A 44,523-nucleotide genomic window follows, 5' to 3' on the forward strand; every position below is an offset into this window, starting at 1 on the left:
CAAAGTAAATTTGCAGCCTAAAAAAAGCGGCTTCTTAAAAGGCCTTATTTGAATTGTGGTATCGTGAAATTTGAAGATTATATTAGAAAAAAGAGGTTTTTTCACTGCCTGACGTTCTTGCGCTTCTGCGTTATCTTTCATATTTGCCAAGGCTGCTTGAGCATCTCCGCTTCTTAATTGATACGTAGCTTCAATTCCTTGCCAGTTTGCTTTAGCATCCTCTGAAGCAACATTTCCTAATGAATCAACATACATTACATACGTATCTACCGTTTTTTCTGCTTGTTCAGCTTTCTCATCTTTACATGAAGTAAATCCTAAAGCGATTACCGCTATTCCTAACACCATTTTTGTACTTTTCATAACTACTTGATTTGATTAATATTATTTATGTAAATTTAAGTAACATTATTCGATTCATAATTATAATCCAAAAATCTTATAAATATTACATATAATTATGAAATAAAGAGAAATAAAGTGTGAATTATATAAACTAACCCTGAAATAGTATAAATAATTACGGCTGATTCTATGTATTAAAAATTGCCTTTTAAAAGAAATTAGCAAAAAACGCAATTGTTTGATTTTAAAAAAGTTAGTTCTTATTTAAAATTAAGGCGCAAAATGTAACAAATTTTAAAAAACAACTACTTATTAATAATTCAAAAGTCTTTTGTACTTTTAAAATCTAATTTAATAGCAGCCTACGCTCCGTCGAAGGTCAAAATCATATATTCTAATGGCAAACCCGCTAATCAAAATAACCAATATCAAACGAGATTTTGTACTTGGAAATGAAATCGTTTATGTTCTTAAAGGCATTGATTTAGAAATAAACAAAGGCGAATATGTAGCATTAATGGGACCTTCAGGATCTGGAAAATCAACTTTAATGAATTTATTAGGTTGTTTAGACACACCAACTTCCGGGAGCTACATCCTCAACGGAAAAGACGTCAGCCAGATGAAAGATGATGAATTAGCCGAAATTCGAAACAAAGAAATAGGATTTGTTTTCCAGACTTTCAACCTTTTACCCAGAACCACCGCATTAGATAACGTGGCTTTACCCATGATTTATGCCGGATTTTCAAAATCAGAAAGAAAAGCAAGAGCTACCGAAGTTTTAGAACAAGTAAATCTTGCAGACAGAATGGACCACCAACCCAATCAGCTTTCAGGTGGACAACGCCAGCGTGTGGCAATCGCCCGTGCTTTGGTCAACAAACCGTCCATCATTCTTGCCGATGAACCTACCGGAAATCTGGACAGTAAAACATCATTAGAAATCATGAAACTTTTTGGAGACATCCACGCCAATGGAAATACCGTAATTTTGGTAACACACGAGGAAGAAATCGCCGCTTACGCCAATCGCGTAATTCGCTTACGTGACGGACTTATAGAAAGCGATACTTCTAAATAGTTTTTTTTCAGGAGCTGCTTCCGGCTATCCGCTTGTATCTCTTTCTTGTCATTCTTCCTTCGTTTGAATGACAAGAAAGAGGATATCGCTTTTATCCGGGCTAGGAAATCCAAATTACGATTGCGTTTAAAATTCCAAATAACACCTACCAAAAAATGAAAATCGCCATACTAACCTGCGAAAAACTTCCAAACCTAAATCCCGAAGATCAAAAAATAATTCCGGCATTAGCTAAACATAATATAGAAGCCAGCGCCGCAATCTGGAGCGACAAAAACATCAATTGGACTGATTTTGATTATCTGATTTTTCGCAATACTTGGGATTATTTCGAGAAAGAAACCGAGTTTAAAATTTGGCTCGACCAAATAGAAAAACTGGGAATCAAAACACTAAATCCTATTGAAGTAATCAAGCAAAACATACATAAGTTTTACTTGCGTGAAATGGAACAGCAGGGAATCACCATTTTGCCAACCGTTTTCATTGATAAAACAGATCATCTTAATCTTGCTGAATTGATACCTACACACTGGAAAAAAGCGGTTATAAAACCCGCATTTTCTGCTGGTTCCTATCTCACCGAAGTTTTTGACGTATCCGAAATTCAGGAAATAAGCACAAAATATAAAAGTATTGCTGCTGAGAAAGAGTTACTTTTACAGGAATTTATGCCCGAGATTCAAACATTGGGCGAAACTTCTTTTATCTTTTTCAATAAAAAATTCTCACATGCGGTCAATAAAAAACCCGTGGATGGCGATTTTAGAGTACAATCCCTTTTTGGAGGAAAATACAATTTGGTTCAACCCAGTCAGGAACTAATTGAAAAAGCGCAAAAAATTGTCAATACATTCCCAGAAAATTTACTGTATGCGCGAGTAGACGGAATCCTTATTGAGAACGAACTGTATTTAATGGAAATTGAATGCATTGAACCTGATTTATATTTCAATCTCAGTGAAAATTCACTGGAACGATTTGTTGCAGCAATAGTGGAATTAATACGCTAAATTTGTTTTTTAAATCAAATAAACGGTAGATGAAAGTATATACAAAGACTGGAGATAAAGGAACAACAGCACTTTTTGGCGGAACCAGAGTACCAAAAGACCATGCCCGAATTGAAAGCTACGGAACTGTTGACGAATTGAATTCTCATATTGGTCTGATTCGCGATCAGGAAATGAATGCACATTACAAAGAAATCCTTATCGAAATCCAAGATCGTCTATTTACTGTTGGCGCAATATTAGCAACGCCACCGGAAAAAGAAGTGATGAAAAACGGCGAACTTCGTTTAAAAAATTTGGGGATTATAGAATCTGACATTGAATTATTGGAAAATGAAATTGACGCTATGGAAGAAGCATTGCCGCCAATGACTCATTTTGTACTTCCAGGCGGACATACTACTGTGTCATATTGTCATATTGCACGTTGTGTTTGTCGCAGAGCAGAGCGTTTATCCGTTCATTTAAGCCACAATGAACCCGTTCCTGAAATAGCAATCAAGTACTTAAACCGACTTTCTGACTACCTTTTTGTGTTGGCACGAAAGTTGTCTCATGATTTGAACACTGCCGAAGTTCAATGGATTCCAAGGAAATAGGATTTCAGATTGAAGATTAACGATTTTTGATTTCAGATGTATTTAAAAAATCAAAAATCGTTAATCTGAAATCAAAAATCAGCAATCAACAAAACGTTCTTAACTTTAACTAAAAATAAATGATTTTTTACTTGTCTTTTTCAGTAAAAAATTTATTTTTGCACAAAACTAAATCGACAACACATGTATTGGACATTAGAATTAGCATCTTATTTAAGCGATGCACCGTGGCCTGCTAACAAAGACGAACTTATTGACTACGCTATTAGAGCAGGAGCTCCATTAGAAGTAGTAGAAAACCTTCAATCTATAGAGGATGAAGGCGAGATATATGAATCAATGGAAGAAATTTGGCCAGATTATCCAACTGACGAAGATTATCTTTGGAATGAGGATGAATATTAAAAAGTAAACCAAGAAAAAGTCTCAAAAGAGGCTTTTTTTTGTTTAAATTTACAGAATTACACAAACAGAAATAAAAACATATTATGAGTTTTATAAATAGTATTATTAAAGTCTTTGTTGGGGATAAATCCCAAAAAGATGTCAAAGCTTTACAACCGTATCTTACCAAAATTAAAGCTTTTGAAACTCCTCTGATGGCATTATCTAATGATGATCTTAGAGGACGCACTGCTTTTTTCAAAGATAGAATCAAACAGGCACGTGCTGAAAAAGATGCAAAAATTGCGGCGCTGAAACTAGAAGTGGAAAGCATTGAAGATATTGACAAGAGAGAAGATATTTATGTTGCTATTGACGCATTAGAAAAAGAAGCTTACGATATCTCCGAAAAAACGTTGATGGAAATTCTTCCGGAAGCATTTGCCGTTGTAAAAGAAACAGCAAGACGTTTCAAAGACAACACTCAAATAGTGGTAACCGCTACACCTAAAGATCGTGAACTTTCTGCTACTAAAACCTACATTACCTTAGATGGTGACAATGCAGTTTGGGCAAATTCATGGAGTGCTGCAGGAAAAGAAATTACTTGGGACATGATTCACTATGACGTACAATTAATTGGCGGAATGGTTTTACATGAAGGAAAAGTAGCTGAAATGCAAACAGGTGAAGGAAAAACATTAGTGGCAACTTTACCGCTTTACTTAAATGCTTTAACTGGAAACGGTGTGCATTTAGTAACTGTGAATGATTATTTGGCAAAAAGAGATAGTACTTGGAAAGCGCCATTATTCGAATTTCACGGTATGACTGTAGAATGTATTGACAATTACCAACCAAGTTCTGAAGGAAGAAAAAAAGCCTACGATGCTGATATCACTTACGGAACCAATAATGAGTTTGGTTTTGACTACTTAAGAGATAACATGGCGCATTCGCCAGAAGATTTAGTGCAACGAAAACACAATTACGCGATTGTCGATGAGGTCGATTCAGTTTTAATTGATGATGCCAGAACACCATTGATTATTTCAGGACCGGTTCCGCAAGGAGATCGTCATGAGTTTAATGAATTGAAACCAAAAATTGAAAACTTAGTTAGCATACAAAGACAATTGGCTAACGGTTTCTTATCTGAAGCAAAAAAATTAATTAAAGAGGGAAATACTAAAGAAGGTGGATTCCAATTGTTAAGAGCTTACAGAGCGTTACCAAAAAACAAAGCATTAATTAAATTTTTGAGTGAAGAAGGAATTAAACAATTACTTCAAAAAACCGAAAATCAATACATGCAGGATAACAAAAGAGAAATGCACAAGATTGATGAGGCATTGTATTTTGTTATTGAAGAAAAAAACAATCAGGTTGAATTGACCGATAACGGAATTAAATACCTTTCTGGAGATACTGATGCTGACTTTTTTGTACTTCCGGACATTGGAACTGAAATTGCCGCAATCGAAAAGAAAAAATTAGATAAAGACACTGAAGCCGAAGAAAAAGAACAATTGTTTCAAGATTTTGGAGTAAAAAGTGAGCGTATTCATACTTTGACACAACTTTTGAAAGCCTATGCTTTATTCGAAAAAGATGTTGAATATGTAATCATGGATAACAAAATCATGATTGTTGATGAGCAAACAGGTCGTATCATGGACGGTCGCCGTTATTCTGACGGATTGCACCAAGCGATTGAAGCCAAAGAAAATGTAAAAATCGAAGCTGCAACTCAAACATTTGCAACCGTTACGTTACAGAATTATTTCAGAATGTACAACAAACTGGGAGGAATGACTGGAACTGCAGTAACTGAAGCGGGTGAGTTATGGCAAATATATAAACTAGACGTTGTAGAAATTCCTACGAACAGAGGAATGGCCAGAAAAGACAAAGAGGATTTTATTTATAAAACTACTCGTGAAAAATTCAATGCCGTTATCGAAGACGTAACTGAATTATCTAATGCAGGAAGACCGGTTCTTATTGGTACAACTTCTGTAGAGATTTCAGAATTATTAAGCCGAATGTTGAAAATGAGAGGCGTTGCACACAATGTCTTGAATGCAAAAATGCACAAACAAGAAGCACAAATTGTTGAAGAAGCAGGAAAACCTGGTGTGGTAACGATTGCAACCAATATGGCTGGTCGTGGTACCGATATTAAATTATCTGCCGAAGTAAAAGCCGCTGGTGGATTAGCAATTGTAGGAACAGAGCGTCATGATTCCCGTCGTGTAGACCGTCAGTTACGTGGTCGTGCAGGACGTCAAGGTGACCCAGGAAGTTCCCAGTTTTATGTTTCTCTTGAAGACAACCTAATGCGTTTGTTTGGTTCTGAAAGAGTGGCTAAAGTGATGGACAGAATGGGATTGCAGGAAGGTGAAGTGATTCAGCATTCTATGATGACTAAATCTATCGAACGTGCTCAGAAAAAAGTAGAAGAAAACAACTTTGGTGTTCGTAAACGTTTATTGGAATATGATGATGTAATGAACGCACAACGTGAAGTAGTGTACAAACGTCGTCGTCATGCATTGTTTGGAGAACGTTTGAAATTAGATATTGCAAACATGCTTTACGATACTTGTGAATTGATCGTTGACCAAAACAAAGCATCAAATAATTTCAAGAACTTTGAATTCGAATTGATTCGCTATTTCTCAATCACATCGCCAGTTACTGAAAGTGAATTCAGTAAATTGAGTGAAATGGAATTAACCGGTAAAATATACAAAGCTACGCTTGAATATTATACAGAGAAAACCGAGAGAAGTGCCAGAGAAGCATTCCCAATCATAAAAAGTGTTTACGAAGATAAAAACAATCAATTTGAACGCATCGTAGTTCCTTTTACAGATGGAATCAAATCGTTGAATGTGGTTACTGATTTGAAAAAAGCCTACGAAACTGAGGGAGCTCAACTGGTGGCTGATTTCGAAAAAAATATCACTTTATCCATTGTAGATGAAGCTTGGAAGAAACACTTACGTAAAATGGATGAGTTGAAACAATCGGTTCAACTTGCGGTTCACGAACAAAAAGATCCATTACTTATTTACAAATTGGAAGCATTCAATTTGTTTAGAGCAATGATTGACAATGTAAACAAGGAAGTGATTTCATTCTTGTTCAAAGGTGATTTACCGGCTCAAGAGAATCAACAAATTCAAGAAGCAAAAGAAGTTCGCCAACAAGAAGACTATAAATTGAGCAAAGACGAAATTCCAAATAGCGAAAATATAAATCGTGAAGCTGGTGAAACGCAACAACGACAAGTAACGGAAACTATCGTGAGAGATATGCCAAAAATCAATCGCAATGACAACGTTACGATTCAAAACGTGGCAAACGGACAAATTCAAGAAATGAAATACAAAAAAGCCGAAAGCTTAATCGCTTCAGGACAATGGGTTATCGTTAACTAATAACCGTTTCGATTCTTTAAAATTAAATTCCCCAATTACGAAAGTAGTTGGGGAATTTTTTTATCCTGAATTTTATCCTGAATTCATTTCAGGATCTTTTTTTAAATCTTTTTTCAATCTTTTTCAATCTTTTTCAATCTTTTTCAATCTTTTTCAATCTTTTTCAATCTTTTTCAATCTTTTTCAATCTTTTTCAATCTTTTTCAATCTTTTTCAATCTTTTTCAGGATTTATCCTGAATTTATTTCAGGAGCAATTCCCGCCCTACGCTGCAAGCTATTTGGTTTCAAACCCTTTTTCTAGCTGCTGTCAGGAGCTTCCTTTGGTCGCTCTGCCACCACCAGAAAAAAGTGGTTTTCAACCGGCATAGGCTTTCCACTGCTATCGGGGCTAGGGATTTTGTGATAAATAACTCCGTTTACGGTTTTACGTAATGATCCTGCAGTGGAAGAATATATCTTTAACGATTAATTACTTATTACTATTTATAAGTATTTTCAACGATTTATTTATATATTAGCTAAATAAATTTGATGACTATTAGGACTATCTTCCTAATTTTGGGGTGATAAGTATGATAGCGTCAGAGCTATATACTAGTTACCTGCAAGTCTGCGAAGCGTGAATGGACAAGAGTAATTATATTGAGAGATAATGTAACCTAAAAATAAATAATATGGAAAATTTTAAAAGTTTGAACAAGTATTATGACGACCTGAAATCAGGTTATCCAAAACTAACGGATTTCGAATTGCTTTCGATTGCTGTCCAAATTCAACGAAACGACATTTTAATTGCAGGTCTGACTGTTTCACAATTAGATAAGCATCCCTCGGCTTTGGAAAAAATCGCGATTTTGTTAGATGAAAAACAAGAAAACTAAACTACCTCTAATATTCAGTTTCTAAATTGGTAATGTCAAAAAAAATAAATAGTGAGGAAATAATATTACGTTTCAAGCAAACTCATGGTAACAAATATGAGTATCAGAATGTTTCATTTTCAAAGATGAAAGGAAAAGTTGAAATAATTTGCCCAATTCATGGATCATTTTGGCAAACTCCCGACCATCATATCCGCGGAACAGATTGCCCAGATTGTGGTCGGTTACAACAAGGGAAATTAAGAAAGGAAAATTCTGCTAAAAGTTTTATTTCGAAAGCAATTTCCGTTCATGGAGAAATTTATGATTACACGGATTTTGAATATAATGGCAACAAAACAAAAATAGAAATCATTTGTACAACACATGGAACTTTTAAACAAACGCCAAGCAATCATCTTTCTGGATTTGGATGTCCTAAATGTGGCCGAGAACGAACCGAAAAGTCCCGAAAATTAAGCATAGAGGATTTTTTCAATAGATGTATCGAAGCACATAATAATTTCTTTTCGTACCCAATCAAGGATTATATCAATCCAGAATCAATGATTTCAGTAGTCTGCCCAAAACATGGAAAATTTTTGATTAAAGCCAGAAATCATTTGTGGATTAAGCAAGGTTGCAGTAAGTGTTTTGAAGAAAACCGTGGAATAAATAAGCGAATTTCATGGTCTGAGTTTTTTCAAGGAGCGATAAAATGTCACGGAAATATTTATCAATATGACCAATCATCTTTTCTAATGTTATCGGAACCTGTTCGGATATATTGCAAAAAGCATGGATGGTTCGAACAACGCGGTCATAGACATTTATCTGGTCAAGGATGTCCAACATGTGCTCGGCAACTACATCGTGGAAAATGGAGATCAGAGTTGTTACCACAAGAATTAAGAGATATTAATTGTAATCTCTATTATTTCCGTCTAACTGGTAATTCTGAGGACTTTTACAAAATTGGAATCTCGAACGATGTTCACAGAAGAAGAACGACAATTGAACGAGAATCAGGTTATTCCATAGAAGTCGTTTCTATTTTATCAGGTACATTGTATTCAATCATGCAATTGGAAGAATCCCTTCATGAAGAATACGTTGAGTATTCTTATTTGCCAAAAAATCAATTTCCTGGATATACGGAATGCTTTTCAATAGATGTATTTACCAAATAATGACCGCTCCGCAAAGTATCCCTGAAATCAAATAAATTTTTAGTAAATGCTGCGCAAATGTCTCTGACTTTGCGCAATTTTTATAATTTGAGAGTATATTAAAACGTCATAAAGTAGTTGACTTTCATGAATCTCATAGAAAATCTAACGAAAAGAAAATGAGTATGGTAATAAGTCCAGAAAATAAAAAGATTATACTTTTATTAATTCTTCTATTTGGAGGAGTAATTCTTAAATGGTTGTGGTTCGAAATGAAACGTCGGCATAGACGTGATTATTACAGAAATACATATCTAAAATCAGATGTATGGCAACGAAAACGAGCAGTTGTTTTTAAAAGAGATAATTGGCGTTGTGTGTATTGTGGTGGAAAAGCTACTCAAGTTCATCACAAAAGATACGCAAAAAGGAATATCGGAAAAGAGCCAATAGAATGGTTAGTTTCAATTTGTAACTCTTGTCATGAAAAGCAACACAGATGAAAGAAAATACTAGATGTGATTGCTTTCGCCACGGCGAACAGGTCGTTCCTTGCAATGACTCAGCAAACCGTTACAATCTAATTTAAGCGTTCGTTTACACTAACTTGGATTCTCCTCAAAATACCGTTCTTCAATCCGCTTAATATCTTTTATGGAATTTTTGGCCCAAGCCAAACGCTTTTCTAAAATTTCATTTTCGGATAAATGCCAGTCAATGTTTGAATTGCGCAATCGATTCGTCAGATTTTGAATGATGATCGCCGCCGAAACCGAGATATTTAAACTTTCAGTAAAACCCACCATCGGAATTTTTAGAAAACCATCGGCGCGTTGTAAAATTTCCTCTGATAATCCGTCTCTTTCGGTTCCAAAAAATAAGGCACTCGGTTTAGAAATATCAAAATCTTCCATCAAACAATCATTTTCATGCGGCGTAGTGGCAATGATTTGGTAGCCCTTACTTTTTAATGTATCCACACAATTAGAAATACTGTCGAATGTATTGATGTCAACCCATTTTTGGGCACCCATTGCAATTTCTTTGTCGATACTTTTTCCGTAACGCTGCTCGATAACATTCAATTCCTGAATCCCAAAAATCTCACAACTGCGCATCACTGCGCTTGTATTGTGCATTTGAAAAATATCCTCAACAGCAATCGTAAAATGCTTGGTTCTGTTTTCCAATACTTTCAGAAATTTTTCTTTGCGGTTATCCGTTAAGATATTTTCAAGAAAATTAAGGTAATCGACATCAATCATTATAGGTTATTTTTTTGGCAAAAATACTAAAAAAGAGTAGTTTTATTTTTTAATAAAAGCTAAAATAAAAATAGAATACAGATGACACAGATTTAACGGATTTTCACAAATAACTTTAAATAAATTTTAAAAAATCCGTTTTAATTTGTTTAATCCGTGTCATCTGTGTTCCTTAATATTTAAAAATAATGAAAAAGAAATTAGTGGTTTTGACTGGTGCCGGAATCAGTGCCGAAAGTGGTATAAAAACTTTCCGTGACAGTGACGGACTTTGGGAGGGCCATAACGTTATGGATGTCGCAACTCCCGAAGGCTGGCGTAAAAACCCGGCTTTGGTGCTGGATTTTTACAATCAAAGACGAAAACAACTCAAGGAAGTAGCACCCAATTTGGGTCATCAAATTCTGGCTGAATTAGAAAAGGAATTTGATGTTTACATTATTACCCAAAATGTAGATGATTTACACGAACGCGCCGGAAGTACTAATGTGTTGCATTTGCACGGTGAGTTATTGAAAGTAAGAAGTACACGAAACCCAAATTATATTCTGGACTGGCAGGAGGATTTGAATTTTGGCGATTTAGATGAAAACAAAAATCAATTGCGCCCGCACATTGTTTGGTTTGGCGAGGAAGTTCCAGCTCTTGATGAAGCGATTGCAATAACCCAAAATGCGGATTATTTTGCTGTTATAGGGACTTCATTACAAGTATATCCAGCGGCAGGATTAATCGATTTTACGCATCCCGAAACTCCAGTTTTTTATATTGATCCAAAACCTATAAAAATCCCAAATCTTAGAAATCCATTGGAAGTAATTCCAGAAGTGGCTTCTGAAGGAATGAAAACACTAAAAAAGAAGCTTATCGAGTTTATTTAAAAACCATTAGTTTTCTAATTTGTCTCGAAAGGTTTATATTTGTGCCTTTCGAACAAACAACAAAACAATGACTACTTTAAACGAATTGAATGCTATATCGCCAATCGACGGAAGATATAGAAACAAGACTATTTCTCTGGCTCCATTTTTCTCTGAAGAAGCCTTAATCAAATACCGCGTATTGGTTGAAATTGAATATTTCATTGCTTTGTGCGAAGTGCCTTTGCCACAATTAAAAAATGTAAACCCAGATTTATTCAAGAGTTTACGTAACATCTATAAAAACTTCTCTACTGAAGATGCACTTTGGATAAAAGAAACAGAAAAAGTAACCAACCACGATGTAAAAGCGGTGGAATACTTTATCAAAGATGCTTTTGAAAAACTAGGATTATCAGAATACAAAGAGTTTATTCATTTTGGATTGACTTCTCAAGATATTAATAATACGGCGATTCCGCTATCTACAAAAGAAGCTTTCGAGAAAGTATACATGCCTTCTTTGATTACTTTAACTTCAAAATTGAAAGATTTAAGTATCGAATGGAAGGACGTTCCAATGCTTGCCCGTACACATGGACAACCGGCTTCTCCAACTCGTTTGGGTAAAGAAATTGGTGTTTTTGTAGAACGTTTAGAAGAGCAAATGCGTTTGTTGTTTAATGTTCCTTTTGCGGCTAAATTTGGTGGTGCAACAGGAAATTATAACGCACATCACGTAGCGTATCCTCAAATTGACTGGAGAAAATTTGGAGGGAAATTTGTAGAAGAAAACCTTGGTTTACACCACTCCTTCCCTACTACGCAAATTGAACATTACGATCATTTCGCAGCCTTTTTTGATGCATTGAAAAGAATAAATACGATCATCATTGATTTAGACCGAGATATCTGGACGTATGTTTCGATGGAATATTTCAAACAAAAAATCAAAGCGGGAGAAATTGGCTCATCAGCGATGCCACATAAAGTAAACCCAATTGATTTTGAAAATTCAGAAGGAAACTTAGGTATTGCCAATGCTATTTTCGAACATTTATCTGCTAAATTACCATTGTCAAGATTACAACGTGATTTGACTGACAGTACCGTTTTGAGAAATACTGGTGTACCAATGGGACATACATTAATCGCTTTTGAAGCCACTTTGAAAGGATTAAACAAATTGTTATTGAATGAGCCAAAATTCCACGAAGATTTAGAGAAAAACTGGGCTGTAGTTGCAGAAGCAATTCAAACAATTTTACGTCGTGAAGGATATCCAAATCCGTATGAAGCGTTAAAAGGATTGACCAGAACCAATGAAGCGATTGATAAAAATGCAATTCACGGTTTTATTGCAACCTTAGAAGTTTCGGATGAAATTAAGGCTGAATTGATGCAAATCACTCCTAGTAATTTCCTAGGAATATAAATTTTAAAAGATTATTCCATTTTATAAAATCCCGTTGAAAAGAAATAAGAATTTTTTTCAACGGGATTTTTATTGCTAAAAAAATCATAAAAAGCCGTATTCAGCTGTAATTATACTTCAAAAATTAAAGTTTTTTTATATCTTACCAATATACACAAAAACCTTAAAAATCAGTAAACGCCAATGAATACCGCAGAAACAGTAGCAAATGTATCACACCACTTACAACCTCTAATTAGTGATTTAGGATTAATCCTGATGACAGCTGCAGTGGCAGTTTTGTTATTTAAAAAAATAAAACAACCACTGGTTCTGGGGTATTTAATTGCAGGATTTTTGGCAGGAAATCATTTTGATTTTTTCCCTTCCGTAAAAGATATTAAAAGTGTAGAAGTTTGGGCAGAGATTGGTGTAATCTTTTTATTATTTAGTTTGGGACTGGAATTCAGTTTTAAGAAACTGATGAAAGTGGGTGGAACCGCATCGATTACAGCAGTAACACAAATTATTGCGATGGTTTCCATCGGATATTTAGTGGGACAATGGATTGGCTGGAAACCGATGGACAGTATCTTTTTAGGAGTTATACTTTCGATTTCATCCACTACCATTATCTTAAAAACATTTGATGAATTGGGCGTAAAAACCCAAAAATTTGCGGGAATCGTTATTGGTTCGCTTATCGTTCAAGATATAGTTGCCATTTTGATGATGGTATTACTTTCTACAATTGCAGTGAGTCAACAGTTTTCAGGAAGTGAATTGTTATTATCCGTACTTAAACTAATCTTTTTCTTGACCATTTGGTTTGTTGGTGGTATCTTTTTTATCCCAACTTTACTTAAAAAAGCTAAAAACATATTAACGGACGAAATGCTGTTAATTATCTCACTTGCATTGTGTTTAATGATGGTTATTCTAGCTGCCAATGTTGGTTTCTCTCCTGCATTAGGCGCTTTTATTATGGGTTCCATCATTGCCGAAACAACTCAGGCCGAACACATAGAACATTTGGTAAAACCTGTAAAAGACCTTTTTGGTGCCGTTTTCTTTGTATCCGTTGGAATGTTGATCAATCCGGGAACTTTATATGAATATGCCTTGCCTGTCGCAATTTTGACATTCGTAGTGATTATAGGACAATCTGTAAGTTCAACAATTGGAGCTTTACTTTCGGGACAACCATTGAAACAATCCGTGCAAACCGGAATGAGTTTATCGCAAATTGGGGAATTCTCCTTTATTATTGCAACATTAGGAATGACGCTTAATGTAACCAGTAATTTTCTATATCCAATTGTGGTGGCAGTGTCAGCAGTGACCACTTTTACGACTCCTTTTATGGTGAAATTTGCCACTCCTTTTTCTGAATATCTGGAGAAAAAACTACCTAGAAAATGGATTAAAAAAATCGAACGCTACAGTGCCAATGCACAATCCATAAAATTAGTAAGCAACTGGCAAATCGTTGTACGCGCATTTCTGACACAGGTGATTATCCATTCCGTGATTATAGTGGCCGTCATTTTACTTTCATCAAAATTCATTTTACCTTTAGTTCAAGGATCACAATTTGGAAACATATTCGCTGCATTAATTACATTAGTGATACTATCCCCTTTCTTATGGGCACTTTCTTTGCGCCGCATTGCAGTTAAACAAGTGGCTATTTTAAGGGAAGAGCGCAAATATCGAGGGCCAATACTAATGATGATTTTACTGCGAATGATATTGACCCTGATTTATATTGGATTTTTATTGAATATCTTTTTCTCTCCTGTAATCGCTTTTTTAGTCCTGATTGCAGCTGTAGTAGTCTATTTTGTTTTTCCAAAAAAATTAAATGCACAGTACCACAAAATTGAAAATCACTTTTTGCAAAATTTAAACGCCCGAGAAATTAAAAAAGCGGTAAGAAGTCGTAGTGATTTGACACCTTGGGACGGACACATGACGACTTTTGAAATTGCTCCAACCTCGAATATTGCTGGAAAAACATTAGAAGAATTAAGTATTCGCGAGCAATTAGGAATTAATATCGCATTTGTTAAGCGAGGAGAAATCACGATTAATATTCCTAGTAGAAACGAAAGACTTTTTCCCGGAGATGAAATTTGTGTCATTGGAACTGATACCCAAGTGGCAGCATTTAAAAAATATTTAGACCAAAATGAGATTGATGTTTCTCCATTGGAAACTGAATCTGATATTGTATTACAACAGTTAGAACTCATCAACGAAGCATTTATTGGAAAAAGCATCCGTGATTCTGAATTACGTGAAAAAACTCGCGGCTTGATTGTTGGCTTGGAAAGAGGAGGAAAAAGAATACTCAACCCAGAATCAAAATTGATTTTAGAAAAAAATGATATTCTTTGGATTGTGGGCAGCAAAAAATTATTAGCCAATCTTTCCAAAAATTAAATAAGAGCATTTTTTTCACAATCCATTTTGGTTGAATTAATGCAATCCTGAATTATAGATTCTAAATACATCCCGTCTGAACGAAACTTTAGATTTTGTTTAGACGGGATTTTTTGTTTATCGTTAAAAAATAATATTTGAACCATAGTAAATTATTAAGATTAAGCAATATTTTATACCTTAGAGCAGTTTTATTTTCATAAAAACAGTGTAAATCAACAGAATAATTCTTTTAAATAGTTAAAATAAATTTATGCCAAAAAATAAAATCTTAATCCTATTTTCACATCCGCTATTCGAGAAATCTCATGCGAATAAAGCTTTGGTGGAAAACATTCCCGATTCAGAAAACATTACTTTTCATGATTTATATGAACACTATCCTGATTTTGATATTGATGTAAAATTCGAGCAAGATTTATTAAGTCAGCATGACATTATCATTTGGCACCATCCCATGTATTGGTATAGTTGTCCGCCATTAATGAAACAATGGATTGATATGGTACTGGAACATAACTGGGCTTATGGAAAAAAGGGAAAAGCATTACAGGATAAAATTATTTTTCAGGTGATTACTACTGGTGGCGACAAGGAAAATTATTGCGAAACGGGTAGTGATCGTTATAGTATTCTTGAATTATTGGAACCTTTTAACCAAACTGCAAAAGTGTGTAATATGATTTACTTACCTCCTTTTGTAGTGCACGGAACACATAATATGACCGATGAAGATTATGAAAAAAATGGTTTGATTTATGGCTATTTTCTGGACTATTTAGAAAATCATGATATAGATACGGATGAAATTTTGCAACATCATTACTTGAATGAATGGTTTGCAACAATACTGACATAATATGGATACTAATTTTTTGCTTCAGGCAATCATTTATTTAACTGCTGCCGTAATTTGCGTACCAATTGCTAAAAAATTAGGCTTGAGTTCTATTTTAGGCTATTTATTGGCGGGCATAATCATTGGTCCTTTTGTTCTTGGTTTTATTGGTCAGGAAGGTCAGGATATAATGCATTTTGCAGAATTTGGTGTGGTAATGATGCTTTTTTTAATTGGTCTTGAATTAGAACCAAGTAAGTTTTGGAAAATGCGGAAATTCATTCTTGGAATGGGCTCCATGCAATTAATTGGAACGACAATAATCCTATTTCTCGGATGTCTTTTTTTTATGGACTGGAGATGGGAAACTACATTAGCGATTTCACTGGCGCTGGCATTATCTTCCACTGCTATTGTATTGCAAACCTTAAAAGAAAAAGGATTATCAAATACTTCAGTAGGGCGCTCCTCATTTGCAGTTTTACTTTTTCAAGATATTGCCGTAATCCCAATTTTAGCCTTTTTACCTCTTTTGTCAACCGTAAATCTTGAGGCTACAAATGATGCGCCACAATCATTAATTACAGGTTATGCGAGCTGGTTGCAAACGGTAATCGTAATCGGAATTATTTCGACAATTTATTTTGCAGGCCGCTTTTTGTTTGTTCCGTTATTGCATATAATCGCAAAAACCAGGTTACAGGAATTGTTTACTGCTTCTGCATTACTGCTCGTAGTTGGGGTTTCGTATATGATGCAATTAATTGGATTAAGCCCTGCATTAGGTGCTTTTATGGCTGGTGTCGTATTAGCCAACTCTGAATTTCGCCATGAATTAGAGGGCGATATTGCACCATTTAAAGGATTGCTTTTGGGATTGTTTTTTCTGGGCGTAGGTGCCTCAATAAACTTCCAATTAATTATTGACAATCCATTATTTATTTTTGCTTTTGGAGCGATTCTAACATTAGTAAAATTCATCGTTCTATTTTTTACCAGTCGGTATTATAAAAAGAAATTAGATCAAAATCTACTGTTTGCATTTGGTTTGAGTCAGGCTGGAGAATTTGGTTTTGTAATCATGAGTTTCTGCATGCAATTGAATATTATACCCAATATTTTAGCCAATCAAATTATGGCAGTCATAGCCATGAGTATGGTTGCAACTCCTTTTCTGTTACTAATAAATGAGCGAATAATATATCCAAACACCCGAATTCAGGAAAAAGAAATAAAAAAAGACAATGATTATATTGACGAGGATAACCCAGTTATTATAGCTGGTTTTGGGCATTTTGGAAGCACAGTCGGTCGATTATTGAGAGCTAATCAAATAAAATCAACTATTCTTGATTATGATTCAGACCGAATCGATTTATTACGAAAAATGGGTTTTAAAGTCTATTATGGAGATGCAACCCGATTGGAATTACTGAAAGCTGCAGGTTGTGAAAATGCTAAAGTTTTCATTGCCGCCATTGATAATCCAACCGTAAATCTTCAAGTCATTGAAACCTTAAAAAAGCACTTTCCAAATTTAAAAATTTTAACGCGTGCCCGAAACCGAAATGACGCCTATGAATTAATCGATCATAAAGTGGAACATATTTACAGAGAAACTTTATACAGCGCTGTAAATATGGGTGTTGATGCATTAGTAGAATTAGGACTTCGAAAATATACGGCAACCAGACAAGGGCAACAGTTTATAAAATACGATGAAATTACCACACGTAAACTTGCCGAAAAACGCCATGATAAAATGGCGTACCTGATTACAATTAAAGAAGAAATTGAATTACAGGAACAGTTACTAAAGAGTGATATTTATTCCCAAGTTGCAGCAACTAATCACAGTTGGGACAGCCAACATTTAAAAAACAATCTGGCTGACTTGTCTGACTCCTCTGAATTGCAAGACTAAAGTTTAAAGCAATAAAAAAGCATAATTAAAACCCTAAAACGGAATTAATTATGCTTTTTTTTATGATTTTAAAACTATAAATTATCTAGAATAATTAGGAGCTTCTTTTGTAATAGTTACATTATGAGGATGACTTTCGTTGATTCCACTTGCGGTAATACGAACAAAACGACCTGTATCTTGTAAAGTAGGAATATCTTTTGAGCCACAATATCCCATTCCGGCACGAAGACCACCAATGAATTGTTGCATGCTTTCGTTCAATTCACCTTTATAAGGCACACGTCCTACAATTCCTTCCGGTACTAATTTCTTAACATCATCTTCCACATCTTGGAAATAACGGTCTTTTGAACCTTCTTGCATCGCTTCCACAGAACCCATTCCACGGTATGACTTGAATTTTCTTCCTTCGAAAATAATAGTTTCACCAGGAGATTCCATAGTACCAGCTAATAACGACCCTAACATCACACAATCTGCACCTGCAGCAATCGCTTTAGGAATATCACCTGTGTAACGAATTCCACCATCAGCAATTACTGGAACGCCAGTGCCTTTAATCGCTGCAGCAACTTCAAGTACTGCAGAAAATTGAGGAAAACCAACACCCGCAACAATACGAGTAGTACAGATAGAACCTGGTCCAATGCCTACTTTTACTCCATCTGCGCCATTTTCAACTAGATATTTAGCTGCTTCTGCAGTGGCAATATTACCAACAATAACGTCTAAGTCAGGAAATTTAGCTTTCACTAATTTCAGTACATCAACCACTCCTTTTGTATGACCGTGAGCGGTATCGATTATAACTGCGTCTACTCCGGCATTAACCAAAGCTGTAGCTCTTTCAACAGCATCTGCAGTAACACCTAATGCAGCAGCAACACGTAAACGTCCGTATTTGTCTTTGTTTGCATTTGGTTTTTGAGTCAATTTAGTGATGTCTCTGAACGTAATCAAACCCACTAATTTATAATCAGCATTTACTACTGGAAGTTTTTCAATTTTATGACCTTGCAAAACTACTTCTGCTTGTTCCAGAGAAGTACCTTCGGCAACAGTTACTAAGTTTTCACTTGTCATTACCTCAACAATAGGTCTTGAACTATTTTTTTCGAAACGCAAATCTCTATTGGTAACGATTCCTTTCAATATTTGGTTTTCATCTACAATTGGAATACCTCCAATACCAAATTCTTTCATTGCACTTTTAGCATCTGCAACAGTAGAAGTCAATGGCAAAGTAACCGGATCGATAATCATACCAGACTCCGCACGTTTTACTTTTCTAACTTTCGCAGCTTGTTGCTCGATAGTCATATTTTTATGCAAAACACCAATTCCGCCTTCTTGCGCCATAGCAATTGCCATTGCACTTTCGGTAACTGTATCCATAGCAGCAGATACAATAGGAACATTAAGTGTAATATTTCTTGAAAATTTTGATTGAATACTCACTTCGCGAGGAAGCACATTTGAGTAGTTGGGAACTAATAGAACATCATCGTAAGTTAATCCTTCACCGATAATCTTAGAGTTGTGTGCGATCATTGCAATTGTAGTTGGAGTTTAATTGCGTGCAAATATAGACAATCTTATGCAAAAAAACGAGTAAATTTTATAATAAATGATTAAATTGCATTATAGAGTTTTCTCTAATCCAACTTCTTCCGTTTTTATAATCTGTGAAATTTGATTCATTTATTTTTTGCTATGAAAGAACCGCAACAACAAATAAAAGGACTTTCTAATGATGAAGTCTTGCAATCAAGAGCAAAACATGGAGTAAATTCCATAGCGCATCAGGACAAAAACAACTTCTTCACTTCTTTAATCGAAATGGTTAAAGAGCCTATGTTTTTATTGCTTTTGACCGCTACCAGTATTTATTTTATCACAGGCGATTTTGGCAACGGAATTTTTATGGCTGTAGCTATTGTAATGGTTTCTACGATATCACTTTATCAGGAATCAAAAAGCAGAAACGCAATCGAAGCTTTAAAAAAATTATCTCAACCCAAAAGTAAAGTCATTCGCAATAGCGAAATTATAGAAATTCCAAGCGAGGAAATTGTCTTGGGTGATTTCATTCAAACCGAAGAAGGAACCTTTATCCCAGCAGATGGTATCATTATCAAGTCTAATGATTTTTCCATAAATGAGTCCATTCTTACCGGTGAATCGCTGGCTGTCTTTAAAAATGAAACGTCCGAAAATAATCAAGTATATCTTGGAACAATTGTAACCAGCGGTTTAGCTATTTGTGAAGTAACAGCCATTGGGAACCAAACCCAATTAGGCAAAATAGGCAAAAGTCTGGAAACGATTATCGAAGAAAAAACGCCTTTGCAAATACAAATTGGGAACTTTGTAAAAAAGATGTCTTTTGTGGGACTGGCAATTTTTGGTGTCGTCTGGATTATTAATTATTATAATTCCAAAGATGTTCTGGACAGTTTATTAAAAGCCTTAACCTTGGCAATGAGCATCATCCCTGAAGAAATTCCAGTTGCTTTTACCACTTTTATGGCACTTGGTGCTTGGCGCTTAATGAATATGGGAATTATTGTCAAGCAAACGAAAACGGTAGAAACCCTGGGCAGTGCTACTGTAATTTGCACCGATAAAACAGGAACTATCACCGAAAACAAAATGAGTTTGGCGCAATGGTACACTTTTTCATCGAATGAAATATCTAACCCAAAGAAACAGCTTAGTAATGACGAACTCGAATTATTAACGCTTTCCATGTGGGCCAGTGAACCTATTCCGTTTGACGCCATGGAAATTGCACTGCATGAAGCGTATTCAAAATTAGAAATTCCAGATGAACGAGCCCAATTCAAATTGACACATGAATATCCATTATGCGGAAAACCTCCCATGATGACCCATATTTTTGAAAACCAAAATGGAACGAGAATTATTGCTGCCAAAGGTGCGCCCGAAGCCTTAATTGCATGCTCTAATCTATCCGGAAAAGAAACACAACAAGTACTTGCCGCAATGACAACTATGGCTCTGAAAGGGTTTCGCGTTTTGGGTGTTGGCGTTGCTGAATTTTCAGGAACAAATTATCCCGAAACGCAACAGGAATTTTCTTTTGATTTCAAAGGACTGGTCGCTTTTTATGACTCACCAAAAGAGAATATAAAAGCCGTTTTTGAAACATTTTATAAGGCAGGCATTCAAGTAAAAATAGTTACTGGTGACAATGCAGCGACAACAGCCACTATAGCCAAACAAATTGGTTTTCGAAACGTAGAAGAAACACTCAATGGAGATGAATTAATGGCGATGGACGATGCCACTTTGAAAGAAAAAGTAATGGAAACTGCCATTTTCACAAGAATGTTTCCTGAAGCCAAACTCAAAATCATAAAAGCGCTGAAAGATAACAATCAAATTGTAGCCATGACTGGCGATGGCGTAAACGACGGACCCGCATTAAAATCAGCACACATAGGAATTGCTATGGGCAAAAAGGGAACCGAAATCGCCAAACAAGCCGCCAATCTTATCCTTATTGAGGATGATTTTTCAAAAATGATTGACGCTATTGCCATGGGCCGAAAAATATATAACAATCTAAAAAAAGCGATTCAATACATCATTTCGATTCACATTCCAATTATCATGATTGTCTTTATTCCTTTGGCTTTAGGATGGATTTATCCCAATATTTTCTCTCCGGTTCATGTCATTTTTCTGGAAATAATTATGGGCCCTACCTGTTCTATAATTTATGAAAATGAACCTATGGAACGCAATTTGATGCTCCTCGAACCAAGACCATTTACCACTACTTTCTTTAAACTGAAAGAAATAACGATAAGTATTATTCAAGGGTTTGTCATCACTTTAGGACTTTTATTTGTCTACCAATATTGTGTTGCTGACAATTGCTCCGAAAGCGCCACAAGAACTGTTGTATTCCTCACTTTGATTGCTTCCAATATTTTCTTGACACTCACCAACCGCTCTTTTTACTATTCAATATTTACAACTTTGCGTTATAAAAATAATTTAGTTCTAATGATTATTGGCGCAACCATTCTAATCACGGTTTTATTGCTGTTCGTTCCTTTATTTGCTCATTTTTTCGAGTTCGAAAGGGTTTCTGGGTTACAAATTTGCCTGAGTATTTTAGTGGGATTTGTCTCGGTACTTTGGATAGAAATTTACAAAGGATTTAAACGACAAAGACTCAAATAAAAACCAATATTATTTTTTACTATCCTTAAAAATAACATTAAGACCTAGCTGAAAAGACAGACTATTAGCTTTCGTGACATCCCTATATTCCAAAAGATTATCGGCAAGAATATAGAAATTAACCGGTCCAAACATACTGGACAAGCCCAATCCTATATTTTTATAGGAATAAGAATCTATGGTATAAGTTGCCTTCATTTGCAACGAATTGAAAATTTTTCTTCTGTAATAGGTCGTAAAAGCAACTAAAGGCGTTCTCGGGGTAGACATTACAAATAATTGAGCACCTACAGCACTTTTATAAATAGTTTCAGGATCATAATTAAGACAATTACAATCTTCGGAGACTTCTTCTTCGAATGAAAACTGAATGGAAGTATTGAGTTTTGTAGGTCGCCAACTTGTATAATCAGCATACAAGGTATCTAAAGGAACGGCATCCTTAAATTCCTGATACCCATCTTCTGCTGAATTTCCAGAACTGAATTTGGGAATAACTCCTTCGTATTTATAAGTTCCTTTGAAAGTCAAACTTTCTACTTCATTAGTATGTTTTATAAAACCAAGATCTATCACACTTGCAGTAAATTGAATATTTTTCTTTGGATAATAAGTTAAACCGGCATCAAATCCCAAACCTAAATTACCGCCTAGAAGGGCTCTTTTAGTAATATCTTTTACCACATTTGGATCGTAATCCTCATCATCATATTTAGCAACCCCTGATGTATTGAATTGCAAATCCGAATAAATCATTTGCTCATAAACACCTTGTGTGGAAGGAATGGTATAAATATATCCTGAATTATTCGTGGAGTTAACATTATAAATACTGGAATAAATCTTTCCTCGCGCTCCTAGAATTAATTTTTCATTTATCTTTTTATGAAATCCCAGATGAAAAACCGAAAGCATTTCTGCTTTTAGATTCAAATCGCCTAAATTGAATACTTTTCCCAAATAATCTCTATTCCCGTCCAAAACCAAAATTGCAATATCTTTAGGAACATAGCTCATAAAATCAAATTCTTGGTACATCCCAAAAGAAACATAGGAATCTCCTTGCTCTCCAGCTATTTTAAAACCGCCATTAAATAATTCTATTTGTTCGTTTATGGCCATTCTGTCTTTTCTTGTAGTGGAGAATACTACATTTCTCAGTTTCACATTAAAATCGACTCCATTATCTGCAAATAAATCATACGCCGAAAATCCACTGGAACCTACATTTGTGGAAATACCAGACAATAAAGGAATCCCAAAATACCAATTGAACTTGACATCAGACCCCGGATTAGTCAGCAAAGACTGAGGCACTGAAGTGAAATTATATAGAATTTGTTTGTTTTGTGAAAAGCAACCTATTGTTAGAAATAGAGCAAAAATTAAAATTATTTTTCTCATTCTAATACAAAATAAGCGGTTACTCCTGAACGTAATTTTAGATTTCCTACACTGCTTTCGCTTAATGGAGGACCTGCTAACATGGTGAGCCTAAAAGTAATTTTAATTGTTCTTTTTAATAAATCCAGTGAAGCATTTTGAAATGTTTCAGTTTTAGTAACTATATTTTCTGCACCGGAGTAAGCAGGTACGATAAAATTTGAGGAATGAACTGGCTGATTATTTCTATCCAGAAACACTAAGTCTATTCTGTAACTTCTATTTATGGTATTGTTAATTTCAAAAAAAAGATCGATTCTATTTAACTTTTCCGTGAAAAATTTTTCGCTGAACACAACGACAGTTGGCGCATCAAAAATTACGTTTTGTTCTACTCCTCCAGTTACAAACTGATTTGCCTGAACATCAAAATAAGCTAAATTTGATATAATTACAGGTTCTAACTTTATATCATTTACTTGATTGTAATCTAAATCACTTGCGCATGAAGACGAAAATAAGATTAGAATTAGTACACTTAGGATTCTATGGATGGTCCGTAGTTGCATCATATTAGTCTATTAAAAGTAAATTGGGGAACTGTATAACTAACGTATCATTCATAAACTTATTATTTTCAAGATTAGAGTTCAAGTACAATTATCATTTTTTAATTTTAATGAAACTCACCAAATAACTTAGAAGCCTCATTGTAAGCACTTTCAAAACTCATAGGACTCATGTCTGTTTTTTCTTTTTGCGAAGTAAAATAAGATAATAACTTCTCAGTAGGCATATTACCCGTTAAATCATCTGTTGCCATCGGACATCCGCCAAAACCTTGAATAGCACCATCAAAACGACGGCAACCCGCTTTATAAGCCGCATCAATTTTCTCAAACCATTTATCAGGCGTAGTATGAAGATGCGCACCAAATTCTATTTTGGGATATTTTGGAATTAGATTCGAAAACAAATACGAAATCACACCTGGTGTTGAACTTCCTACCGTATCCGAAAGTGACAAGATTTTAACTCCCATTAATGCTAATTTTTCAGTCCATTCGCCTACAATTTCAACGCTCCAAGGATCACCGTAAGGATTACCAAATCCCATAGAAAGATAGGCTACTACTTCCTTATTAGTCCTATCGGCAATTTCAAGGATTTCATGTAAAGTAATTAACGATTCGGCAATCGTTTTATGGGTATTCCGCATTTGGAAATTCTCAGAAATCGAAAATGGGAATCCTAAATACTGTATTTCGGGATGATTTGAAGCCAGAGTTGCTCCTTGCGTATTGGCAATAATTGCCAATAACTTGCTTTTGGTTTGAGATAAATCTAGTTGTGCCAATACCTCTGCTGTATCCTGCATTTGCGGAATCGCTTTAGGCGAAACAAAGCTTCCAAAATCTATGGTATCAAAACCTACACGTAACAAAGACTGGATATAAGTCACTTTTCTTGCCGTAGGAATAAATGGTTTGATGCCTTGCATGGCATCACGTGGACATTCTATAATTTTTATTGGCTCCATAGAAAGCCAAAGATAGAAAAACAATTAAGAATTTTAAATTATGCGTTTCAAATTTTCTAAAATTGACATTATTACATATTTCGGTAATAAATTAAAATATTACGTAATTTGGTAATAATTTGATACTAAACTTTTAGAATTGAACTTGATTTTTAAACTATAATTGAATTATCATACGTTTAATCAAAGGAGACATTATTAACTCGTGAAAAGTACCTTCAAAAATAAAATATTACAATCTTTCTAAAATCTTTTTGTTTATGGCTTTCACCAAAGCCGGACCTTCATAAATAAAACCAGTGTACAACTGAACTAAACTTGCTCCTGCATCTAATTTTTCTATTGCATCTTCTGCAGAATGAATTCCTCCTACTCCAATAATTGGGAAGGCTTTATTGCTTTTTTGAGATAAAAAACGGATGACTTCAGTAGAACGATGCGTTAATGGTTTTCCAGACAAACCGCCCATTTCTGTTTTATTCTCGGATTGTAATCCTTCACGAGAAATGGTAGTATTTGTGGCAATAACGCCCGCAATTTTAGTTTCCTTGATAATATCAATAATATCAAGCAACTGTTCATCTGTCAAATCTGGAGCAATTTTTAAGAGGATTGGTTTCTGTTTTGGCTTAGCCAAATTCTTATTTTGAAGTGTTTGCAGTAATTGTGTCAATGGCTCTTTGTCTTGTAACGCTCGAAGATTTGGCGTGTTTGGGGAACTTACATTCACCACAAAATAGTCCACATAATCATATAATGCATCAAAACAGATTTCATAATCCAAAGTGGCTTCTTCGTTTGGTGTCAACTTATTTTTACCAATATTCCCACCTATTAAAACGCCTTTATTTTGTTTCAAACGTTCCACCGCTTCTTGAACACCGCCGTTATTGAACCCCATTCTATTAATGATTGCGCTATCTTCTTTCAGACGAAACAATCTTTTTTTAGGATTTCCTTCCTGTCCTTTTGGAGTTAACGTTCCTATTTCAATAAAACCAAAACCAAAATTGGACAATTCTTTATATAGCTTGGCATCTTTATCAAACCCAGCAGCAAGTCCAACTGGATTTCTAAATTTTAAACCAAAAACTTCAGTTTCTAATCTTGAATCTTTTACTTCGTAAAGCAATCTAAAAAGGCTAGTAAAACCTGGAATTTTGGACAAAAATCGAATTAATGAAAAAGTAAAATAATGAACTTTTTCCGGATCAAACAAAAATAGAAATGGACGAATGAGTAATTTATACATGGTTGTAGTGTTGTTGGTGCAAAAATAGAACTATCTAATCGATAATTAAATATTTCGAAAAAAAATTATACAGCAACATTTGATTTGGCTTCAGCCAAAGAAGAAATAGTAAAAATAAACAGTAGTTAAATAAAGCACAAAAACTTTACACCAATAAAAAACAAACGATTGACTACTAGTAATTTAAAATTAAAAAATATTGACTCAACATCCTCAACACAAAATAAGAAATGATTTTTTCAATGATTTTTCTTATCTTGTAATAAATAAATTAGTGTTGAACATCAATTTTCATCAACTTAAAAACACATAGACATGAATATAAAATTATTTCTCACTGTAGTATTGCTTTCTAGTTTTCAACTTTTCTTTGCTCAAGAAACTAAATCAGACACGATAAAGTTAGCCACAAAAACTACGATTACTACGGTTACAACAATCAAAGACACCATAAAAGTCGCTCCAGAAGTAGCAGCAAAATTAGCAACCACTGCCGAAAAAGAAGCATTAAAAAAAGAAGCTAAAGTACTCAAGGACAAAATGAAATTGGAGAAAAAAGCGCTAAGGGAAGCTAATAAAATTGAAAAAGAGCAGAAAGATTTTGAAAAAAACAAAAAGCTTTTGATAAACGACAAGACAAAATTCTTTCGAGTGAGAAATCGATTAGTAAGATAAAAACAAAAATCTCAGATGAGGAAAGATATTTAATAAAACTCAAAGAAAAATTTGAACAGAGAAAATCAAAAGGAAAGCTTAGTTCTACAGAAATTGAAAAAGAAAATATCAAAATAAGTAAGCGACAAATAAAAATAAATAAGCTGGAAGGCGATCTAGATAAAGCAGAAGAAAAACTGCATAAAATGAGAGATTAATTTGAACCACCTTTGGGTGGTTTTTTTATACAAAAAAGTTTATTTTGACCCAAAAACAGTATTGTTTATTGCTGTTCTTACAATGCAATTATTATTTTTAATTTGCAAGATTTAGTTGCTGATTAACTTCAAAAAGCTCCTGAAAAAATGTTTATATTTGCATTAAAACAAATTTAAAATGCAACATATAATTGACCGTTTCATCAGTTACGTAACTATTGATACTGAATCTGACCACAAATCAGAAAGTACACCAAGTACAGCAAAACAATGGAATTTAGCCAATAAACTGATTGAAGAACTTAAAACAATTGGATTGCAGGACGTAACAATTGATGAGAAAGCATATATTATGGCTACTTTGCCAAGTAATGTAACTCATGAAGTTCCTGTAATTGGATTTATTTCTCACTTTGACACTTCCCCTGATTTTACCGGAGCCAATGTAAAGCCTCAAATTGTATCGAACTATGATGGTAAAGACATTGTATTAAATGCAGAAAAAAATATTGTGTTATCACCAAGTTATTTCAAAGATTTATTGCTTTACAAAGGGCAAACTTTAATAACTACTGACGGAACAACACTGTTAGGCGCTGATGACAAAGCCGGAATTACTGAGATTGTTACTGCAATGGAATTCCTTGTTAACAATCCTGAAATAAAGCACGGAAAAATCAGAATAGGTTTTACACCTGATGAAGAAATTGGTCGTGGCGCGCATCATTTTGATGTAGAGAAATTTGGAGCGGATTGGGCTTACACAATGGATGGTAGCCAAATAGGCGAATTAGAATATGAAAATTTTAATGCGGCTGGCGCCAAAATCACTTTCAAAGGAAAAAGCGTACATCCTGGCTATGCCAAAGGAAAAATGATCAATTCTATGTTGATAGCCAATGATTTTATTAATGAACTTCCCGCAGGAGAAACTCCTGAAGAAACTAAAGGATATGAAGGTTTCTTTCACGTACATCATCTAAATGGAAGTATTGAAGAAACCGTATTGGAATTAATCATTCGCGACCACAACAAGAAAAAATTTGAAAAGCGCAAAGAACTAATCGAGAAAATCGCTCGAAAAATCAATAAGAAATTTGCAAAACAATTTGGTGAAGACATCGTTATCACTGAGATTAAAGATCAATATTACAATATGAAAGAAAAGGTTTTGCCTGTGAAACATATTGTGGATATTGCTGAAAAAGCAATGAAAGAAATAGGAATTAAACCGCTTATAAAACCTATTCGTGGTGGAACTGATGGTTCTCAATTATCCTATAAAGGGTTGCCTTGCCCAAATATCTTTGCCGGCGGACACAATTTTCATGGAAAATACGAATATGTTCCAGTAGAAAGCATGCAAAAAGCAGTTGAAGTAATTGTAAAAATTGCTGAATTGACAGCTACAGAAGATTCTTCTAAAAAATAATCTATTTTGGAACCTTCAAAAACGACTCATATCTGGGATAGAAACAACAGCTGCTCAGAAGAATTAGAACTTCTAAAATCAGTTATTGTCAAAACGGAACTTGTGGAAACAACCAAATGGGGCGGTATTGTTTATGTCTTGAATAGTAAAAACGTACTCGGAATTGGAGGATTCAAAAATTACTTTGCGATTTGGTTTTTCAATGGTGTTTTATTGCATGATAAAAAAAAGGTTTTGGTTAATGCGCAAGAAGGCGTTACCAAATCATTGCGACAATGGCGATTTTCATCAAAAGACGAAGTCAATGAAGCAGCAGTTTTAGATTACATTCATGAAGCGATTGCCAATGAAAAACAAGGAAAGAATAGTAAACCACAGAAAAAAGAACCTATCGTTTCTGAACTTCTTCAAAAGGAATTAGATGCAGATGCCAATTTAGCAGATGCTTTTCTAAAATTCTCTCCTTACAAGCAATATGAATTCTTAGAATATATTGAAACTGCAAAACGAGAAGAAACTAAACGTTCCCGGATTGAAAAAATCAAACCGATGATAAAAGAAAATATTGGTTTGAATGATAAATACCGATAAAATGAAGTCCCAATTCTGAAACTCAGAGTTGGGACTTTTTTTTGTTCAAAATCATATTAGAATAGCTCTTTGTTCTCCCATAATCTTTTACACGATCTCTTTCTTTTAAAAAAGAAAACACTTCCTTCCTAGGTTACTATTTGTTGTAAAACAGAATAAATTTCCTGAATCGTTCTGAAAAACTTAACATTGACCAGTCTATTAAATCACTATATTTACTTACAACCACGTAACAATTTAGTAACACCAGAATAACTATTCGATTAATTGCATAAAAACTAATACTATAAATTATGATACCAAAGAAAGAAGCGGAAACTGATCTAGTATCTCCGGCAAAACCTGAAATTGTTAAGCCAGTTAGAGCTCGAAGAACAAAAGTTGTTAAACCTGAAGTGGAACCCGCTGAAATTATAGTTCCTGTAATTGAAGAAATCATAACAGAAACTATAGAAATTTCGACTATTGATCTAGAAGACAATGATGATAGTGACGTTTCAAATCAGAAAAAAAGTAAAAACAAGATTAAAACCAAAGTAAAGATGAAAGATAAAGACAAGAAAAAGGCTAAGAAAGCCGACGCAAAAGAGAAAGCTAAGCAAAAAGCGAAAGCAAAAGCCAAAAAGGCAAAAAAAGCCAAAAAGGATAAAGCTAAGAAAGCAAAAGTTAAAGCCAAGATAAAAGCTAAAAAAGCCAAAGCAAAATCAAAAAAAGCGAAGAAGAATAAAAAGAATAAAAAATAAGGATATTTTTTATCCAAAAAAAAGTCCCAATCCGAATAATCGGTTGGGACTTTTTTAATTCATTAAAATGAGAATTATTTTTTGTTCAATACTGCACTCATTTCCATAGAAATAGCAGAACGCTCCATTTTCAATTTTCCTGACATCGTTTCAACAACAACAGTTGTATCCGCTAACTCAGAAACTTTTCCGTGAAGACCACTTTTTGTGATGATTTTATCACCTACTTTTAAGCTGCTTTCAAATTCTTTTTCATTTTTCGCTCTTTTCTGTTGTGGTCTGATCATGAAGAAATAGATTACCACAAACATTAATAAAAACGGTGCAAATTGAGTTAATTGTTCCATAATTTAAATTCTTTTTTTATTAGTTAATTATTACATTAAACCACGACCAGCTTTAATGATTCTTTTGCTGGATTCCAGTTCTTTTACTAAATTGTCTAAAATTCCGTTGATAAAAATACTACTTTTTGGTGTAGAATATTCTTTGGCAACTTCTAAATATTCGTTAAGAGTTACTTTTACTGGTATCGATGGGAATTTCAAAAATTCACAGATTGCCATTTTAAGAATAATGGTGTCAATTTCGGCAATTCTTTCAGTATCCCAGTTTGGTGTTTTATCAAGGTATTCTTTGGCTAATTCCGTTTCGTTTAAGACCGTTTTTCTGAACAAATCTTTAACAAAATCCTTATCCTCATTGTCTTTATACAATTTTGGAACTCTGAAATTATCATCTTCACCAGACTTAATGGCTTTCAATTGCTTGATAATATGCGTATTCACTAATGGAATATCATCAACCCAAGTTAACTTATCATCCTCTAAATACTCGTATAATTTTTCATTTGGAACAATTACATCCATGAATAAATCAACGATAAACTGCCTGTCTTCTTCAAATGTATTTACTGAATTACTCATGTAATCCGCATACAATTTACTAGCTTTTACATCATTCAAAAGCAGTAAAATATAATCGTCGTTTAAAGACCAATTATTGATTTTACGGTTTTCCAGCGCAATACTTAATGAATTGTTTTCGGCAAGGATTTGAAAGATTCTGTTTTTGATGAACTTTTCGTTGGGTTTACGTTCCTCAGGAGTTGCAAGATGTTTCAAACTAGATTTATGTAAAAAGACAGTCTCTGTTTTACAAATTTCAATCAGGGAAGAAAGCATTATAAGGTATAAATCTTGAATATTGTCGATACTGTAAAAAAGGAATTTTTCTTCTTTTTCCAGATTATCTGAACCGCTTTGATGCATCGCATAAATGGATTGCATTACTTTAACGCGAATGTGTCTTCTATTTACCACCTTGTAAGAACTTTTATTAATTAGTCTGCAAAAATAAGTATTTCATTTTTTAAAATAAAATATATAATCGCTTATTTTAAAGTTTTCAATCAGCAGCATTCAGTGAACGGCAATAAATTGCTCACTGAATACTGATAACTGAGTACTATTTTTTATTTTTTACTGTTTTCTATTTTTCTTTGATTGATGCGATTTTGAGCAATAGTCAAAGCAGCATGATGTGTTGTCATCTTGTTAGCAATGGCAAAATCAAATATTTCTAATGTAGTGTTATAAATATTTTCTGTTTTACGCATAATCTCCGCTTTGTCATAATGCGCTAATTCAGCATACACATTGATAATTCCACCAGCATTTATCAAGAAATCCGGAGCATAAAGAATGCCTCTTTCCTGTAGAATTGCACCATGAACATTCTCATCAGCCAATTGATTATTAGCAGCACCAGCAATAACTTTTGCTTTAATTTTATAAACTGTATTGTCATTTAATGTTGCTCCCATCGCACAAGGCGCATAAATATCAACATCAGCACTGTACAAATCGTCTCCTCTGAAAATTTCTGCATTGTATTTCGCTCCCACTTCATACAATCTATCTTCGTTGATATCCGAAATGGTTACTATCGCTCCCTCTTTTGTCAAATAATCAACTAAAGTTTCGCCAACGTGACCAATTCCTTGAACCAAAACTTTCTTGCCACTCAAAACATCAGAACCAAATTGTTGTTTCGCAGCCGCTTTCATACCTAAATACACACCGTAAGCTGTAACAGGTGATGGATTCCCAGAACCACCTCTTGATTCAGAAATTCCGGTAACATAAGGCGTTACATCTCTAACGATATCCATATCTGCGGTTTCCATTCCTACATCTTCAGCCGTAATATATCTTCCGCTTAAAGAATGTACAAATTCACCAAACTTACGCATCAACTCAGGAGTTTTTTGCGTTTTAGCATCTCCAATAATCACTGCTTTTCCTCCACCAATATTCAATCCTGTAATCGCTGCCTTATAAGTCATACCGCGAGAAAGACGCAATACATCGTTCAATGCTTCCCATTCATTTGCATAATTATACATTCGAGTACCACCTAAAGCTGGTCCCATAACCGAATTATGAATACCAATAATTGCTTTTAAACCTGTATCTTTGTCGTTGCAAAATACAATTTGTTCGTGATCATCAAATGATAATTGACCAAAAACGGGATCCATTTTTTGAAGTTCCTTTCCAGTTGTGAAAGCTGCATTCATAGTGTAAGTTTTTATAGTGATAAATTACGAATTCGTCAAAAAGACAATCCAAATTTAAACAAAAAATGAATATGTATTGATTTTTTGTTTAAAAATTATCAAATCAATAATTTATCTCGCTAGCAATTCAACACTGAAATTATTAAAAAATACAATTATTTTAAAAAATAAAATCATTTCAACATAGAATATCTTAAAAAATGAAAGAATTACGTTATTTAAATAAATATTTCGTCAAATACAAATACAGCTTCTTACTGGGAATTATTTTTACCATTATCGCACAAATATTCATGCTTTTCACACCCAAGTTGATTAGCAAATCATTCAAGGTCATTGAGGCTTTCGCCAAAGATAAAACAGTAGCCAAATCAGTTATTCACGAAGAATTAATATCGAATATCCTATTGATTATTGCTACTACAATTATTGCCGGATTTCTTACTTTCTTAATGAGACAAACTTTAATTGTGATGTCACGCCATATAGAATTTGATTTAAAAAACGAAGTATTCCGTCAATATGAGAATCTTTCGCAGAACTTCTACAAGCAAAATCGAACTGGAGATTTAATGAACCGAATCAGTGAGGACGTTTCTAAGGTGAGAATGTACGTTGGACCAGCCGTAATGTATACCATAAATACCGTCATACGTTTTGCAATAGTCATTGTCTATATGTATAATGTATCGCCGATACTGACCTTATACACATTGCTTCCTTTACCAATTTTATCATACGCTATTTTCAAACTGAGTTCCGAAATCAATGTAAGAAGTACTATTTTTCAACAATATTTATCTAAAGTTTCCAGTTTTTCACAAGAAATATTTTCAGGAATCCGAGTGATAAAAGCCTATTCATTAGAAAACCAACATCAAAATAATATGGTGAATTTAGCCAATGAAAGCAAAAGTAAAAGCTTGAATTTGGCCAAAGTGCAATCCTTATTTGGACCGTTAATGTTGGCACTGATAGGAATCAGTAACTTAGTTGTAATTTATTTTGGTGGTTTAATGTACATCAACGGCTCTATAAAAAGCATTGGAACAATTGCCGAATTTATTTTATACGTCAATATGCTCACTTGGCCTGTAGCATCTTTAGGTTGGGTTTCTTCAATGGTTCAAGAGGCCGAAGCTTCTCAAAAAAGGTTGAATGAATTCCTTAAAATCGAACCGGAGATAAAAAACAAAAATCTGAATAAATCAGTGATTGAAGGCTCTATTTCTTTCGAAAATGTAAGCTATACTTACGAAGACACTAATATCAAAGCGTTACAAAACATTTCTTTCACCGTAAAAAAAGGAGAAACTTTAGCTATTCTAGGAAAAACAGGCTCCGGAAAATCTACTATTTTATCCTTAATTTCCAGGATGTATGATGTAACAGATGGAAAAATAACCATTGACGGAAGCGAAATAAGCACCGTTAATCTTTTTGATTTGCGAAACAGCATTGGTATCGTTCCACAAGACGCGTTCTTATTTTCAGACAGCATCAAGAATAATATCATGTTTGGCAAAGAGAATGCGACTATGCAAGAAGTGGAATCAGCCGCTAAAAGTGCCGTTGTCCATGACAATATTATGGGCTTTAATAAACAATACGAAACCATTCTTGGCGAAAGAGGAATTACACTTTCTGGAGGTCAAAAACAAAGGGTCTCTATTGCAAGAGCAATTATTAAGAATCCTCCTATTTTACTTTTTGACGATTGTTTATCTGCAGTAGATACAGAAACCGAAGAAACTATATTAAACAACTTGTATGAAATTTGCAAAGACAAAACAACTATAATTGTAAGTCATCGTGTCTCATCTGCTAAAAATGCCGATAGAATAATCATCATCGAAAAGGGTGAAATTATACAACAAGGTTCTCATAATCAATTGATAAATCAAGAAGGCTATTATGCCGCTTTGTATTTGAAACAACTTTCAGAAAAAGAAATGCTATAATTGTTGGATAATACATATATTTTTTAGATTTTTGGATACTACTTAACAACCATAAATTGATAGAAAGGATTATGAGAGAACATGACATGTTAGAAAAAGAAGAGATATTTTCTAAAGTTTTAAGAGCTGGAAGAAGAACTTATTTCTTTGATGTGAGAGCGACAAAAGCAGATGATTATTACATTACCATTACCGAAAGCAAAAAATTCACTGAAGAAGATGGATCATTCCATTTCAAAAAACATAAAATCTATTTATACAAAGAAGATTTTGCTGCTTTTGCAGAGATTCTTGGCGAAATGACTTCTTATGTTTTGAACCACAAAGGCGAAGAAGTAATTTCAGAAAGACACCAAAAAGATTTCAAAAAAGAATATGCATCTGAGAAATCAGATGATGAAATTATACCACAAACATCAACGTTCACTGATATTGAATTTGATGATATTTAATTTTTAGTTCCCTACTTACAAAAGTAAAAAGTCCAAAAGTCATCTGATTTTTGGACTTTTTTTGTACATTTAAAAAATAAATGATGCCAAATGAAAAACGTTTCTCTTTTTGTATTGCTATTCTTTTTCGGGTTTACTATATCAGCTCAAAAACTAGAATATACAACACAAACCAATCTTCCTTATTACACAGAAACCATCAATAAATCAGATACATACATAAAAGAACGATGTGTACTAGACGTATATTACCCAAAAAATAGTCCGGGATTTGCAACCGTGATTTGGTTTCATGGCGGTGGATTAACCGGTGGAAACAAAGAACTTCCTGAAGGACTAAAAAACCAAGGAATAGCAGTTATTTCAGTCAATTATCGCTTGGGTCCAAAAGTAAGTGCCCCAAAATATATTGAGGATGCGGCGGCTGCTGTAGCTTGGGTTTTTAAAAATATCCCTGCATTTGGTGGAGATGAATCTTTGATTTTTGTATCGGGTCATTCTGCAGGTGGATATCTGGCAAGCATGATAGGTTTAGACAAAAAATGGCTGAACACTCAAGGAATCGATGCCAATAAAATAGCGGGTCTTATTCCTCTTAGCGGACAGGCAATTACTCATTTTTTAGTTCGAAAAGAACGCGGTATTGCAGATACACAGCCGGTAATAGATGATTTAGCACCACTTTTTCACGTTCGCGCAGATGCTCCTCCTCTATTACTAATAACCGGAGATCGTGAATTAGAAATGTTAGGCCGTTATGAAGAAAACGCTTATTTAATGCGCATGATGAAAATTGCTGGACACAAAAACACGAAACTATATGAATTAGACGGATTTGGTCACAACATGACAGAACCCGCTTTTCCTTTATTGCTAAATGAAGTCCGCAGAATTACTAAGGAAAAGAAACACTAAAACTAATGACAGAACCAATCGTAAGTGTCGCATGGCTTCAAGCTAATCTTAAAAATCCAAATGTAATAATCCTCGATGCCAGTTTAAAAGAGAATCAATCCAATTTAAAAGCTGGCTTAGAAAATATCCAAATTAAAGGTGCCCGATTTTTTGACATAAAGAACACCTTCAGTGATACCGTTAATCCATTACCCAATACACTCCAGAGTCCCAAACAGTTTGAAACAGAAGCTAAAAAACTAGGAATCAATAAGAAAAGTACAATAGTAGTCTATGACAACTTGGGTATTTATTCGAGTCCAAGAGCTTGGTGGCTGTTTAAAATAATGGGCCATCAAAATGTTGCTGTTTTAAATGGCGGATTACCCGAATGGGTAAAAGAAGGTTATCCTGTTGAGGAAATACCGGAAAATCCAATCTATTCCCTTGGAGATTTTGAAGCTAAATTTATCCCAGAATTAGTAAAAAATAAAGAACAAATTCTAGAAAAAATACAAACCAAAGATGCTATCTTGATTGATGCGCGTGCAGAAAACCGATTCAAAGGAATTGGCGACGAGCCCAGACCCGAGTTACGAAGCGGTCATATTCCCGGTTCTATAAATATTCCGTACACACAGCTTTTACAAAACGGAAAATTTTTACCAAAAGAAGAATTAGTTACTATCTTAAAAACTGACGATAAACCTCTAATATTCACTTGCGGTTCCGGAGTTACAGCCTGTATTGATTTAATTGCCTACGAATTGATTGGTAAAAATCCGAAATCAGTCTATGATGGTTCTTGGACAGAATGGGGACAACTGGAAAATCTTCCAATAGAAAAATAGCCTAATTTATTTTAAATATGGAACCAAAATTATTAATTCTAACAGGACTTGGAGATTCAGGAGAGAATCATTGGCAAAGTTATTGGCTGCGAAAATTTGACAACTCAACTAAGCTTATTCAGGATAATTGGGAAGAACCTCAACTTAATAACTGGCTTACTAATCTCAATGAAACAATCCAAAAATTAGACACTCCAACTGTTTTAGTAGCGCATAGTCTAGCGGTTTCAATGGTTGTGCATTGGGCTTCCGCCAATAGTAATCAGAATATAATAGGCGCTTTGCTCGTTGCCCCTGCCGATGTTGATTCGGCTGAACATACACCTGAGGCAACTTGGAACTTTTCTCCTATACCAAAATTAAAGCTTAATTTCCCTTCGATAGTCATCAGCAGCGAAAACGACCCTTATATTTCAATCGAAAGAGCCGAGTATTTATCCCAAAAATGGGGCAGTGATTTTATCAACATAGGCAAAAAAGGACACATCAATTCTGAGTCCAATTTAGAATATTGGGAAGAAGGGCAGTTGATTTTGCAACAATTACTAAATAAAAGGAATCCCTAATTATTTACCCAATTCGCAATCCATTTTCTATTTTAAAATCAGGAGCCAGTAAAATCACATCGCCTTCATCTCCTACTGCTCCCAATACTAAGCACTCGCTCATGAATTTTCCGATTTGTTTTTTAGGAAAATTGACTACGGCAACCATTTGTCTGTTGAGTAAATCTTCTTTTTGATAACGTTTCGTTATTTGTGCAGATGTTTTTCGGATTCCGATTTCAGAACCAAAATCAATCGTCAATTGATATGCTGGCTTTCGGGCTTCAGGAAAATCATTAACTTCCAGAATAGTTCCTACACGCATTTCTACTCTTTCAAATTCAGACCAAGTTAGTTCCATAGATTTTATTTAGTGTTACATTTAACAATTTTAAAAAAACTAAATTAAGGTTTTTAAAAATAATAAAACAGCCTTAACTTAAAAAAACAAAGATTTTAAGAACACAAAACCGCATTAAATAAGTTACTCAAAGAAAGTGTCGCTGCTGAATTTTATTTAAAACTTGAACTTTTAGGAGTGATTGTAAAATAATTTTAATACTTCAAAAGTCAAAAAAACCTTGAAAAACAATACACCAATTTATTCGTAAAAAAACATCGAAAACTCTATTTTACACGGCAAAAAAAATCCCAAAACTTTCGTTTCGGGATTTTTTAATTTTATATGAATCGTTTAAACTATTTAACGTCCATTAATTCTACGTCAAAAATCAAAGTAGCATTTGGTGGAATTGCTCCTCCAGCACCACGAGATCCGTAACCCAAATGAGCCGGAATAACAAAACGTGCTTTGTCACCTACGCGCAACAAGGCAATACCTTCGTCCCAACCTTCAATTACATTTCCTCTTCCTAATGGAAATTCAATTGGTTTTTTACGAGGATATGAACTATCAAAGACTTTTCCGTCAGGAAGTTGCCCTGTATAATGTACCGAAACTGTTTTTCCGTTCTCTGCTTTTTTACCTTCACCTCTTTGGATAAATTGGTAACGCAAACCGCTTTCTGTTTTTTCAAAACCAGCAGCCAGTTTTTCCATAGCGGCTTCAGCATCTGCTTTTAAAGCAGCATCACGCTTGTTACGAGAACCTTTGAAAGTGATAAAAGCTTCAATTGCATTCCAATTTTTAGCTTCTTCTCCTACTCTAACAATCTCTAAAGACTCCAAAACATCCCCTTGAGCAACATCATCAACAACATCTTGACCTTCTACCACATGACCAAAAACAGTATGTTTGTTATCCAACCATTCTGTAGGAATATGTGTAATGTAGAATTGAGAACCGTTTGTTCCTGGTCCTGAATTAGCCATTGCCAAAACTCCCGGACGATCGTGTTTCAAACTTGGATGAAATTCATCATCAAATTTATACCCCGGATCTCCAGTTCCTGTTCCTTGTGGACAACCACCTTGAATCATGAAATCAGGAATTACTCTGTGGAATTTTAATCCGTCATAAAATTTAACCCCTTGTGGTTTCACTTTATTCTCTAAATTTCCTTCTGCCAATCCTACGAAATTCCCCACTGTACCAGGAGTCAAATCGTGTGCTAGTTTTACTAAAATAGCACCTTTAGTGGTGTTGAATTTAGCATATATTCCGTTTTCCATTTTTTTAAATTTTTATTGAAAGGCAAATTTACGAAATTAATTTATTTGAACCTATTCGCTAAAATGTTACATTTGATATAATATCTTGCTATTTGCACCAATTTAAAAACTAAAAAATATCAGATTTTAAGGAGTCTAGAATTTAATAAATTCTAAATTAACCTAAAATCAATTGATACTTTAACAACCTAACCCTAAAACTTTTTTTCATGAAATCTATCTATTGTATTTTATTCTTATTAGGCTTTATGTGTAATGCTCAACAGCAGTTGGTTACATTAGATTATTATTTACCAAAAAACGCTACATACAATCAAAAAATTCCGACACCAAAAAGCATATTAAATTTTGAATTAGGAGAAATGCACACGGATCACAATCAAGTGGTTCATTTTATGAATGCTATTGCAAAAGCCTCAGATAGAGTGCAAATAGAGACAACCGGTTATACTTATGAAAACCGTCCGTTGCAATTACTTACTATTTCGAGCCCTAAAAATTTAGCAAAAATTGATGAAATCCATAAAAGACACCTTGCACTAACGGACTCAAATGCAAGCAATCAGGACGTATCTGACCTGCCTGTTGTTGTGTATTTAGGATATTCTATTCATGGAAATGAATCCAGCGGAACGGGTGCTGCTATTGCGTTGGCCTATTATCTTGCAGCATCAGAAAGTCCTGAACTTGAAAAAATACTGGACAATACGGTAATTTTATTAGATCCCAGTTTAAATCCAGATGGATTGCATCGTTTTTCTACTTGGGTAAATAGCCATAAGAGTAAAAATTTAGTAACCGATCCTAATGATAGAGAATTCAATGAAGCATGGCCAGGAGGGCGATTTAATCATTATTGGTTTGATATGAACAGAGACTGGCTTCCTGTCCAACTTCCGGAAAGTCAGGCGCGCATTAGGACATATAGAAAATGGATGCCTAACGTATTGTGTGATTTCCACGAAATGGGAACTAATTCGACCTACTTTTTTCAACCAGGAGTTCAGAGTCGCACAAATCCTCTTACTCCTGAACTAAACCAGAGATTAACTAAAAAAATTGCTGGATATCATGCCAAAGCATTGGACAAAATTGGGAGTTTTTATTTTGTTGAAGACAGTTATGATGACTTTTATTATGGTAAAGGATCTTCTTATCCAGATGTCAATGGAGGTATCGGTATTTTATTCGAACAAGCAAGTTCTAGAGGACATGCCCAGCAAAGCGCAAACGGAGTAATCACCTTTCCATTTACCATCAGAAATCAATTTACAACTAGTCTATCAACATTGCAGGCTACGTATGAAATGCGAAAAGAGTTGTTGAAATACCAACAGGATTTTTTTAGTAATTCCAGTATCGATAGTAAAAATAATAAAATAAAAGGTTATGTCTTTGGTGACGAAAAAGATGTCACCAGAGTTAAAGAACTGACAAAAATTCTTAGCCAACATAAAATTGACATGCTTCACTTGAAAGAAGACATCACCATTAACAAAAAGAAATTCAGCAAAGACTTGAGTGTTATCATTCCAATGGAACAAAAAAATTCAAAGCTGATTCAGGCTATTTTCGACAGACAAACCAAATTCAAGGACAGCTTATTTTATGACATTTCAGCATGGAATTTTGATTTGGCTTTCAATTTAAATTTCGAAGGAATGAATTCCCTTGCACAGGCTGGAGCGCGTTATGAAAACTCGTTTAAATCTGGAATAGTAAATCAAAAAAGTGAGGTGGGTTATTTAATTGAATGGACCGATTACAATTCTCCTAAACTTTTATACCAATTACTTGCCAAAGGACTGCGTGTAAAAACAACCAAAAAACCATTTGTACACAACGGGAAAACTTTTTCTTATGGAAGTTTATTAGTGCCTATTCAAAATCAAACGTTGAGTTCAGATGAAATTTATGCTTATCTCAACCAAATTATTCCAAACTATGCTATTGAAATTACCGCAGTAGAAACAGGTTTTACCGATGGTGCCAATTTAGGAAATCCTAATTTAGTTACTCTTAGGATGCCAAAAATAGCTATGCTTGTAGGCCGTAATGTTGATCCATCAGATGCAGGAGAATTATGGCATTTATTTGACCAAAAAGCAGAGATTCCATTAACTAAAATAGATGTGGAACAATTGCAAAGAGTGAATCTAAGCGCCTACACTACTTTGATCATGGTCAATGGAAATTATGCTGGACTTTCTCCGGCTATAATTACTAAAATAGAACAATGGACACAAAACGGAGGGACTTTGATTGCTTATCAGGATGCTATTAAATGGCTCAACGATGCAAAATTAATTGAGTTGAGTTTAAAAACCAATAAGAGCGAAGCCAAAGCGATTACCTTTGAACAAACAAGCGATTTCAGGGGAGCGCAAGAGATTGGCGGAGCCATATTTGAAACTAGATTAGATTTGTCGCACCCTATTAATTATGGAATGCCAAGAAATACAATGCCAATTTTCAGGAATTCATCAATCTTTATTGAACCTAATAAAAACAGCTTTAGCAACCCGATACAATACACTAAAAATCCATTACTAAGCGGTTACATTTCTAAACCAAAACTGGAATTATTAAAAGAAACCGTTCCGTTTCAAGCGATACGAAAAGGAGAAGGAAATATCTTAATTTTTACTGATAACACTAATTTCAGAGCTTTCTGGTTGGGAACTGAAAAATTATTTTGGAATGCGGTTTTCTTTAGTAAACTGATGTAGAAAAACCGAAAATCTTTAACTGAAATAGCAACGCAGAATACAAAAAAAGCGCAGTGTAACAATTACATTGCGCTTTTTTTGACTAATCTAACGTTTCGCTGCTTTGAGATGTGGCGGATTAAGGATTTAAATTTTTGCTTAATGACTAATTTGCAAGTACAAAAATCTAATTTACCACAATCCCCCAGCTTACGTATATTGCGTGTTTCAGCTAGTACATTATGATATCCAAGTCGAAATAATTTTGATAATCGTCCAGATATTATTCTTTTTCTTAAGGTATATAATGCTTCCCTCTCCTCCTAAGCTAGCATATGAATGCCCTATTTCAAAAATCGCTTGAGTTTTGTTCTCATTGAAAGCAATTCTCGAAAAACGAATTATACCATTAGAATTCTCATAGTCATTATAAAATTCTTTCCAGTCGGCATTTAAATCTTGGCTATCAAAAATATATAATAATTCATCGGAAGATATTAAAATTATTTCTTTTGTATCACTGTGAAATTGTTCTCCAAAATTTACTGAGTTTTCATTTAAATCTTCATGAATCTGAACCAAACTTGTATCAAAATCCTGATAATTTTTAATTAAATAATCATAAAAATTATTCTCATACTTCAAATCAATACTTGTCTTTGTAGCCTGTACAATTACTATTTTTTTAGAAGAATATTTTTCATTTATCACTAAAGAATAAATATCATATATCTCATCCGGAATTTGGTCTGACTGCTTAAGAGAAAAATCTGGTTTAGTCTCATTTTCGTCCTTCTCACAGCTAAGAATAGTGAATCCTAACAATAAGAGTGGTAGGTAAATTAATAATCTGGATTTCATAATTGTAATTTTTAGATTTATTATTAAATACTTCAGTTGCTCATTTGGTTGCTTTGTATTAGCCACAACGTCAGTTCCTTTAAAAACCTCTAAACGAACTTTAATTGAACAATCAATACGTAAATATATATGATTTAAACTACAATTAAAACTCTTTCTACAAAAGTCATTTTGTTAGTTAAGAAAAAAAAGGAAGCTCACTTACCTCTTGAAATTCTCTCTCTGATCTTTACGATACGTACATAGTTCCTGCTAGTGACCGGTTCTCCCGAAAAAACGGGACAGGCTGTTCAATCGGAGATTCATTGTTCGTGCTGCGCAGGCAACGAAACCCCAATTGTTAGCAACAGTTATTTTTACTTCGTCCAAGGTTCTTTGTCTTTAGCATTCATAAATTTTTGTCCATCATAAATACTTATTCCTTGCCAGGTGCCAAACCAAAGTTGACCTTTGTGGTCCTCAAGTATACTTTGAACTACGTTTGTGGTTAATCCGTCTTTAGTTGTGAATTGGGTGAAATTTGTTCCATCGTAACGATACACGCCATAACCTTCTGCTGTAAACCATATATTCCCTTTACTATCTTCACAAAAATTATAGGTTTCTAGACCTTCAATAATTAGATCCTTTGTGAAGTTAGTATATGTTTTACCATCATACTTACTCACACCACCATTAAAAGTACCAATCCAAATATTTCCTTGCTTGTCTTCTAAAATATCAAAAACATTATTGTCGGTAAGTCCATTTTTAGTAGTTAAATGAGTAAACTCCCCACTATTGTATTTGAAAATTCCATTTCCATCGGTAACAAACCACATCGTTCCATTTTTGTCTTCTAAAAATTGAAAAACCAGTTTATCTGATAACATAGGTTTAGGATTTTCGACCTTTGTTTCAGGTAAAATAAAAGGTGTGAATTTTTCACCATCAAAATGACTGACACCTTCACCATTACTAACCCAAATCAAACCTTTTTTATCAATACAAATACTAAAAATTTCCTCTTTTTGAAGACCGACTTCTGTCGAGTAAATTACAAATTTCTCACCATCAAATTTTACTAGTCCAGTAGAAGTTGCAAACCAAACATTGCCAACCTTGTCTTCAACAATTTCATAAACAACTTTCAATGGGCGGAGTCCTTCGATTGAAATTTTTTCAAGTGTTTTACCATCGTAGCGTATAATCCCATTCCCATTTGTTCCAAACCAATAGTTCCCTTTTTTGTCTTGATACATTGTCCTTACAAACTCTCTAACCATACCATTTAAGTTGGTGTGAATTTGCGGAAAGGTCGTGCTTTGATTTAAAATGAGTGGTTGGGTGTTGACTTCATTTACTGTTGTAACATTAACAGATTTTTCTTTCACTTGTCCCGTGCAAGATGAGCATTGAAGTGTCAGAAGAACCAAAATTAGATTTCTTGCCATGAATACTTTCTTACTTTCAATGGTTGTCATATTGTTGGTTTTATAATTGTTGCTAACGTCAGTTCGTCTAAAAACCCCTCAACGAGCTTTATTTGAAGAATCAATTCATAATTATATGAGATTAAAACTCTTCCTACAAAAAGTCATTTTATTAGTTAAGAAAAAAAAGGAAGCTCACATACTTCCTGGCATTCTCTCTACAAACTTTACGATACCTACATAGTTTCTGCCAGTGACCGGTTCTCCCGAAAAAACGGGACAGGCTGTTCAACACGGGTTTCATTGTTCGTCAAGTGCAGGCTAAGAAACTTTTGCTGTTAGCCGCTGCCTTTATTGTACGATATTCTATTTTCTCAATTCTTTTAAAATCACTTTTGCTTTATCAAAACCAATTTTTTCTAAATCAGGAATTATTTTATCTTTAAATATTTTGTCATTTCGTCTTTGATTCGATTTTAGAATAATTGATTTTCTACATTTATATAATAATTCATCTGCGTATATATTGAATGTGCTTTTGTGTAACTCAAATAAGCCTGAAAGAGATTTTAAAACATCTTCGTTTTGAATTGTGATTATAAAATTATCACTATTATTATTTAAAAAGGTTAGTAATTCTTTGTCATATTTTCCGTTTGTTATTTCTGAAATACGTCTTACGTTTTGAAATAGCGGACCAATTTGAAATCCTTTATGATTGTTTTTTTGCAATTTGTTTAATAAATCAGTCTTACAATGTTTTTCAGTTATTTCTGGATTTATAGAATAACTAAAATAATATGATTTTAAAAAATCACTGATTGTTAATTTATTATTGATTGTCCGTTTTTAGTCATAATCCTGTAATACTTGCTATTACTAGCCTATCGAATAATTTTTCCTCAAAATACCGTCTGTTAAGCTTGTAAACGAACTCGTTTAGGTAT

General features: G+C 34.2%; 38 protein-coding genes and 1 pseudogene. 24 read left to right on the top strand and 15 right to left on the bottom strand.

Going from position 1 to position 44,523, the window contains the following annotated elements:
• Nucleotides 1-363: pseudogene (locus QLS31_RS13340) on the bottom strand (hypothetical protein); the annotation flags it as partial.
• A 379-nt stretch (nt 364-742) separates the two neighbouring features.
• On the opposite strand from QLS31_RS13340, the gene QLS31_RS13345 reads away from it, so the two are divergent.
• From QLS31_RS13345 to QLS31_RS13380, 8 genes are all read left to right on the top strand, one after another.
• Nucleotides 743-1,429: an ABC transporter ATP-binding protein gene (locus QLS31_RS13345; RefSeq protein ID WP_099715952.1), complete on the top strand. Its 687-nt coding sequence runs from the start codon at nt 743-745 to the stop codon at nt 1,427-1,429.
• A gap of 155 nt (nt 1,430-1,584) precedes the next feature.
• Complete coding sequence (locus tag QLS31_RS13350) at nt 1,585-2,442, top strand: hypothetical protein (RefSeq protein ID WP_282744271.1); 858 nt, start codon at nt 1,585-1,587, stop codon at nt 2,440-2,442.
• A gap of 29 nt (nt 2,443-2,471) precedes the next feature.
• Nucleotides 2,472-3,041 (top strand): cob(I)yrinic acid a,c-diamide adenosyltransferase, encoded by a 570-nt coding sequence (locus QLS31_RS13355; RefSeq protein WP_282744272.1) that lies wholly within the window; start codon nt 2,472-2,474, stop codon nt 3,039-3,041.
• A 183-nt stretch (nt 3,042-3,224) separates the two neighbouring features.
• Complete coding sequence (locus tag QLS31_RS13360) at nt 3,225-3,446, top strand: DUF2795 domain-containing protein (protein ID WP_007138072.1); 222 nt, start codon at nt 3,225-3,227, stop codon at nt 3,444-3,446.
• 83 nt (nt 3,447-3,529) lie between these two features.
• The gene (secA, locus tag QLS31_RS13365; RefSeq protein ID WP_282744273.1) at nt 3,530-6,871 is read left to right on the top strand and encodes a preprotein translocase subunit SecA; all 3,342 of its coding nucleotides are present in this window, start codon (nt 3,530-3,532) and stop codon (nt 6,869-6,871) included.
• Nucleotides 6,872-7,547: 676 nt separating this feature from the next.
• Nucleotides 7,548-7,754 carry a hypothetical protein gene (locus QLS31_RS13370; RefSeq protein ID WP_282744274.1) on the top strand — a complete coding sequence of 69 codons (207 nt, stop codon included), beginning with the start codon at nt 7,548-7,550 and terminating at the stop codon, nt 7,752-7,754.
• 32 nt (nt 7,755-7,786) lie between these two features.
• Nucleotides 7,787-8,923 (top strand): hypothetical protein, encoded by a 1,137-nt coding sequence (locus QLS31_RS13375; RefSeq protein ID WP_282744275.1) that lies wholly within the window; start codon nt 7,787-7,789, stop codon nt 8,921-8,923.
• A gap of 158 nt (nt 8,924-9,081) precedes the next feature.
• The gene (locus QLS31_RS13380) at nt 9,082-9,405 is read left to right on the top strand and encodes an HNH endonuclease (RefSeq protein WP_282744276.1); all 324 of its coding nucleotides are present in this window, start codon (nt 9,082-9,084) and stop codon (nt 9,403-9,405) included.
• A 99-nt stretch (nt 9,406-9,504) separates the two neighbouring features.
• Here the strand turns inward: QLS31_RS13380 and QLS31_RS13385 are convergent, their stop codons facing one another.
• Complete coding sequence (locus QLS31_RS13385; protein WP_282744277.1) at nt 9,505-10,167, bottom strand: RNA methyltransferase; 663 nt, start codon at nt 10,165-10,167, stop codon at nt 9,505-9,507.
• A 188-nt stretch (nt 10,168-10,355) separates the two neighbouring features.
• Between QLS31_RS13385 and QLS31_RS13390 the strand changes: the two genes are divergently transcribed.
• The 5 genes from QLS31_RS13390 (at nt 10,356) to QLS31_RS13410 (ending at nt 17,648) form a co-directional block, all read left to right on the top strand.
• Nucleotides 10,356-11,048 (top strand): NAD-dependent deacylase, encoded by a 693-nt coding sequence (locus QLS31_RS13390; protein WP_282744278.1) that lies wholly within the window; start codon nt 10,356-10,358, stop codon nt 11,046-11,048.
• Between the two features lie 67 nt (nt 11,049-11,115).
• Nucleotides 11,116-12,462, top strand: a complete 1,347-nt coding sequence (gene purB / locus QLS31_RS13395; RefSeq protein WP_282744279.1) for an adenylosuccinate lyase — start codon at nt 11,116-11,118, stop codon at nt 12,460-12,462.
• A gap of 183 nt (nt 12,463-12,645) precedes the next feature.
• On the top strand, nt 12,646-14,886 hold the full coding sequence (locus QLS31_RS13400) for a cation:proton antiporter (protein WP_282744280.1): 2,241 nt from the start codon (nt 12,646-12,648) through the stop codon (nt 14,884-14,886).
• Nucleotides 14,887-15,139: 253 nt separating this feature from the next.
• Nucleotides 15,140-15,745 (top strand): NAD(P)H-dependent oxidoreductase, encoded by a 606-nt coding sequence (locus tag QLS31_RS13405; RefSeq protein ID WP_099715963.1) that lies wholly within the window; start codon nt 15,140-15,142, stop codon nt 15,743-15,745.
• Between the two features lies 1 nt (nt 15,746).
• The gene (locus QLS31_RS13410; RefSeq protein ID WP_121341468.1) at nt 15,747-17,648 is read left to right on the top strand and encodes a monovalent cation:proton antiporter-2 (CPA2) family protein; all 1,902 of its coding nucleotides are present in this window, start codon (nt 15,747-15,749) and stop codon (nt 17,646-17,648) included.
• 81 nt (nt 17,649-17,729) lie between these two features.
• Here QLS31_RS13410 and guaB read toward each other — a convergent pair whose 3' ends face one another.
• The gene (gene guaB / locus QLS31_RS13415) at nt 17,730-19,202 is read right to left on the bottom strand and encodes an IMP dehydrogenase (RefSeq protein ID WP_099715965.1); all 1,473 of its coding nucleotides are present in this window, start codon (nt 19,200-19,202) and stop codon (nt 17,730-17,732) included.
• 162 nt (nt 19,203-19,364) lie between these two features.
• Between guaB and QLS31_RS13420 the strand changes: the two genes are divergently transcribed.
• Nucleotides 19,365-21,866 (top strand): cation-translocating P-type ATPase, encoded by a 2,502-nt coding sequence (locus tag QLS31_RS13420; protein ID WP_282744281.1) that lies wholly within the window; start codon nt 19,365-19,367, stop codon nt 21,864-21,866.
• A 9-nt stretch (nt 21,867-21,875) separates the two neighbouring features.
• Here QLS31_RS13420 and QLS31_RS13425 read toward each other — a convergent pair whose 3' ends face one another.
• The 4 genes from QLS31_RS13425 to QLS31_RS13440 form a co-directional block, all read right to left on the bottom strand.
• Nucleotides 21,876-23,270 (bottom strand): DUF5723 family protein, encoded by a 1,395-nt coding sequence (locus QLS31_RS13425; RefSeq protein WP_282744282.1) that lies wholly within the window; start codon nt 23,268-23,270, stop codon nt 21,876-21,878.
• Nucleotides 23,267-23,821, bottom strand: coding sequence for a hypothetical protein (locus QLS31_RS13430; RefSeq protein WP_282744283.1), 555 nt, complete (start codon nt 23,819-23,821; stop codon nt 23,267-23,269). Before QLS31_RS13430 ends, QLS31_RS13425 begins: the two co-directional genes overlap by 4 nt.
• A 104-nt stretch (nt 23,822-23,925) precedes the next feature.
• Nucleotides 23,926-24,789 (bottom strand): hydroxymethylglutaryl-CoA lyase, encoded by an 864-nt coding sequence (locus QLS31_RS13435; RefSeq protein ID WP_282744284.1) that lies wholly within the window; start codon nt 24,787-24,789, stop codon nt 23,926-23,928.
• Between the two features lie 232 nt (nt 24,790-25,021).
• The gene (locus tag QLS31_RS13440; protein WP_282744286.1) at nt 25,022-26,041 is read right to left on the bottom strand and encodes a quinone-dependent dihydroorotate dehydrogenase; all 1,020 of its coding nucleotides are present in this window, start codon (nt 26,039-26,041) and stop codon (nt 25,022-25,024) included.
• Between the two features lie 315 nt (nt 26,042-26,356).
• On the opposite strand from QLS31_RS13440, the gene QLS31_RS13445 reads away from it, so the two are divergent.
• The 4 genes from QLS31_RS13445 (at nt 26,357) to QLS31_RS13460 (ending at nt 29,679) form a co-directional block, all read left to right on the top strand.
• Nucleotides 26,357-26,716: a hypothetical protein gene (locus tag QLS31_RS13445; protein ID WP_282744287.1), complete on the top strand. Its 360-nt coding sequence runs from the start codon at nt 26,357-26,359 to the stop codon at nt 26,714-26,716.
• A gap of 375 nt (nt 26,717-27,091) precedes the next feature.
• Nucleotides 27,092-28,345, top strand: coding sequence for a peptidase T (pepT, locus tag QLS31_RS13450; protein WP_282744288.1), 1,254 nt, complete (start codon nt 27,092-27,094; stop codon nt 28,343-28,345).
• A 6-nt stretch (nt 28,346-28,351) separates the two neighbouring features.
• Nucleotides 28,352-28,936 carry a YdeI/OmpD-associated family protein gene (locus tag QLS31_RS13455; RefSeq protein WP_282744289.1) on the top strand — a complete coding sequence of 195 codons (585 nt, stop codon included), beginning with the start codon at nt 28,352-28,354 and terminating at the stop codon, nt 28,934-28,936.
• Between the two features lie 293 nt (nt 28,937-29,229).
• The gene (locus QLS31_RS13460; RefSeq protein ID WP_282744290.1) at nt 29,230-29,679 is read left to right on the top strand and encodes a hypothetical protein; all 450 of its coding nucleotides are present in this window, start codon (nt 29,230-29,232) and stop codon (nt 29,677-29,679) included.
• Nucleotides 29,680-29,753: 74 nt separating this feature from the next.
• Here QLS31_RS13460 and yajC read toward each other — a convergent pair whose 3' ends face one another.
• The 3 genes from yajC to QLS31_RS13475 form a co-directional block, all read right to left on the bottom strand.
• Nucleotides 29,754-30,026, bottom strand: a complete 273-nt coding sequence (gene yajC / locus QLS31_RS13465; RefSeq protein WP_099715973.1) for a preprotein translocase subunit YajC — start codon at nt 30,024-30,026, stop codon at nt 29,754-29,756.
• Nucleotides 30,027-30,056: 30 nt separating this feature from the next.
• Nucleotides 30,057-30,968 carry a transcription antitermination factor NusB gene (gene nusB / locus QLS31_RS13470; protein WP_121343287.1) on the bottom strand — a complete coding sequence of 304 codons (912 nt, stop codon included), beginning with the start codon at nt 30,966-30,968 and terminating at the stop codon, nt 30,057-30,059.
• A gap of 185 nt (nt 30,969-31,153) precedes the next feature.
• A complete protein-coding gene (locus QLS31_RS13475; protein WP_121341450.1) occupies nt 31,154-32,260 on the bottom strand; it encodes a Glu/Leu/Phe/Val dehydrogenase in 1,107 nt (368 codons plus the stop codon).
• 200 nt (nt 32,261-32,460) lie between these two features.
• Here QLS31_RS13475 and QLS31_RS13480 point away from each other — a divergent pair, with 200 nt between their 5' ends.
• From QLS31_RS13480 to QLS31_RS13500, 5 genes are all read left to right on the top strand, one after another.
• Nucleotides 32,461-34,221, top strand: a complete 1,761-nt coding sequence (locus QLS31_RS13480) for an ABC transporter ATP-binding protein (RefSeq protein ID WP_121341447.1) — start codon at nt 32,461-32,463, stop codon at nt 34,219-34,221.
• Nucleotides 34,222-34,292: 71 nt separating this feature from the next.
• Nucleotides 34,293-34,673, top strand: coding sequence for a PUR family DNA/RNA-binding protein (locus QLS31_RS13485; RefSeq protein WP_099715976.1), 381 nt, complete (start codon nt 34,293-34,295; stop codon nt 34,671-34,673).
• Between the two features lie 90 nt (nt 34,674-34,763).
• A complete protein-coding gene (locus QLS31_RS13490) occupies nt 34,764-35,588 on the top strand; it encodes an alpha/beta hydrolase (RefSeq protein WP_282744291.1) in 825 nt (274 codons plus the stop codon).
• Between the two features lie 5 nt (nt 35,589-35,593).
• Nucleotides 35,594-36,418, top strand: coding sequence for a sulfurtransferase (locus QLS31_RS13495; RefSeq protein ID WP_282744292.1), 825 nt, complete (start codon nt 35,594-35,596; stop codon nt 36,416-36,418).
• Between the two features lie 17 nt (nt 36,419-36,435).
• On the top strand, nt 36,436-36,984 hold the full coding sequence (locus QLS31_RS13500) for an alpha/beta hydrolase (RefSeq protein WP_282744293.1): 549 nt from the start codon (nt 36,436-36,438) through the stop codon (nt 36,982-36,984).
• A gap of 4 nt (nt 36,985-36,988) precedes the next feature.
• Here the strand turns inward: QLS31_RS13500 and QLS31_RS13505 are convergent, their stop codons facing one another.
• Together QLS31_RS13505 and QLS31_RS13510 are read right to left on the bottom strand one after the other, a co-directional pair.
• Nucleotides 36,989-37,324: a tRNA-binding protein gene (locus QLS31_RS13505; protein ID WP_099715980.1), complete on the bottom strand. Its 336-nt coding sequence runs from the start codon at nt 37,322-37,324 to the stop codon at nt 36,989-36,991.
• A 338-nt stretch (nt 37,325-37,662) separates the two neighbouring features.
• A complete protein-coding gene (locus tag QLS31_RS13510) occupies nt 37,663-38,595 on the bottom strand; it encodes a peptidylprolyl isomerase (RefSeq protein ID WP_282744294.1) in 933 nt (310 codons plus the stop codon).
• A gap of 209 nt (nt 38,596-38,804) precedes the next feature.
• Between QLS31_RS13510 and QLS31_RS13515 the strand changes: the two genes are divergently transcribed.
• Nucleotides 38,805-41,324: a M14 family zinc carboxypeptidase gene (locus QLS31_RS13515; protein ID WP_282744295.1), complete on the top strand. Its 2,520-nt coding sequence runs from the start codon at nt 38,805-38,807 to the stop codon at nt 41,322-41,324.
• Nucleotides 41,325-41,543: 219 nt separating this feature from the next.
• Here QLS31_RS13515 and QLS31_RS13520 read toward each other — a convergent pair whose 3' ends face one another.
• From QLS31_RS13520 to QLS31_RS13530, 3 genes are all read right to left on the bottom strand, one after another.
• Nucleotides 41,544-42,164, bottom strand: a complete 621-nt coding sequence (locus tag QLS31_RS13520) for a hypothetical protein (RefSeq protein ID WP_282744296.1) — start codon at nt 42,162-42,164, stop codon at nt 41,544-41,546.
• 356 nt (nt 42,165-42,520) lie between these two features.
• Nucleotides 42,521-43,627, bottom strand: coding sequence for a two-component regulator propeller domain-containing protein (locus QLS31_RS13525; RefSeq protein WP_282744297.1), 1,107 nt, complete (start codon nt 43,625-43,627; stop codon nt 42,521-42,523).
• A gap of 315 nt (nt 43,628-43,942) precedes the next feature.
• The gene (locus tag QLS31_RS13530; protein WP_282744298.1) at nt 43,943-44,308 is read right to left on the bottom strand and encodes a hypothetical protein; all 366 of its coding nucleotides are present in this window, start codon (nt 44,306-44,308) and stop codon (nt 43,943-43,945) included.
• Nucleotides 44,309-44,523: the final 215 nt, after the last annotated feature.

Origin of the sequence: Flavobacterium sp. XS2P24 (assembly GCF_030010285.1) — a bacterium.
In the GTDB taxonomy this organism is placed as follows: domain Bacteria; phylum Bacteroidota; class Bacteroidia; order Flavobacteriales; family Flavobacteriaceae; genus Flavobacterium; species Flavobacterium algoritolerans.

Excerpts from the sequence above, each read along its gene's own strand:
- QLS31_RS13505 (WP_099715980.1), bottom strand. The coding sequence starts at position 37,324 with ATGGAACTAACTTGGTCTGAATTTGAAAGAGTAGAAATGCGTGTAGGA.
- QLS31_RS13500 (WP_282744293.1), top strand. The coding sequence starts at position 36,436 with ATGGAACCAAAATTATTAATTCTAACAGGACTTGGAGATTCAGGAGAG.
- QLS31_RS13345 (WP_099715952.1), top strand. The coding sequence starts at position 743 with ATGGCAAACCCGCTAATCAAAATAACCAATATCAAACGAGATTTTGTA.
- QLS31_RS13430 (WP_282744283.1), bottom strand. The coding sequence starts at position 23,821 with ATGATGCAACTACGGACCATCCATAGAATCCTAAGTGTACTAATTCTA.
- QLS31_RS13420 (WP_282744281.1), top strand. The coding sequence starts at position 19,365 with ATGAAAGAACCGCAACAACAAATAAAAGGACTTTCTAATGATGAAGTC.
- QLS31_RS13400 (WP_282744280.1), top strand. The coding sequence starts at position 12,646 with ATGAATACCGCAGAAACAGTAGCAAATGTATCACACCACTTACAACCT.
- QLS31_RS13360 (WP_007138072.1), top strand. The coding sequence starts at position 3,225 with ATGTATTGGACATTAGAATTAGCATCTTATTTAAGCGATGCACCGTGG.
- secA (WP_282744273.1), top strand. The coding sequence starts at position 3,530 with ATGAGTTTTATAAATAGTATTATTAAAGTCTTTGTTGGGGATAAATCC.
- QLS31_RS13385 (WP_282744277.1), bottom strand. The coding sequence starts at position 10,167 with ATGATTGATGTCGATTACCTTAATTTTCTTGAAAATATCTTAACGGAT.
- pepT (WP_282744288.1), top strand. The coding sequence starts at position 27,092 with ATGCAACATATAATTGACCGTTTCATCAGTTACGTAACTATTGATACT.
- QLS31_RS13440 (WP_282744286.1), bottom strand. The coding sequence starts at position 26,041 with ATGTATAAATTACTCATTCGTCCATTTCTATTTTTGTTTGATCCGGAA.
- purB (WP_282744279.1), top strand. The coding sequence starts at position 11,116 with ATGACTACTTTAAACGAATTGAATGCTATATCGCCAATCGACGGAAGA.
- QLS31_RS13380 (WP_282744276.1), top strand. The coding sequence starts at position 9,082 with ATGAGTATGGTAATAAGTCCAGAAAATAAAAAGATTATACTTTTATTA.
- QLS31_RS13480 (WP_121341447.1), top strand. The coding sequence starts at position 32,461 with ATGAAAGAATTACGTTATTTAAATAAATATTTCGTCAAATACAAATAC.
- QLS31_RS13445 (WP_282744287.1), top strand. The coding sequence starts at position 26,357 with ATGAATATAAAATTATTTCTCACTGTAGTATTGCTTTCTAGTTTTCAA.
- QLS31_RS13525 (WP_282744297.1), bottom strand. The coding sequence starts at position 43,627 with ATGACAACCATTGAAAGTAAGAAAGTATTCATGGCAAGAAATCTAATT.
- guaB (WP_099715965.1), bottom strand. The coding sequence starts at position 19,202 with ATGATCGCACACAACTCTAAGATTATCGGTGAAGGATTAACTTACGAT.
- QLS31_RS13520 (WP_282744296.1), bottom strand. The coding sequence starts at position 42,164 with ATGAAATCCAGATTATTAATTTACCTACCACTCTTATTGTTAGGATTC.
- QLS31_RS13350 (WP_282744271.1), top strand. The coding sequence starts at position 1,585 with ATGAAAATCGCCATACTAACCTGCGAAAAACTTCCAAACCTAAATCCC.
- QLS31_RS13375 (WP_282744275.1), top strand. The coding sequence starts at position 7,787 with ATGTCAAAAAAAATAAATAGTGAGGAAATAATATTACGTTTCAAGCAA.
- QLS31_RS13410 (WP_121341468.1), top strand. The coding sequence starts at position 15,747 with ATGGATACTAATTTTTTGCTTCAGGCAATCATTTATTTAACTGCTGCC.
- QLS31_RS13460 (WP_282744290.1), top strand. The coding sequence starts at position 29,230 with ATGATACCAAAGAAAGAAGCGGAAACTGATCTAGTATCTCCGGCAAAA.
- QLS31_RS13370 (WP_282744274.1), top strand. The coding sequence starts at position 7,548 with ATGGAAAATTTTAAAAGTTTGAACAAGTATTATGACGACCTGAAATCA.
- QLS31_RS13355 (WP_282744272.1), top strand. The coding sequence starts at position 2,472 with ATGAAAGTATATACAAAGACTGGAGATAAAGGAACAACAGCACTTTTT.
- QLS31_RS13485 (WP_099715976.1), top strand. The coding sequence starts at position 34,293 with ATGAGAGAACATGACATGTTAGAAAAAGAAGAGATATTTTCTAAAGTT.
- QLS31_RS13510 (WP_282744294.1), bottom strand. The coding sequence starts at position 38,595 with ATGGAAAACGGAATATATGCTAAATTCAACACCACTAAAGGTGCTATT.
- QLS31_RS13425 (WP_282744282.1), bottom strand. The coding sequence starts at position 23,270 with ATGAGAAAAATAATTTTAATTTTTGCTCTATTTCTAACAATAGGTTGC.
- QLS31_RS13495 (WP_282744292.1), top strand. The coding sequence starts at position 35,594 with ATGACAGAACCAATCGTAAGTGTCGCATGGCTTCAAGCTAATCTTAAA.
- yajC (WP_099715973.1), bottom strand. The coding sequence starts at position 30,026 with ATGGAACAATTAACTCAATTTGCACCGTTTTTATTAATGTTTGTGGTA.
- nusB (WP_121343287.1), bottom strand. The coding sequence starts at position 30,968 with ATGCAATCCATTTATGCGATGCATCAAAGCGGTTCAGATAATCTGGAA.
- QLS31_RS13405 (WP_099715963.1), top strand. The coding sequence starts at position 15,140 with ATGCCAAAAAATAAAATCTTAATCCTATTTTCACATCCGCTATTCGAG.
- QLS31_RS13475 (WP_121341450.1), bottom strand. The coding sequence starts at position 32,260 with ATGAATGCAGCTTTCACAACTGGAAAGGAACTTCAAAAAATGGATCCC.
- QLS31_RS13390 (WP_282744278.1), top strand. The coding sequence starts at position 10,356 with ATGAAAAAGAAATTAGTGGTTTTGACTGGTGCCGGAATCAGTGCCGAA.
- QLS31_RS13515 (WP_282744295.1), top strand. The coding sequence starts at position 38,805 with ATGAAATCTATCTATTGTATTTTATTCTTATTAGGCTTTATGTGTAAT.
- QLS31_RS13435 (WP_282744284.1), bottom strand. The coding sequence starts at position 24,789 with ATGGAGCCAATAAAAATTATAGAATGTCCACGTGATGCCATGCAAGGC.
- QLS31_RS13490 (WP_282744291.1), top strand. The coding sequence starts at position 34,764 with ATGAAAAACGTTTCTCTTTTTGTATTGCTATTCTTTTTCGGGTTTACT.